Origin of the sequence: Occallatibacter savannae, from assembly GCF_003131205.1 — a bacterium.
Classification (GTDB): Bacteria; Acidobacteriota; Terriglobia; order Terriglobales; family Acidobacteriaceae; genus Telmatobacter; species Telmatobacter savannae.
In genome coordinates this window covers 230,685-288,355 of record NZ_QFFY01000007.1, presented here as the reverse complement: position 1 = coordinate 288,355, position 57,671 = coordinate 230,685, and the positions used below count along the sequence as shown (strand labels likewise).

The following is a 57,671-nucleotide window of genomic DNA, read 5'->3' as shown; positions in this document are numbered from 1 at the left end:
ACGCGATCGTGAAGAGGAAAACGCATGACATGTAGAAGCGCTTGCGCCCGATGCGGTTGGCGATCCAGCCGGAGATGGGCAGGACCATGGCGTTCGCGACGAGATAGCTGGTGAGGACCCAGGTGGCTTCTTCAGGGCTGGCGCCGAGGGAGCCGCCGATGTGGGGCATGGCGACATTGGCGATGGAGGTGTCGAGCGCCTCCATAAAGGTGGCGAGCGTGACGGTGATGGCGATGGCCCAGGGGTTGGCGCGGGGTCGCCACGTCTGGTGGAAGTCGGTGGCTGCGGATGAAGCGGTGGCGGTGGCCACGCGGCGGTTCTCCTGTAATTTGGTGCCGCCGTGGGGAGCGGGTGGTGCTGGGGAGTGCTGGGATTAGATTAACGGAAAAGACAGTTGTCAGTTGTCAGTCTTCAGTTGTCAGTCTTCAGTTGTCAGTTGTGGGCCGGAAGCTTGTAGCCGGTAGCCGGTAGCTTTGGGCCCGGAGCTTCCAGATGTTACTGGTTCGAGCTGCTGGCTACGAGCTACGGGCTCATACGCCTGTGTCATGCTGGGAGGGAGATGACGGAGAGTGAGGCAGTTAGCGGGCTGTTGGTGCTGGGGTTGGATACTTGCGGGCCGACGGGGACGGTGGCGCTGGCGCGGGTTGGTTCTTTCACCCCACCCAAGCAGAGCTTGGATGGGGCACCCGATGGTTCGTTGGAGATTCTGGGGCAGATGGAGTTGGCGGGGAGAACTTATTCTTCAACGCTGATTTCTTCGGTGGAGGGATTGCTGACGGGGGCGGGTTTCGGGCTGAAGGATGTTGGGACGATTGTGGTGGTGCATGGGCCGGGGAGTTTTACGGGCGTTCGGGTGGGGCTGAGCGCGGTGAAGGGGCTGGCGGAGCCGGGGCGGATTCCGGTGGTGGCGGTTTCGCGGCTGGCGGTGCTGGCGGCGAAGGCGGAAGTGGGGTCGGCGGCGCTGGATGCGCACCGGCACGAGGTGTTTTTAAGGGTGGAGTCCGATGGGGAAGTGAGGGAGTTGCTGGCGGGGACGGAGGAGATATCCCACATCTCAAAAGCGAGATATGGGGCACCCGGTGTGGTCGTTTCCCTGGTCCCCCAAGGCGAGGGACCCTTGGACAAGCTCAGGGCAGGCTCGGGGGCACCCGGGGGCTTTGATGTATCCCAGGTCCGAACACACGGACCTCTACCCCACAAACAAGTTTGCGGGGACCCCGGACCTGGGGCACCCAGTCTTGTTGCGGTGTGTGATGAGGCGGCGGCTGAGATGGTCGCGTCGGGGTGGAACGGGGTGGAGATGAGGCGTGTTGAGGCTCCGACTGCGGCGGATGCTATCCGGCTTTGTGTGCCTGCGATTCTGGCTGGGGAGTTCGCGGATCTGGCGACGCTGGATGGGCATTATCTGCGGCGGTCGGATGCGGAGATTTTTGGGGAGAAGGCGAAGGGGGCTGGGGAAGAGAAGGGGTCCGGGGTCCGGGTGCGGCGGATGGAGGCTTCCGATATTGATGCGGTGATGGAGATTGCGGGGAAGACGGATCATGCGCCCGTGTGGGGGAGGGCGGCGTACGAGGCGGCCGTTGATCAGGGAAATCAGCCGAGGCGGGTGGCGCTGGTGGCGGAGCGGGACGGAGGGCTGGCGGGGTTTGTGGTTGCGGCGGTTTTGCCGGGCGGGGAGGCGGAGCTGGAGAGCGTTGTGACGGCGGCTCCGCACCAGAGGCATGGGGTAGCAAGGGAGCTGTTTGCTTCGTTGAAGCACGAGCTGCGGAGGCAGGGTGTTCGCGAAGTGATGCTTGAGGTGCGCGAGGGAAATCGTTCGGCGCTGGGGTTCTACCGGTTTCTCGGGTTCAGAGAAGAGGGGCGGAGGCCAGGGTACTACGCGGCGCCGGTGGAGGATGCGGTGTTGATGAGGCTGAGGCTCAGCTAGTCTTCAGTTGCCAGTTGCCAGTTGCCAGTAGCCAGTAGCCAGTAGCCAGTAGCTGGGAGCTGGGAGCTGACCCATGTGCGCTGCGTCACGGGTGTTTACTCAAGGTTAGGAAATCCACAATAGGCGGCGAAATTCTGTTGTGTTGGCGCTTGCGGAGGGAGCAGGGGGAGGACTATAACCAGTTGCTAAGAAACATGGAGGTGCTTAGATGGATGAGATAAATGCAGCCACGCTGGGCGAAGAAATCGGTCGTCTGCACGCCGAACATCGTCGCTACGCTCAGCGGCTGGAAGAACTGCTTCAGAAGCCTTATCTCTCTACGGATGAGCAGCTCGAGGAAGTTCGCCTGAAGAAGCTGAAACTGCATGCCAAGGACCTGATTGTTGCTCTCGAGCACCGGGTTCCTGTGACGGCTTAGTTTCAGGCGGATCGGGCAAGCGGGACGATGAATTGAATGGCCTTACGGCGGGTGTGCGCCCGACGAGGCCGTCCTAAGTGCAGCAGTCTGCTGTAACAAACCCTGGTGTCGAAATCGACCGTATAATCGTTAGGGACAATGGTTCGTGACGGTTACATTTACGGTTTGAGTCTGCTGGCGGTGGCCGCGGTGCTGGTGTGGGCTACGGGCACGTGGTACTGGAGCATCGTGCCGGTTTTGCTGGCGGCGTTTTTCCTGTGGTTTTTCCGCGATCCACAACGTGCGATTCCAAAGGGCGAGGGGTTGATTGTGTCGCCTGCGGACGGGGTTGTGACGGAGACGGCGAGGATCGATACCCCTAAGGGTCCGCGGCAGCGCATCAGCATCTTTCTGAATGTGTTTGATGTGCATGTGAACCGGACGCCGATTGCGGGCGAGATTACGGCGGTGCGTTATCAGACGGGAAAATTCCTGAATGCGATGAACCAGGAGTGCGCCGAACGCAACGAACAGAATATTGTGACGGTGCGCGGCGAGGGGATTGAGATCGTATTTAAGCAGATTGCTGGGCTGATCGCGCGAAGGATCGTCTTCAACTATCGCGAGGGCGATCGGGTAGAACGTGGACAGCGCGTGGGGCTGATCAAGTTTGGGTCGCGGACGGATGTGATTCTGCCGGCGGAGGCGGATATCCGCGTGAAGACGGGGCAGCGCGTGAAGGGCGGCTCGTCGATCATCGCGGAGATGGCGGAGTCGGAGACGATGGCCGGAGTGCGGGAGCCGAGGAAGCAGGCGCGGGCCAGCGTGAAGCCGGAGATTGAAGACGGAGAGGGCGCGTGAACCACGCCGACGCGGCGCTGGCACAAGCCAGAAATCGCGCGCGCATCCGGCGCGGGATGTTCATTCTGCCGTCGTTCTTCACGGCTCTGAATATCGGCGCGGGCTACTTCGCGATTACGCAGACGCTGGATGCGATCACGAACAATCTGAACGCGATTGGATCGCTGACGCACCTGGATGTGGCGGCGATCGCGATTCTGCTTGCGATTCCGTTCGACTCGCTGGACGGGCGCATTGCGCGCATGACGAATACCGCGAGCGATTTTGGGCGGGAGCTCGATTCGCTTGCGGATGTGATCACGTTTGGAGTTGCGCCGAGTTTGCTGGCGTGGGTCTGGGGATTCCGTTCGCTGCCGGAGGAGATGAATCCGGATGTGCGGCACCACATTATTCAAGCGGGCGCGTTTCTGTGTTTCCTGTTTGTGATCGGCGGGGCATCGCGGCTGGCGCGTTTCAACATCAGTCACGATCCGAAGCCGAGAAATCCGGGACGGCCGGACCGGAAGTATTTTGTAGGGATGCCGATTCCGGCGGCGGCGGCGCTGCTGGCGAGCACGGTGCATTTTTTCGGCGGGTATCCGGTAACGGAATGGTGGATCTCGATTCCGTGGATGATCCTGGTGGGGCTTGCGGCGTTCCTGATGGTGAGCACGTGGCGGTTCTGGTCGGGTAAGGAGATCGACCTGAGCAAGGCGCATCCTTTCCGGCTGCTGCTGGTCATGGCGATTGTGCTGTACATCATGATCCGGTACTCGCAGGGAGTTCTGTTTCCGATCGCGCTGGCTTACACGTTCTCGGGCATCTGGGCGCGGGCGGCGTATGGCTGGTCGCGCCGGCGGCGCAGAGGATTGCGGGATATGCAGGATAGCGCGGGGAGCGATCCGGATCCGCTGCGGCATACGTGAGCTCGTAGCTGTTAGCTATTAGCTTTTAGCTCTTAGCTGGTGGTTTGTGATTCGAGCCAGGAATTGCAAATCGAGCAATTCGAGGATCGAAGCTGGCGCTGAAAATCAGAGAAGGAATTCTGTGTACAAGATTGCGATTGTTGGAGCATCGACGCTGCTGGGCAAAGAGCTGAAGGATGCGATTTCGGAGTCGTCGCTGGCGGCGGCGGATCTTTCACTGCTGGATGAAGACGAGGGGCTGGGGCAGCTGGACCAGGTGGGCGACGAGATCACGTTTGTGCAGGCGATCGGGCCCGATGCCTTCGAGCATATGGATTTCACGTTTTTCTGCGGGTCAGAGAAGCTGACGCAGAAGTACTGGCGCGAGGCGCTGCGTGCGGGATCGACAGTGCTGGATCTGTCGGGTGCGCTGGATGCGGAGACGGGAGTGCTGGTGCGTTCGCCGTGGGTTGCGGCGCAGGAGGTGACGGCGGATCTCTTCACTCCTGCAGTGGTGCCGGCGAACCCGGCGGCGCTGGCGCTTGGATTGCTGATGGAGCGCGTGCAACAGGCGGCTCCGGTGCGTCAGGCTGCGGCGACGGTGCTGCTGCCGGCGAGCGAGTTTGGGCGCGCGGCGATGGATGAGCTGCATCAGCAGACAGTGAACCTGCTGAGCTTTCAGTCGCTGCCGAAGGCGACGTTTGACGCGCAGACGGCTTATAACCTGCTGAGCGGATTTGGGGAGAGCGCGAAGGCGAGTCTGAGTCAGACGGACGCGCGGATTCGGCGGCAGTACAACGCGCTTGCGGGAAGAAGACTGCCGTCGTTATCGATTCAGTCGATCAGTGCGCCGGTGTTTCACGGGCACGCGTTCTCGATTTTCGTTGAGCTGGAGCGGCCGGTGGATGTAGCGGCGCTTGAAGAGGCGCTTGGCGGCGAGCATGTGGATCTGGTGCTGGAGGAGACGGACTCGCCTTCGAACCTTGCTGCTACGGGACAGAACGATGTGCTGGTGCGGCTGCGGCTCGAGCAGGGCGCGCGGAATGCGAATGAGTCGACGCGGCTTTGGTTGTGGGCGGCGTCCGACAATCTGCGGATGCATGCGCAGAACGCGGTGGAGTGCGCGCTGGATCTGCGGAGGCTGAGGCCCCAGGGAACTGTGCAATAGAGCAGGGACTAGAGACTAGGGAACAGGAAACATGGAACAGATATAAAGAAGACTCCCCGGGCAGTGATGGCCGGGGAGTTTTTCTTTGTGGAGGCTATTCGTTGCTGCTGAGCAGGGCGAACATGGCGCCCTGGGGGTCCTGGGCGTTGATGATCCAGCCGCCGCCGGGGACCTGCATGGGGCCGTTGAGGACTTTTCCGCCGCCTTTGTTCACGCGGTCTACGGCTGCGTTGATGGAATCGACCATGAAGTAGAAGTTCCAGCATGAGACAGGAATGTACGGGGCTTTGGTCATCATGCCGCCGTCGCCCATGGGCTTGTGGTCACCTTCGTCGAAGAGGCGATAGACGCCCATCGATCCCATGTCCATGTCGTTGAGCTTGGTCCAGCCGAAGAGCTTGTTGTAGAAGCTGTATCCGGCTTCGAGGTCGGAGGTGTAGAGCTCGTGCCAGCCGATGGTGCCGACAGCGGGCGGCTCGGGGCGCGTGGGGCTGGGCATGGCGGGGTCGGGCGTGAAGATGATGATCGCCGCACCCTGGGGGTCGGACATGACGGCGAAGCGCAACATGCCGGGAATGTCGGTAGCGGGACGCCAGAGCTTGCCGCCGGCTTCGACGATCTTCTCGATGTGGGCGTCGACATCATCCACCGAGATGTAGCCGACCCACGCGGTGTGGCCGGGGATGGTGAGCATGCCGGCCATGCCGACTTCGCCGATGTTAAAGGTGGTGTACGTGCCGGTGGGGCTGGGCATTTCGTGCGTGGTCCAGCCGACGACGTCGGAGTAGAACTTTCCGGCGGCTTTGGTATCGCCGGTCATGAGTTCGTACCAGGCGAATTTTCCTTTGGGGGAAAACATAGATTCTCCTCTCAGTGCGAGCCAGTTTCGATGAACAGATCTGTTGATATCAACGTAAGGCGGCCAGTGTCAACACGCAGAGGATGAATTGTTGCGAATGGGACTTAACGAGGGCTTTGCGGGGATGAAGACTTTTCGTCCTGGTGGGCGGTGGATCGGACGGCGAGGATTCGTTTTCTGACTTCTTCGCGCTGTTCCGAGCTGAGCACATCGAAGACCTGACGCATCTGCATGCGGTTCATGCCTTCAAGCATGGCACTTTTCTGCTCGGGCGATTCGTTCTGGTCTTTGGAGACGATCTCCATCTTGGCTCTCATCTCGTGGTGAATGCGATCAATGGCGGTTTTCTGTTGTTCGGTGAGATTGACGCCGGAGAGGAGCTCCGCCTCAGTGATGGGTGTGCGCCGACGCGGAGAGGGGCGGGGTGCGGAGCGATTGAGTCCGGGTGCTGCGCCGGAGGATGGCGTCAGCGCATTGAAAGAAGGACCGAGCGAGGGACGCGCCGTGCGTACCGCAGAATCATCGACCGAAGCACGCGTTGATTGCTGCGCGAGAGCCGAGATGGAAGTAAGGACGATTGCTGCTGCGAGCAGGGCGTGATGTTTGCGCGGGTTGGCTTTCATAGACGAGCTCTCCGGTGATGACGACGAGAACAGATTCCTACGCTGGGCGGGCCAATTGTTTGATCTGGGGCAAAGATGCGGATGCAAGGAGTTGCCTCGTGCGGTGAGCAAGCATTCAAAACGTGCGAATCCGTTCTGCAATCGGTGCGTACTTGACGAATCGCAAGATAGGCGACCTTCAATCCAAGGATGATTCAGGGCACGACGGCAGTGTTGACGATCGGCTGCACTGCCGTGCACAGGAGGAGGCGCATGTCGAGGAGAATCGTTTGCGCAATCGTGTGGGTGTTCGTTGCGGGTACGGCCGTAGCCGCGAGCGCTCAGTCTTTCCGGGTGCAATGCCCCCCAAGCACAATCACGCATCCCAATGCCGCGAACAACAACGCGGAGCCCGCTTATACGGGGGCAACGAACGGTTCCACGTATGTCTACACTCCTGGCGGCGCAAGCGCTGGTCCGGTGAACGGCGCGATCAAGTGCCAGCAGATCTCGGGCGGCGACGGATACGCCACGATGGGCGACGGGACGCAGACATACCTGTTTGCGTTCGGTCCGCTGTCGGGTTTGGCGGATGTGGCGAACGGGCTGCCGGGCACGCAGTTTCCCGCAATTTTCAACACACTTCCAGCGGGGCCGCTGCTTCCGGGAGATCCGGCAACTACGGACAACGCATCAACGACCACGACAAGCTCCGGGACGTTCGGCTTCAACGGAGCGGTTGGATTGATTCCGAACCTCGACTCCATGGGAGATGGTAATTGCACCGGTGCGGCCTGTATCGATGGCCATGTGGATCCCCGGCAGATTATGGACGTCGGAGTGATGAACGGAAACGTTCCGGCGCCGCTGATGGCAATCGACGAGGATGATGAGTATTTTCTGACGCTGAGCAACGTGGGCATGATTATGCGGCCCGACTTGTTTGAGCAGCATACGGTTCACTTTCACGGCTATCCGAATGCATCGTCGTTTTATGACGGCGTGCCGGACGCGTCGGTGGCGATCAATATCGGCGGCAGTTTCACGTACTACTACCTGGCGCCGGATGCGGGCACGTACTTCTACCACTGTCACATCACGCCGCCCGAGCACCTGCAGATGGGCATGGTGGGGCAGTTGTATGTGAGGCCGAGGCAGAATCGCGTGCCAAGCGGAACAAGTGTCTTTATGGCTCTTCAGGCACAGCAGAGTGATCCGCGAACTGCATGCAACCCGAATACAGACATTCTGTGCACAAACCCTCTTCCGTACTCGATTGTGCACGGGACGGATAACTCCCCTGATGGCGGGTTCCAAGCAGTTGATCCCGCGACCAAAAAACCACTCGCGGATCCCGAGACGAAGAAATACGCGTACAACGATGGCGATGGCTCGACTCAGTATGACGTCGAGTATCCGCTGCAGATTCACGGATTCGATCCGAACTTCCACTTCGTCGGGATGACCTTCAACCCGGAGGGCTTCGCCGATATGAAGGACAAGTACTTTCTGCTGAACGGGCGGAGCTATCCGGACACGGTGACGAGCGGGCCGCTGACGACGCAGAGTGCAGATGGAGTGAATCACTTTTCGCAGCCGCTGCCGGCGATCATCAACATTCCGGCGGGCAAGAAGGCGCTGCTGCGGATCTCTGATCTGGATGTGAGCGAGTACCAGACGCTTGCGTCGCTGGGGATTCCGATGACGGTGATTGGAATCAACGCAAAGCTTCTGCGCGATCAGTCGGGCAACAACATGTACTACAAGACGAACTCGATCACGCTGGGCGGAGGCGAATCGCTGGACGTGATTCTGGATGCCAGCGATACGACGCGCTATTCGTCCGGCCAGGTTTTCTATCTTTACACTCCCAATCTCGATCACCTGGCGAACGACGCGGAGAACTTTGGCGGGCTGATGACCGAGGTCCACATCCTCTAGGAGGGCAAGATGAAGGCGCTATTCACGACCGCGTTTCGCAAGACCGGGCTGCTCCTGATGTTGATGATGGCCACGTCGCTCGCAACAACACCGCTGGTGCACGCTGCCGCTCCAGGAATCAAGGGAAGCACGTTCGATCTGATCGCGCAGCCCGCGTTCATCACGCAACCTGACGGGCAGTCTGTCTATTCGTGGGGATACGGTTGTGCTCCCGGCACAAGCCCTGACTTTGAGCCGAAGACGATTGTTGGAGGTGTCTGCAACTCAATGCAGATACCAGGTCCGACGTTAATCGTGACAGAAGGGCAGACCGTCACGGTGAACCTCGTGAACGCGCTGCCTGCCGCTGCGGGGAATACTTCGATCCTCTTTCCCGGCCTGCAAGTGGCGGCTTCAGCAACAGCAAGCCAGCCCAATGCTTCCTGTACACCGACAACGGCAATTGCGCAAGGTTTGCTGACCACCGAGGCAACACACGGCTGCAGCGTGACGTACACCATCACGGGAACCACGCCTGGAACACGGGCCTACTACAGCGGTACTCAGGGAGACCTGCAGATTGAGATGGGTATGTACGGAGTGATCATCGTGCTGCCGAGTACTCCAGTCAAAGGTAACTATGTAAGTCCGACACAAGGTTGTGTAGCCGATTTAGAGAGCAGCAATAGCGCAGCACGTACAGCGTGGGGCGAAGCCGACTTCCGGCTGTCGACGTCGGCTTATGACGATCCGCATACCTGCTACGACCGCGAGTACCTTTTCCAGTTCTCGGAGATGGACCCGCGGATTCATGAAGCGGCGTTCGAGCAGGTGAGTGCGATTGCGACCTGCGCGTCGAGCACAACGAACATGTGCCCCACTGGGCTTGACGTTCCGACGGAGCCTTATCATCCTGCGTACTTCATGATCAACGGGCGATCGATGCCGGATGACATGGATCCGAATTACTCGCCGCAGTATCCGCATCAGCCGTACAACGGAAATCCCCATCTGCATCCGGGCGAGCAGGTGCTGCTGCGCATTGTGGGTCAGGGGCGATGGCAACATCCGTTTCACGAACATGCGAACCACGTACGCGTGCTGGCGAGAGATGGAAACCTGATCCTTACCCAAGATGGAAAAGCTTTGGCCGGTCCGGCGCTCTTTACGACGACGACAACGCCGGGGCAGGCGATGGATGGAATCTTCTACTACACCGGAAGAGGCCTGAACTGGGACATGTACGGGCATGAGGTGGCGTCGAGTACGGGTGATCCGAATGCCACGCTGCCATGCATCCCGGACGCGAACGGATACAACACGGGAAATCCAGCGGCGCTGAACTATTACGAGTGGTGCCAGGATCACACGAAGCCGCTGCAGGTGAGCCCGTTTGGAGATGTACCGGGCGGCGGACCGGCGACGCTGCCGGATCCCAACATCCTGACGAACGGCGCGTGGTACGGCGGGAGTCCGTATCTCGGGCCTGATGCGACAACGCGAGCCACGGGAGCGACCGGAACGACTCCGCCATCAGGCACGATTGCCAATTCGCCTTCGGGTGAAGCGGGATTTGCATTCATGTGGCACTCGCACAACGAGCGCGAGATCACAACGAACAATGCGTTCCCGGGCGGAATGATGATGATGATGCTCGTTGACTCGCGTGAGTTCCAGATCGACGAATCGAACTAGCAAGGAGAACAGAGATGCAGGCCATGAGACTCAATGAACGTCTGAGAACCGCGGTTATCGGAGCTTCTGTTCTTCTTGCGGGCGCGGTCGGCGCGATGGCGCAGGACCAGATCAACCTTACGGCGGGCCCGAGCACGGCTGTACTGCCGGATGGGTCGGTTGTGCCGATGTGGGGATACTCGTGCGGCGTGCCCGTGCCGAGTTCGCCGGCAAGTTGCAGGGCGGCGAACCCGAATGCGGGTGCAGGGTGGTCGCCGGTTGTGATTACGGTTCCGAGCGGCGATACGCTGCAGATCAATCTGAGTGACAGGCTGATTTTCGCAGGTGGCCCGGTTCCGACCTCGCTGGTGATCGTTGGTCAACTCGGTGGCGGACTTGGCAGTCCGAAGAGTGTGGCAAGCCCTGTTCATGATGACCAGGGAACGACGTGGCCAATTGCGAATACGGGTCCGGTGTTCACTCCGCCGGCTCAGGGGCCAAGAGTGAGATCGTTCGGCACCGAAGTGACGCCCGCAACGGCGGTGAAGGCACTCACATGGAAGGCCATGCAGCCTGGAACGTATCTGCTGGAATCGGGCACGCATCCGGGTATTCAGGTTGCGATGGGATTGTACGGAGTGGTGGTTGTAACGCAGCCTGCCACGTCAACATCGCCCGGCACCGCGTACAGCAACGTGAGCTACAACGCGGAGGTGCCGCTGATTTTTGGAGAGATTGACCCTGCGCAGAATAATGCGGTGAGCGCAGCAGTGAATACGCCGGGATTTAATGAGAGCGCGACATACGGGGTGCAACATGGCGGGCCGGTTGCGCAGATCAATGTGATCAATCCAGGCTCTAACTACACCATCGCTCCAAAGGTTTCATTCAGTCCTGCGGTCCAGAATCCTGCGTCCGCGACGGCGGTCATCGACACGGATAAGACGAGTCCTACCTTCGGCCAAGTCACGGAAATCGATATCACTCCCAACGAGCCTGGAAGCTACACGGTCGCGCCAACGGTCACGATCACGCGCGATCCGAACGACACCCCAGGGATCGACGCAACAGCGAGTTCGATTCTTGCGCTGACGCCGAGTATGGCGAAGTGCAGCGGCGGAGCGACGGCGTGCTATCCGCCGGTGGTGAACTATTCGCCGCGGTACTACAACATCAATGGCGTTGCGTTCGACAAGACGAATGCGGCGAAGTCGGTTTTCGCTGCGACTCCGGCAGGGAGCACAGGTGCGCCGGTTTCTGGAAACGTCCTCGTTCGCCTGGTGAATGCGGGCTTGAGGATGCACGTGCCTGCGCTGGTGGGCTCGACGATTGGTGGCAAGAGCGGGTTTGGGCTGGTTGCAGAGGACGGGAATCCGCTGCCGGGCGTGCAGCGCATCCAGAGCGAAGTGTTCATGGCGGCAGGCAAAACGTACGATGTGATGATCGATGCGCCGGCTGTCAACAATGGGAGTGCGCCGGCGGTTCCGGTGTACGACCGCGAATTGAGTCTCTCGGGGAATGCGATTGCACGCGATGCGGGCATGCTTGCGTACATCGGGGTGAATGGGGCCGGTGCGCCTGCGGCACCGGGTGGAGGCACGGCGAAAGCGAATAACGACATCTATAACGCTGTGATTGCAGGTCAGACGCTGACGATCTCCGACCCGAGCAAGGGCGTGATCGCGAACGACGTAAACATCTATGGAGTGCAGATACAGGCGGGCGGGACTGCTCCTCAACACGGGACTGTGACGCTCAACGCGGACGGTACGTTCAAGTATCAGCCGAACTCTGACTGGCCTGCGACGACGGCAAGCAATTACTCCAGCTTCTCCGACTCATTCACTTATTGCGGTAACGGCGCGACGACAGGAGCAGCTTGCGCCACTGTGACTCTGAACGCGGACGCGATCGAGAGCGCGGGCGGGATCTCGTGTCCGGCGCTTACGTTCAATGCCGCGACTTCAAAGACGATCAAGGTGAGCGCTCCTGGCGTATTGACCGGTTGCAAAGACGGAGCAGGGTATCCGCTGTCGGTTTCGCCAGGTTCCGTGAAGAATTTCGCGGGCACCATTTCTGTTGATGCGAGCGGTGCGTTCAGGGCGGCGGTGGCAGGTCCAGGGCCTTACACCTTCATGTTCTCGCCACAGAACGCGCAAGGAACGGTTGGATCTCCGGTGACCATCACGGTGAACTTCCCGCAGGGTAGCGGGCTGAATGTCACTGTTCTGGATGGATCGGACAGGAAGACGACGATCACGGATTACCGTTGGATACTCGAAGAGGATCGGACGTTCTTTGTCGATCCGAAGTGCACGACGAATCCGCCGCCGGCTGGATGCCCAGGGGCCGGGACGGGCGTGGTTCCGAACTTTGGGACGAACTTCCATACGAGCTTCATGCCGGTGATTGCGACCGGCTGCACGGGCGATCTTTCGTGCGGAGCCAATCAGACTGTGCTGGGAAAGACGGCCGCCACATCGAGCCCTTCGGGCCCGGGAGATGTGCCGTTGTGCGGCGCTGGTCTGGTGGATACCGCGCATTGTCTCGATCCAAACAAGCGCTACTATTTGTCAGTGCTGCCGGGAGATGCAGCGCAGCCCTTCATCGCGGGGTATGCGGGCACGCCGGATTGCTCGGCTGCAGGCGTAAAGGCGGGCAGCTGCGGACACGGCATGGGCGGTGCACCGATTGCGAAGGGAACGCATGACAGCGGCCAGTCGATCACGGTGTATACGGAGCCAAGCCCGTATCCACCGGCGACGCTCTCGGTATTTGTGTTTGAAGATGACTATCCGCTGAACGGCGAGCACGACGCGGGCGGCGGTATCGATGTGTTGTCGCCGGATGAGCCGGGATTGGGCGGATTCCAGATCACGCTTGCGGACGATGCGGGCGGTACGGGAGATGCAACGGGTACGCCGACGTACGACATGTTCAACATGCCGCTGAGCAATGCGCTGGCGGGAACGATTGATCCGGTGTCGACGCTGGATGCCTGCCCCATTTCGCCGCAGATTACCAAGAACACGACGACGGGCGATGGATCGCAGATGGGCATCACGGGCATGATTGTGACCTGCCCGAAGTACGAATCGGACGGCAGCACGCTTTCGCCGCTGGCCGGCCAGGCGCTGGTGAAGAACCTCTACCAGGGCCGTTATGGCGTGATTGCGAATCCGGGTGCGAGCCGGATCGCAGCCGGTGAGGAGTGGCTGCAGACGAACACGCTGGACGGACAGAAGGCTCACGACTCGTTCATGCGTATCGGCGAGCCCGGATATTTCCAGGAGTTCGGACCTGCGGGATATCACGTTACGATCGGGTTTGCGAATCCGAAGATCATCAACGCGCGCCTGACCGACATGTGCAAGACGGCTACGGATTGCACGCATGAAGTGAAGGGACACATCACGACAGCGCGCATGAGCCGCACGCCCGATGAGCGGCTGTATGGCAGCGGCACGCACGACTCGTACTCGTTTACACAGTGCTATGTGAGCATCGGCGATCCGGATGGAGCTGAGTTCGGATTCACGAAGTGCGATGGGGATGGGAATTTCGAGTTTACCGGGATTCCGCCGGGCAACTGGAAGGTGACGACGTTCGATCAGTGGAACGACCAGGTGGTGGACGGCATCACGACTCCGGTGGGTCTGGGGACAGGTGCGGTTGGTGATCTGGTGAGCGGAGGAGCGGGTTACACAGCGGCTCCTGTTGTCACTGTCACGGCCCCGTCCTGCAGCCCGCTGGGGACGGCAACATGCAGACAGGCAACGGCCGTAGCTACGGTCGACAACGGTGTCGTGACCGGGATAACGTTCACCGATTTCGGCGCTGGGTATACCTCCGCTCCGACGGTGACGATTGCACCGCCGCCTACGTCAACATCCGGCGGTACGACTGCAACAGCGACTGCGACGGGTTCGCTGGGCATCGACATGCGCGAGATAGCTGTGCATCAGTGGCAGTCGAATATCTATACGCGCACGTTCCTTGACACGGACTTCAGCGGCGTTTCCACCGACAAGAAGCCCGGACTGCCTTTTGTGGATACGAACATCCGTTTCCGCGACGGCAGCTTCTCGAACTTCAACAACACGGACCTCAACGGGTACGCCGGATTCAATGAGGTGTTTCCGCTCTTCAACTGGTATGTGATTGAAACCGATTCGACACGGTTCAAGAACACGGGGACGCACGTGGTGTACGACGCGGGCGGTCCGGTGGATGGCAGCACTCCAGGCGGGAAGGCTTGTGCGACATCGTCGCTGACGGATTCGTCAGCGCCGAAGCCGTGCGGCACTTCGTCGATCGCGGCCAATCTGGCGAACACGTTCGAACCGAATCCGCTGCCGAGCGATCTGTCTGTTCCGGGCGCCGTGTATTGCTCGATGTCGGATACTGCGGACTGCAACGGTGAATCGATTGCCAAGGGGCCGAAGCCGAGTGTTGGGGCGGGTACCGGTACGAGCACGATGTCCACGGGCCGCATTGATCCGGCCTGGGTGAACTCGTACGGATGGCAGGGATACTCCGGGCAGAACAACTTCCTCGAGTTCGGCAAGAAGCCGTTTGCGGATGGGGAGAACGGCGGCATCCACGGACACGTGGTGTACGCGTCGACGCGGCCGTTCGATGATCCCACGCTGCTGCTGCAGCTGAGCTGGGAGCCGCTGGTGCCGCATGTGAGGATCAACCTCTACCAAAAGGGAGTGGCCAAAGACGGCGTAACGTCAACACTGACGCTGGTGGACCACACGGAGACAACCAGCTTCGATGATTGGGCTCAAGGATTCCGCAGCGACGGCAAGCCGAACATGAACTGCCCGGGGCAGGGCACCGATGGGACGCTGCTGGCGGACCCGTACTTCTGGTTCGCGTTGAAGGGCCAGCCGCAGTACCTCGATCTTTATGACAACGGAACGGTGACGCATGCGCTGCCGTATCAGTCGGAGTTCAAGTGCTATGACGGCATGCACAACTGGAACCAGTTGCAGCCGGCGCCGTATGACGGCATGTACAGCTTCCCGAGCGTTACGTCGATCGATCCGGTGACGGGCAAGCCGACAGGGACGAACTGCGATCCTAACGTGTGCATCGCTAACCCGAGCTCGACCGATCCGACGAGTCCTAACTACGATCCTTATCGAGCCGGTACGCCGATGCTGCCGGATGGCAAGTATGTAGTCGAGGTTGTGGTTCCGGAGGGGTATGAGCTTGTCAAAGAAGAGGACAAGAACATCCTGATCGGGGACAACTACATTGCTCCAGCGACGCAGCAGTTTGGTGGACTGGGGTCGGTGTTCATTCTGCCGGACCAAGCGACGCTGCTGGATGCGTATAACTCGAACAACGGACAGAACTCGACGACGGATCTGGGGCGGACCACTTTCCCCAGCAAGGAAGCTGATACCGGCAACGTGGAGACCTACTGGCCGTGCGTGGGCGCCGAGCACATTGTTCCTGATTACATCAGCCTCTTCCCGGGTTCGAACGAAGTGGCTCCATTTGCGGGCGCGACGCGGCACCTGTGCGATCGCAAGGAAGTAAATCTCCAGGACCAGACCTCTGCGCTGGCGAAGTTCTACATCTTCACGGAGACGCACGCTGCATCGCACTTTACCGGTGTGATCACGGACGACTTTACGGCGGAGTTCGATCCGTACTCTCCGCAATTTGGCGAGAAGTACGGCCCGGCGTATCTGCCGGTTTCGTTCAAGGATTGGGCGGGGAATGAGATCACCCGCGTGTACTCGGATGCATGGGGTGCGTATAACGGGCTGAGCTACTCGACGTGGGAGGTGAATCCGCCGAACCCGACGGGCTACGGGCCGACGATGATGGTGGGCTGCATGAACGATGCGGGCCCGGTGGCTGGTCCGAACGGGACGATGGTCACGGATCCGTTGTTCCAGGATGGATACAGCCAATTCTGCTACGAGCTGCCATTCATGCCGGCGCAGACTGGGTACTTCGACACGCCGGTTGTTCCGACGGCGGCGTTTGCGGGCGGGTATAACAACCCGGATTGCGCGTATCCGGATGCGACGCCGGCGATCAGCGAAGTGGATGGAGATACGGTGGGCGCCGGCACTGCTTCCGCCGACAACAAGGGACCTTGGGTGGCGGGTGCAGCGGGCGCGGTGCTTTCGGTGTCTATAACGAATGGCGGCTCTGGGTATAGTTCGGCGCCATCGGTGACGTTCGGAAATCCGCCGGCGGGAGGAATCCAGGCGACGGGTAGCGCGGTGATTTCGGGTTCGGTGACTGCAGTCAATCTCGGTGATCCGACAACGAATCGCGGCTACAGCGCACAGCCGACGATCACGTTCAGCGGCGGCGGCGGAAGCGGCGCTGCGGCCACGGCAAACATGACGAACTCCGTCCGGTCGATCACGATTACGAACGGGGGCGTGTACTCGATACTTGCTTCCGTGAATGTGACGATTTCTGGAGGAGGTGCGACCACAAACGCGACCGGAACGGTCAACTTCCAGCCGATTCCTTTCAGCTTGAACAAGCGGGTGTCCTCGGTGACGATCACGAACGCTGGAGCTGGATATACCGGAACACCGACGGTTACATTCTCGTCCGGTGCGGCGGCGGGAACGGCGAACATGGGGCAATCGGTGAAGTCCGTTACATTGAACAGCGGAGGAACCGGCTACACGACGCCGCCTACGGTAAGCTTCGTTGGAGCTGTGCAGACTGGCGGCCTGGCTGCCGCGGCATCGGCGCCGATTGCAGGCCAGGTGTCGTCTGTGATTGTCACGGGAGGCGGATCAGGGTATACGAGCGCACCGAGTGTTTCATTCAGTTCCGGCGGGGGTAGTGGCGCGGCAGCCAGCGCTTCGATCGAGACGGGCGGCTCACTCACGATTCTGGCGCTGGGCGATCAACTCGTGGATAACTACGAGTACTCGGGTCCGTCGGCGTCGAAGGCGCCCTACAACCAGCTGAAGGTGACGCGGCACTATAGTTTTGGGCCGACGCCTACAGATTTTTCGACGTTCGCAGTTGGGCCGAATTATTCCTGCAACGGTGTTGCCGGCACGACGTGTCCTTACGTGACGATCGGCGGGATTCCGATGACCAACGTTACCTGGACTTCGGATGGAACGAAGATCACGGGCAACGTCCCAAGTGGCGTGCCTGCCTGCAATCTGCAGCAACAGGCAATCTATGGCGGGTCGACGGCGCAATGCGGTGAGCTTTCGATTACGACGGCGGCCGGCAAACAGTCGGTGGACACAGTGACGGTGACGATCGGAGGCAGCGCTCCGACGCATGTGAAGCCGGGCACGCCTCTGACGGCGTCGGGATTCGGAGGCATCCAGAAAGCAATCGATGCGGCGAATCCGGGCGACCTGATCATTGTCGATCCTGGGACGTACCCGGAGATGCTGTTGATGTGGAAGCCGGTACGACTGCAGGGTGTGGGCGCGGCGACGAGCATTATCGATGCGAACACGCAGCCAGCGGGCAAGCTGAATCCGTGGCGGCAGCGTGTGGTGTGTCTGTTCGGGTTGGCGTTGAACGGAACTCCGATTACAGGATCCAATGCTTACGATCCGTCCGGCGCGCAGACGTGCGATTCGTCGATGCAGTTCTCGGTAGATCGCCTGCCTCTAGAGGCGACCGTAGGCTGGGATGCGACGCTGAACGGCAACCTTGCCGAGCAGCTGATTGAGCCGACGCTAATGGGCGCGTATGAGGGTGCGGGAATCACGGTGCTCGCAAAGGGCGTGAAGTTCCCGACGGGAACGAATCCATTCGGTTCGGATGTGTTCCCGGATGGAACGCAATTGCTGACGGCATCCGATTGCTCCGACACTACGGGGAAGAATCCGTATCCGAGCAACTTCCTGTGCAATCCGTCGAGCATTGATGGATTGGGCATCAAGAACAGCTCGCAGGGCGGCGGCGGAATTCTGGTACATGCGTGGGGTCATAACCTGCAGATCGCGAACAACAGGGTGTCGAACAATCAGGGCACGCTATCCGGCGGGATTACGGTGGGACAGGGCGAGCATCCGGATGCCTATCTAGTGGGCGGCGTAGCAACGACGGTGCCTGGGTCGTGCGTTCTGGATACGCGTGGTGTTCAGGCCAACACGGCGTTGCCGTACTGCTACGACATGGACGTGCATGTGCACCACAACTCGGTCACGCAGAATTCGTCGCTGGGCGATGAGTTGTTCTCGTCGACTCCGGCAGGCGCGGGCGGCGTGACGTTCTGCAACGGAAGCGACTACTACCGATTCAACAACAATTGGGTGTGCGGAAACATGAGCACGGGTGACGGCGCCGGTGTGGCGCATATCGGTCTCTCGTACGATGGCGATATCGAATACAACTCGATCATGTTCAACGAGTCGACGAATCCGACGATTGTTACCAATGGCGGCGGGCTGCTCGTGATGGGCGCGCCGGATGCGGATCCGCCGTGCGGTTTGGTTACGGACAAGGATTGCGTTGCAGATCCTGCTGGGTCAGTTACGCCAAGCGATGGAACGGGACCAGGCCTCGTGATCAATGCCAACCTGCTGCTGGGCAATTCGGCTGACGCGGGGAGCGGCGGCGGACTCAGGTTGCAACATGTGAATGGGAACGAGGTGTTGAACTTCCCGAATGGCGCACCGACGGGCTTCTTTGGTCAGCCGGCGAACGTGAACTGGCCATTGATTCCGGGACATTCAGGCCAACCGTCGTTCCAGACAACAACACCGTGGAACGCGGTTTCGGTTACGAACAACATCATCGCGAACAACGTGGCGGGCTGGGACGACGGTGGTATCTCGCTGCTGGATGCGCTGGCGACGAGGATCGTGAACAATACGGTGGTGTCGAATAACTCGACGGCGAGTGCAGGTGTGCTGTTCCAGACGCTGTTTGCACCTCTGGCCAGCACGCAAGGCGTGAACTGCACAAACGGGAGCCAATCTTGCCCGCAACCGGCGGGGCTGGTTTCGGTGATGAACAGTGCCGTTTTGGTCGCAAACATGAATCAACTTGCAGGCGGCATAGGTACGATCAAGTGCCCGACCGGAAACGGTGCAAATGGATCAGGGGCGGACTGCACGAAAGCCTCGATCCCGTACCTCTACAACGATCTGTTCTGGCAGAACCGCTCGATGATCATCGGGGTGGGCGGACTTGGAGCGGGATTTGTGAATCAGCAGAATACCGTGACTGTTTACAACCCGAGCTTCACAGGTGGGCAGGCGAGTGCAGCACTCGGTCAGACTGCGACAGGCGCGTGCAACAGTACCTCGAGTAATCTCCCGAGCTACTGGGATATCGGTGTGCGGGGTGATCTGGCGCCGGCGAATCACCTATCTGGAGTTACGCTTTCGCCTTACTACTCGGTGCTGACGAACACTGGCACTCTTGCAGAGAACGGAGGAGGCGCGAGCGACCTGGATAATCCGGCCGCGACGGTGGTGGCCGACTACTGCAACGGCAGCCGCTCGCCGGTGGAAGCGAGTGCGGGCGGAGCTTATGTGGGATGGGAAGTGCCGCCTGGAACCAACGAGTCGAATGCGCTTCCGGCTCCGCCGTTTACGCTGATGGCAGCTGCGACTGTGGACGAGGGGAACAACTGGATCAATCTGCGTTGGGGGCCGCTGTCGCTGAGCGTTCCGACAACCCCCGGCGGTGCGACTCCGTTCAGCTTCGATCCGTCTCTAACCCCTGGATCGCCGGCGATCGGTTACATTCCACCGGCTTCGGCAGCGTGGACAGCAGCGCCACAACTCGACTACTACGGCAAGCCGCGGAAACCGACGAATTTGACCACGGTGGATGTGGGTGCGATCAAGTTTGTTCCGCCGAACTATCCGATCCTGGCGGTTTCACCGACTTCGCTTAGTTTCACCTCGGTGGTGGGGACGACAAGCGCGCCGCAGACCCTGACGTTGACCAACTCGGGAGGTGGAGCAGCTGCTGCTATCAACAGCATCACGGTGACGGCTCCATTCCAGCGAGCCGCGGCTGGCGGCACTTGCGGGACCACGCTAGCTGCGGGAACATCGTGCACAATCAACGTACAATTCGTTGCTCCTTCAACCCCAACAACGGTGACGGGATCTGTAACGATCAGTGCAAGCGTCGCGGTTGCTGGATCGCCGGTGAGCTTAACTGGGACATCGGTTGCGGCAGTGCAGACGGCTACGCTCACGCCTTCAACGTACACGTTCCCGAACACGATAGCTCGTAACTGCCCAGGCCTACTCTGTGTGCTCGATCCGACAACCCAGTTCACATTGACGAACACCGGTAATGTGAATCTGACTGTCACGAATGGCGGGACACTCACAGCAGGAAATACCGCAGACTTTGCGGTCAGGCCTCTACTACCAGCCTTCGGAGCGACCCGGTGCAGTAGTCTACCGACACTCGCGCCAAATGCTTCGTGCGTAATCACGGTGCAGTTCCAGCCGCAGACTTCGGACGTTTTCACGGGGACTACTTCAACCAGAACAGCGACTCTGACGGTTACGGATTCCTTCGGAACTCAGACCGCCACGGTTAAGGGAACAGAGAGGTAGCTTTGAGGGACTGAGTCGGACTGGTGCGGAAGTCCCGCATTCGTCCGGCTCAGTTCGAACTTTTTAAAACTACGGAAACAGGGTTTCTAGCCAGGTGAGACGATGCTGCGAGCGCGGTATATCGCTACGATTTTGAAGGCACTCCTTTGCATGAGCGTTGCCGCTGTTTCTGTGGGGCAATCGCTTGCTCCTTTGCCCACATCGGCCAGCCATGCGTCGCGTTACGAGCCGAGTCATTTTCCGAAGCGGGCGGCGATGTTTTACGAGCATGTGTGGGGTGTGGATCAGCTTGGCTTGAAGGCAGCGGAGTCGGGTCAGCTGATTCGATTCAGCTATCGGATCCTGGATCCGGCAAAGGCGCAGAGCTTCAATGACATCAAGATTGAGGCTTCTCTGATCGATCCGGAGAGGCGCGTGAAGCTGATCGTGCCCTCGTTGGAGAAGGTGGGCTTTCTGCGCCAGCGCAATACACCGGAGGCGGGGAAACGCTACTGGATGGCGTTCTCAAATCCGCGGTTGTCGGTGAAGCGGGGAGATCGCGTGAACGTTGTCATAGGTCAATTTCATGCGGATGGACTCGTGGTTGAATAGGTCCAACTTACCGGCGGCTGATCGATTTTGCTCGTAAAAAGGGAAATCTCTGATCAGAGGTTCACGATGAGAGTTTCCCGGCGGTAAGGGCGCGAGGATGCAAACATGCGACACAAGCTCGTCGTAGCAGCTTTCATTCTGGGATCGGCATTCAGCCGAGGATACGCGGCGGAGAGTCCGCAGGCCGCGAACCTTTCCGCAACCGACATTGTGGCGAAGAACGTTGCGAGCAGAGGCGGGTTGACTGCGTGGCGCAAAGTGCAGACCCTGCAGTTTGAAGGCAAGCTCGGCGCAGGTGGCGACAAGAGAGGCACGCTTCCGAGCCCAGAGGCGGCCGCGGTTTCGCGGAAGATTTCAACGCCTCGGCGACTGGCGGAAGAGGCGGAGCTGCCGTTTACCATGCAGCTGCAGCGTCCGCGCAAGACCCGCCTTGAGGTTGAATTTAAGGGGCAGAATGCGATTCAGGTTTATGACGGGACGAACGGGTGGAAGCTGCGTCCGTTTCTGAACCGGCTTGAAGTGGAGCCGTACAGCGCGCAAGAGCTGAAGATGGCCTCACAGCAATCGGATCTCGATGGGCCGCTTGTGGACTACGCCGCGAAGGGCAGCAGGGTCGAGAGCGACGGCGTGGAGCAGGTTGAAGGAAAGCCGAACTACAAGCTTCGCGTCACGACCAGGAGCGGCCAGGTGACTCATGTGTGGATCGACTCTGCGACCTTTCTTGAATCGAAGATCGAAGGGCAGCCGCGCGAGCTCGATGGAAAGATGCATCCGGTCGAGATCTACTACCGCGACTACCGCGAGGTGGAGGGCCTGAAGATCCCGTTTATTCTCGAGACGCGCGTGCTGCCTCCTGTGGATGAGAAGCGTGCCTCGCGCGAACCTCTGTTTCCCCCGGAGAAGATTGAGATCGAACGGGTGACGGTGAATCCGAAGCTCGATTCAGCGCGCTTCAGCAAGCCGCCTGTGACCGATAGCGTGTCGCGTCCTAAGGGGATGTGACGGTCGGCGAAGCCGTTCGGTTTACACTGCTCGACTTACTCAATTTTCGAATCTGATCTGCTGGGAATCAAAAGCAGAGGCAAGACACGCACAGCGATGTGGGTACCAGGGCCTTGCACGTGCTCGCTGGCACTCGAGTTGGAAACAGAAGCAGAAGGTGCAGAGGGAGAACGCGAGTGGGAACGGTGCGGGTGATCGAGTATCGGCCGCGGACGCATCCGGTGGGTGCTGCGGCGCGCGAGTCCGTGGACAAGCAGGCGGAGGCCCGCTCTGAGTGGACGGTCGCGAAATTTGTAGAGCGCAGATTTCTTCCCGAGCATATTGCGAAGAAGGGAATACCGGGGCGAAGACACTACCGGGCGATTCTGAAGCACATCCTGGATCCAGAGCGAGTGGACAGGATTTTCAGCGTCGAGAGCGACCGGCCCAGAGCCAAGCTCAAGTCAAATCCGGACTGGCCGTACATGGATGAAGTTCTGCTCCACGAGGTGGGCGCGGAGGATGTGCAGAGACTGATGGAAGCTGCTCTGCGCAGCGGGTACTCAACGCAGACGGTCAAACACATTCGCAGCGCATTCAGCGCGATCATGTCGCACGCAATCAAGGCGGGCTACTACGCGGGTGTGAATCCGGCGATGCAGGTGGCTCCGCCAGGAATGCAGCGGAGAACACCTCACGTCCTGAGTTTTGCGCAGATGGTGGAGGTGCTGCAGGTCATGAGATTTCCCGAATGGGAGATCACCATCATTGCCCTTCTGACGGGGATGACGATTGCGGAGATCTGCGGATTGCGATGGAAGTACGTGAATCTATCGAGCCATCCGGTACACCGCGAAGAGGAAGTGATTCCGCCGATGAGCATCGCCATTCGGAAGCAGTGGTATCGCGGCGAGCTGAGCGACGTACCCAAAGGGCGGAGAAAGTTTGTGCCGGTGCCGGTATTGTTCCGGCCGATCTTCGTTCAGCTCAGCCACGGCAGAAATGCGGGTTGGAACGACTTTGTGCTGGTATCGAGATCGGGGAAGCCGATCAACCAGATCAATATCGCAGCGCGGCGACTGAAGGTGATCGGGCGACAGCTGGATGTGCCATGGCTGTCGTGGCAGGTATTTCGCCGCACGCGAACGGAGCTGCTCTCGGAGTTTGGCGCACAGCTGCAGTACAAGCTGGCGATGGCTGTGACGATGAAGCTTGGGTTCAGGAGCAGCGCGAGCGAGGCCGGGCCTGAGGCTTAAGACGCGCAGGGATTGCGGAACAACGCGTTGCGTGCTGTAGGTCAAGGCTATGCGCGGAGGTTACTTCTCGATGATGGGTAAGCTCTGTGTGATCCGATTGGAGAGATCGGTGACCTGGATGGTGGCGGGCTGAACCGATACGACTTTGTAGCGGTGGAATACGGTGTCTCCCGCTCTGGCGATGAGGCTCTCGTCGTTGTGGGCCAATACGGCTTTGTAAGCGGTTTCGCCCACGTTGCGCGTGTAGCCGATGTACTTGAGCTCGATGGGCGGCAGCGGCCGTGGGCCAGGAGGCGGAGCGACGGCGACCTCAGCCGGACGGGCAGGGGCGATGGGCGCTTCGATGACGACAGGTTCCGCTTCAAGCGAAAAGATATTTCTTCCACCCGCGGCGTATTGCGTGTTCTCGGCCCGGGCGAGCTGACCTATGCGGAGCTGGGGTTCTGATGCAATTGCATCCGATGGGCTCTTGGAGTGTGCCGCGGCGTTAATAACTGTCGAGGGAGATGCGGAACTCGCAACAGCGGCGTGCGGGGTGGAGCTTCCAAAGAGCTCCCAAGAGGCGAGCGAGACAAGCAGAGCACCGAGCGAAAGCAGCAACCAGGCTTGTCTTTTGTTTTCGAATCCCATCTGCATGGCTACTGGATCTCCTTCCCTGCGGTTTCCGCTGTGCCTTCGAGGTGTGCGGCGGCTATGTCGGAGGATTGCTGCTCCGGCGAACGCAGCCATGTCGAGAATCTGAGTTGAAGATTCACTTCGCCGCCCTGCTGACCGGTGAGCGTCATGGCGCGAATGACAAAGCAGGCCTGGTCGCGCTCGAGGCCATTCACGAAACGCATGATTTGCGGGTAGGTGCCGCTCACCTGGGATTCGATGGAGATTTCGGTGAGGCTGGCACCGCGCGCCCTCTGGTCATATGTAGTGTGAGAGAGTTGGACACCAGAGTTGATACCGATCTGGACGATGCGAGAGGAAATCTGCGAGTAGCTGACAGGGATCCGCTGCCTGGAGAAGTTTTCGATGGCGGCTCTGGTAGCAGCGAGACGCTGGCCGGCACCTTGAAGGGGCGCGGTGGAGCTTTTAAGGGAAGCAAGGCGGGCCGCGTTCTGAAGCGGGCTGCTGCTCCAGGTGTGCCAGTCGATGGCCAATTGCGTCAGGATCGCGCAGAAGAGCAGCAGGAGAAGCGCGAGACCTGCACAATGCTTTGCGATTGTAGAACTGGAGAAGTCACGCCACCATAGTGAGAAGGTGCGGCTCATCGCAGGCCTCCGATCGAAGCGGAGGGGTGGGTGAGGGCGGCGATGGCCTTTGAGGCCGATGAAGGGGTCGCGCTGGGTGCGTGTGAAGCCTGCTGGGCGGAGGTGTCGGTTATTTTCGGGTCGCGTGCAGCGTCGTTGTATCCGGTGAGCAGGTCGAATTCCATCATGGTGGAGGCGTCGACAGCGATGCTCTTTTGTCCTGAACCCAAGTTGTTGGCGAGTGACTCACCGACGATGCGCGGGTCAACGAAGCTGCGGGACTCTTCGAGATTGCGAAGCAGGTCAATGCTTTTTTCGTGCGGTCCGACGACGCGGAGGTGCAGAGTGATCGCGCCTTCCTTGGTGCGTGTTGGTTCAATCGCGGTGACCTGGACCTTGCTGGGGAGAACTCTTTCGAGATCCTGCATCACGCCTGTCCATGAGAATGCCTTGGCATCGAAGATCTGATTGAGTTCGTCGGCTTGACGTGCGGTGTTGAGGGCAAGATCGGAGCGCATGGTGGACTGATAGGCGCGCTGTTCTGCCTGCATGGAGCTCATCGAGAGCTCGACGGAGCGCTCCTGACGACGCGCTTCCTGAGCCTTTCGGTTAACGAAGAATGCGGTAGTTGCGGCGATGACGGTGAGAGAGGCTGCGACGACGATGGCGACGCGCAGTGCACGAATGATCGGGCGAGAGTCGATGTAGGGCTGGTTGGCGAGATTTACGGTGATGTCCATCAGGCAGACCTCACTCCCGCGAGAGCGCCGACCAGGCCGGCCGGATTGGAGCCGAAGGGGAAGGCAGGCGATTCGCCGTTCTGCTGAGATGCTGAATAGTGCTTGACCGGGAGAGGCTGGGCCAGCACGGAGCGGCTGAACTCGTCTGCATCGAGGTCGCCTGCGTAGTGGACGCAAGCGGGAGCGGTTTTGAGCTCGTCTTCAAAATAGGCGAGTGCGACGGCGATGTCGCGCTGCATTTCGGCGGTTCTTTCGTCGATGTTGTCCGGAAGCTCGTGGGTTCTGTAGAGGAGGATGTTTTTTCCGGCAGTAATGGATGTGGTGAGTGAGACGCCGCTGAGGTAGGCCGAGAGCACGGGCTCATCGGAGTTGAGGGCAGCCAAGGCGGACAACGCAGATGGGAGCACCGCGCCGGGCTGGAAGCCGGCATCACGGACGACGGCTTCGTATTCGTTGAGCACGCCTTTAGGTACGGCAACCGCGAGCATTTTGCAGATGTTGCCACTGCGATCGAGCAGCTGATAGCTGATTCGTGCGGACTCGATGTCAAAGGGAACGACCTTCTTAAGACGGAGGCGGAGGACGGCCGAGACATGGGAAGGATCGTCGGGAAGAGAATCAAACTCCAGAGAGAAGACCCGCGTGGCGGGGTCGGGGAGCAGCAGGGTGACAGAGCGCATGACGCCGGAGACTTCTTCAAGCGCAGAGCGAAGTGCAGTGGAGATGGCTTCGGGGTTACGGAGATTTGGTTGATTGACGCCGGGAGTTACGGCTCCGACGGGAAGAGGACGGTACGCGTATTTGATGTCGGAAGCGACGGTCTTGGCGGCGGCGAGCACTCCTGCGGAGGCAATTTCGACGGCAACTGGAGGGCGCTCCTGAAGACGCAGGCGAGCCTTCCATCTGCTGAGAACGGATAAGGTGCGCATCATCGGTCATATCCTCCACAACGACAGATCAGGCCTGAAGCACAGGTGCTCAGGGACGAACGGCAGATTTGTTTCTTGGATCGGTGAGTTGCGCGGCAGCGGGCGCCGGGCCTGCAGGAGATGGAAGCGGCGCGCCGGGAGCGCTGTTATCGGCATGCCGATAGGTCACGGATGTTTCGGAGCCGAGGTCGACGGTCTTGAGGTTATCGTCATTGATTTCGGTGGAGCGGACGATGTGGGGAATGATGGCGAAGACGATTTCAGTTTTTGCGTGCTGCTTGTTGCCCTGACCGAAGAGGTATTTCAGAATGGGCAGGTTGACGATGCCGGGGTAGCCGCTGAGGGAGCGAGTTTCGGAATCTTCGAGGATGCCGCCGATCAGATTGACTTCGCCATCGGCGAGCCGGACCTGGTGATCGATGCGGCGCTGTCCGATGGTGGGTTCGGTGACGCCGTCGATCGTTTGCTCGCCGGTGACCGATGAGACTTCGAGCGAGGTCTTGAGAGTGACTTCGTTGTTGGCGTGGATATATGGAGTGATGTCGATGTTGACACCGACGTCGATGTAGGTGAATTGAGTGTTGACGCCCTGGGTGAGGCCGCTCTGGAAGGATCCGGTGGCGATAGGGATGCGGTCGCCGATGCGCAGGGATGCACGTTCGCTGTCCATCACGCGGACCTCGGGACGCTGGATGACCTTGGTGGCGCTGTCGGTAGCGAGCGCGGTGAAGCTGGCTCCGGGCAGCGAGATGGAGATGTCGCCCGCGCCGAGGGCTCCGAAGGAATTCAGCGTCAGGCCGGATGAGCCGCTGCCTGAGCCCGAGCCTGAGCCGGAGCCGGCGGGAGCGATGGAGCCGCTCACGCTGGTGGGCAGGACGGAGCCGAGAGTACGAATCTTGTCGGTGCTGACTTCCAAGACCAAGACGTCGATGAGCACTTCGGATTTGGGTTTGTCGATGTCCGTGAGGAGCTTTTGTGCAAGGATGATCTGGTCGGGCGTGCCGCGCAGAGTAAGAGAGCGCAACTCCGGAGTGGCCTGGATGTGCGAGATGTCGAGAATGCCCTTCAGTGTGCCGGCGGCCTGCTGGAGGTCGGCAGGCGTTGAGGCGTTGCGCAGATAGAACGTCTTCATGACGCTTTGCTGCAGTTCTTTGCGCTTGGAGGTGTTGTCGACGGTGACGAGGATGGTGTTGGACGAGAGCGGGCGCCAGAAGGTTTTCGACTGGATTGCGAGCATGTTGAGAGCTTCGCGGACGGTGACGTCGGAGAGCTCGAAGGTGATCTTCTGGGGCTTGTAGTCCGGATCGAGAAGAAGGTTGAAGCCGCCGAGACGGGAGATGGTTTTGTAAATGGTGTCGACGTTTCCGGTCATGTGGATGGAGACCGGCGCATTGCTTTTGAGCGCGAGGGCTACGGGGCCGGCGGCATTGCTGGCGTCGTGCTCGAGTTCGTGATCGCGAGCCTTTGCAGCTTCATCTTTCGCTCTCTTCTCTTTTTGTATTTCGTCGACAGTGCGCCGGATTTCACCGAGCGCGGCAAAACTTGAGGGGTCGATCTGAGCGGCAATTTGAAATTCGGCAAGCGCCTCCTGGAGCTTTCTTGCATCGCGGAGTTCGTCACCGGCGTGGATGTGCTGTGCAGCTGCGTAGAAGCGAAGGCGAACCCAGGCTGCCATGTATTTTGGGTCGGCGGGTTTGGAATCGTGGGCGCGCTTGTATGCCTGGTATGCGGTGTCGAGATCGTTCTTCTTCTCGGCGCGGGCTCCGGCTTTGAAGGCGTGTTCCGCACTTTCGGCCGCTGCGGAGAGCGGGAGCGAACAGAGCAGCATCGAGCATAGAAGCAACTGCAATCGCATGAGTATCGCCTCAGTTGGGCCGCACGGTTATTAAGCAGACACTCTATGACGCGAATGGGTCATTCTCATTGCGCAAGGTCAATCTCAACGAGCAAAGGAAGAGGCGGGATGAGGCGGAATTTTGTTTGTGTGATGGATAGACGCGAGACGGTAAGAGGCTTGAATCCAAGAAATTGACAAGGTGTGGGTGGGCGATTGCCGCGCGAGGATGGGGTCAGCGCTCGAAGTTGTTTGCTTTGCAGCATGTGCGTTGGGTTCTGTTTGCCCCGAGGGGGATGGCGCTCGGAGTGAAGGGAAGGCGGTGAGCTATTCCTGGTTTCCGATGGCCTCAAGCCTTGCGGCATCGGGAATGACGACAGCCTCACGACGGGGAAGGATGGCTCCGGACTCTGCCCAGCGGGAAAGAATTCGGCTGATTGTGAACAGGGTCGTGCCTGTCATTTGCGCGAGCTCTTCACGGGAGAGGGCGATCTGGATGCCGCCAGGATGCGGAGTCCCGACTCTGCTTACCAGCCGGAGCAAGAGCAGCGCCAGTCGCTTTGCGGCTTTCTCTGTGGCGACCTCGCGGAATCGTTCTTCAAGTTCGGAAAGCTGCGCGGCGAGGTGATGTTGATGTTTCTTCGGATGCCGGGGTAGTCGGCGAGGAGCTTCTGGAGGCGTGAGTACTCCCATGACAGGGCCCGACAACGCTCGACGGCGCGCGCGGAGCAGGTGTGTATGCACTGCGGAGCCTCTGACTGAACGCTGATGGCGTCCCCGGTGCCTCTCATGCTGAGAATGACTTCATTTCCGTTGAAGCCGATCTGCGTGAGCTTGACGCTTCCGACTTGCAAGAGGATCAGGTCGCGGGCGGGCTGTCCCTGCATGTAGATCAGCTCGTCGCGCGCAAAACTACGGGCCTTGGCGCAGGAGGCGATTTCGATGCATTCTTCGCGGGACAGGCCTGCGAAGAGCGCGGAGGCACACATCAATACCACTCTTTCCGCGAGAGTGGAGCCCGGAGAGGAGGGAGTGGACGGCACCGGCAGCATGGCCGTCAAACGAGAGGAGGTCATTCTTGGCCCCAAGGCAACAACCATTTGGCGCTTAATACTGCCGCGCATCCCAAGATCGAAACGACATCTGCGAGGAAGTCGTCAGGTCTACGCAAGTCCTGCCAGCATGTGAGCGTAACGACGCAAAGGGTTCCGGACGCGGACTCGCGGTGGACGAAATGCACACCGCTCTCCCGCCTTCGAGAACTCTGGCCCAGTGAATTTTTTGATTCTTCTGGGAAGGATAGGACAAAAGTAATGTGCTTCTTTGCGCAAGCGCAAAGAAGGACGCGATTGCCATCGCGGCGACTAAGTTGATCGCGAGTCGTGGCAGTCGGGGCTGTTCGAGCACTTGCTCCAGAGCAAATAATCCGGTTGTGATTCGGTGCTAGCGTAACGAAATCCAGCTGGAAGACAGCTCGACGGAGCCGCGCATGGATGATGACCTCGAGGTCCAGGAAAAACCGGGCTCCATGCCAAAGACCGCATTGGCATTGACTTTGCTCGCGATCGGGCTGGTCGCGGGATTTGCGATCGGCATGTCTCGCGGGGGCGGCGAGCGCAGCGCAGCGCACCGGATCCTCTACTACCAAGACCCCATGCATCCTCACTACCGATCGGATCGCGCGGGGATGGCGCCGGATTGCGGAATGGACCTCGTTCCCGTGTATGCGGATGAGGCAGGCAAGGCGATTGTATCGATGAGCAACGCCGAAGCGGGGAAGGCGAAGATCGATTCGTCGATGCAGCAGCTTTATGGAATCAAGCTGGCGCGCGTTGAGCAGGATCGCGGGAAGAGCGTGATTCAAGTGTTTGCGCGGGTCGTTCCTGATGAGACGAAGATTTATCGCGTCAATTTCGGAACGGACGGGTACGTGAAAGAGACGCACGATGATGCGGTAGGCATGTTCGTCAAGAAGAATCAGCACCTGGCGACGGTTTACTCTCCTGATTTTCTTTCGGTATCGGGTGGGTTTCTTGCTGCGCGTGAGCGCGATCCGAGTTCGATGAACGCAAGGACCGCAGGGGGCGGCGAGAACGTATCGCAAGAAGCCGCGAGTGTGCAGGCACGAGCGGACAGACTGCGGAATCTGGGGATGAGCGATATCCAGATCCAAGAGATTACGCGGACGCGCAAGCTGCCGGAGGATGTCTACGTGGTCTCCCCCACTGACGGCTTCATTCTTTCGCGCACGATCTCGCCGGGAATGAGATTTCAGAGGCAGTCGGATTTGTACTCGATTGCCGATTTGAGCCACGTGTGGATTGAAGCAGAGGTTTACGGCCGGACGGCAGAGGCTTTCCACGCGGGCGCCGGCGCTGCTGTGACGATGAGAGAGACGGGAGAGCGCATTCATGCGCGCGTTGTCAGCGTTCTGCCGGAGGTGGATCCAAATACGCGCGCGGTGAAGGTGCGGCTGGAGGCGGAGAACCCGAGAGGCAGACTTCGCCCCAACATGTTTGTGAGTGTCGAGGTGCCGGTTTCGGTTCCCGCGGGCCTTTCAGTTCCGGCCGATTCGATCATGAACAGCGGTGCGACAAAGCGGGTGTACGTGCAGGTGGCAGACGGAGTGTTTGAGCCGAGGCCGGTGGAGACGGGCTGGCAGATCGGCGATCGCGTGCAGGTGGTGAAGGGTCTTGCGCCGGACGATGTGGTGGTTGCATCCGGCACGTTCCTTGTTGATTCGGAATCCCGGTTGCACCCGGGGGCGATCTGAGGCAGAGCGAGCAGGTTGCAGCGTGAGGTAAGGGATTTTGATCGACCGCATTGTCAGCTTCTCAATCCGGCACAAGTTTGTGATCCTCTGCCTTGTCGCGGCGGCAAGCATCGCGGGCTGGTGGTCGCTGACCCACGCGAGCCTGGATGTGCTACCGGAGCTCGGCGACAGGCAGGTGATCATCCTGTCGCGCTGGGACCGCAGCCCGGATATGGTGGAGGCGCAGGTAACGTATCCGATTGTGACGGCGATGCTGGGCGCGCCACACGTGAAGAGCGTGAGGGGCGTTTCGGATTTCGGGTACTCGTATGTGTACGTAATCTTCGACGATGATGTCGATCTCTACTGGGCACGTACCCGGACGCTAGAGTATCTATCGGGAGTCTTGAGCAGACTGCCCGAAGGAGCGAAGTCGGAGATTGGTCCGGATGCGACGAGCCTTGGGTGGATCTATCAGTACGCGCTGGTGGATACGACGGGACAGCATAGCTTGTCGGAACTGAGGTCGTATCAGGACTGGTTTTTAAAGTATCACCTGCGATCGGTGCCGGGAGTGGCCGATGTGGCCTCGGTGGGCGGGTACTCGCGCCAGTACCAAGTCAACGTGGATCCGAATCGGTTGCGGGGATTTGGGATTTCAATTTCGCAGGTTGTGGATGCGGTGCGGGGCGGGAATGTGGAGTCGAGCGCACGGATGCTCGACTTTGGCGGAACCGAATACATGATCCGGGGCCGCGGATATGCGAAGTCGATTGAGGATTTCAGAAACATCGTCATCGCCACGCCAACGGACGGATCGCCGATTCGAGTGAGCGACGTTGGCGAGGTGGTGGAGGGACCGGACCTGCGCCGCGGAGTTGCCGATCTAAATGGAGCCGGCGAAGTGGTGCTTGGCGTGGTGATCATGCGCAGCGGCGAGAATGCCATGAACGTGATCGGGCGGGTGGAGAACCGGATCCGGCAGATTGAGCCGAGCCTGCCCAAGGGCGTGACGATCAAGCCTGTCTACGATCGATCGCAGCTGATTCGACGGACGATCAACAGTACCGAGATCACGATTGCGGAAGTGGCGCTGACGCTGGCTCTGATCATCATCGTGTTTCTCTGGCATTTCCCCAGCGCTTCGATTCCTCTGATCACGATGCCCGTGGCGGTGCTGGCAGCTTTCATTCCGCTGCGGCTGATGGGGATGAGCATCAACATCATGTCGCTTGCGGGTGTAGCGATTGCATTCGGCGAGCTGGTGGATGCGGCGATCGTGGTTGCGGAACAGACGCAGAAGAAGCTCGAGCAATGGGAGCGATCAGGGAGGCCGGGTAAGCACTCGGGCGTGATCCTGATGGCGCTGAGGGAGGTTGCGCGACCGACGTTTTTCGCTTTGCTGGTGATTGCGATTTCGTTTTTGCCGGTGCTGACGCTGCAAGGAGAAGAGGGACGCCTTTTCCGGCCGCTGGTGTTGACGAAGACCATTGCGGTGGCGATCGCCGCGCTGCTGGCTTTGACGCTGGATCCGGCGCTTCGACTATTGCTGACGCGCGTGAACCGATTTGAATTTCGGCCTGCATGGCTGTGCAAGGCGGCGAACGCCGTTCTCGTGGGGCGCATTCGCGCGGAGCGGGATAACGTGCTGAGTCGAACGCTGATGCAGATGTACGAGCCGGTGCTGATGTGGACGCTGCGCAACAAGAAGTGGGTGTTCGGGATTGCGCTGGTGCTGATGGCGCTGACGGTGCCTGCGTTTTTATCGCTTGGCTCCGAGTTCATGCCGCCCATGGATGAGGGCACCATTCTGTACATGCCGACGACCATGCCGGGGATTTCGATCGCTCAGTCGCAGAGGCTTCTGCAGGCGACGGATCTTGTGCTGAAGCAGTTCCCGGAGGTTGAGCAGGTACTGGGCAAGGCGGGACGCGCGGAGACGGCGACCGATCCGGCGCCGCTGTCAATGCTGGAGACGCTGGTCGTGCTGAAGCCGCATTCTCAGTGGCGACATATTCCGACGTGGTATTCGTCGTGGTCGCCGGAGTGGGCGAAGGTGGTTTTTCGACATGTCACGCCGGATACGATTTCGACGGAAGAACTGGTCAGCCAGATGGAAGAGGCCGTGAGAGCTCCGGGGCTGAGCAACGCCTGGACGATGCCGATTCGCGGTCGGACGGACATGCTTACGAGCGGGATTCGGACGCCGGTCGGCCTGAAGATCAGCGGAGATGATGCCGCACAGGTGGAGGCTGCGGGGCAGAAGGTTGCGGCCATTCTCAAGAGTGTTCCGGGAACGCGCGGGGTATTTGCCGAGGCGGTGAATCAGGGATATTTCCTTGACGTGTCGTGGCGCCGCGATGAACTCGCGCGATACGGCATCAGCATGAAGACGGCTGAGGATGTGCTTTCGAGCGCGGTGGGCGGCGACGATATCGGAACCGTGTATGAGGGAACCGCACGCTATCCGGTAAATGTGCGATATATGCGGGACTTCAGGGGCACGGATAACAGCATTGGAGCGGTTCTGGTGCCGGCGGGTGGCGAGCGGCAGGTTCCGATCAGCGAGTTGGCGGACATCCGGCGGGTGAGCGGGCCGGCGATGATTCGCGATGAGAATGGCGCGACGACCGCATATGTGTACGTGGATCTAGGGGGGCGCGATCCGGGCAGCTATATGGTCGAGGCGAACAAGGCCCTCAGTGAGAGTCTGCACTTGCCTGCCGGTTACACCGCAACGTGGGGCGGGCAGAGCGAGGCGATCGCGCGGTCGAACGAGCGGCTGAAGCTGGTGGTGCCGATTACTGTGGCGATTGTCATTCTGCTGATCTACGTCAACACGCGTTCGGCGGTGAAGACGTTTATTGTGCTGCTGGCTGTTCCTTTCTCGGCGATTGGAGCAGTGTGGTCGCTGTATCTGCTGCACTACAACCTGAGCGTAGCGGTGTGGGTTGGGTTCATTGCGCTGCTCGCGATCGACGCGGAGACCGGGGTCTTTATGTTGCTCTATCTCGACCTCGCTTATACCGAGGCGGTGATGCGCGGCAGCCTGGAATCGTGGCTGGATCTTCGGAGGACGGTGCTCTATGGAGCGGCGAAGCGTCTGAGGCCGAAGTTCATGACCTTTGCGGTAACGTGCATTGGTCTTTTTCCGATCATGTGGTCGGACGGCACTGGATCAGCAGTGATGAAGCGGATTGCCGCGCCGATGGTGGGCGGGATTATCACGTCGTTTCTGCTTGAGCTGCTGGTGTACCCGGCGATCTATGAGATTTGGCGGCGCCGTTCCGTTGCGAAGATGGAACGGGATTTGGCGGCCCGTGGAGAGCGGGAGCAACAGGATGACAAGGTCGGGATGCTGATTGCGAGTTAGTCGCGCCGGGGCGAGCGGGCGAACCGGAGAGAGTGCTCTATGAGATTGATGCGACGAGCGGCGATGCTGAGTTTCGTTCTGATCGCGGCGGCATGGTGTTCGCCTGCGCAGGTGGGTGCGCCTGCAAACTCCGCGAATGCGGAGACAGGACTTGCGGGCAACGGCAGACCACAGACGGGGCAGATGAAGGTCGTATGTAGTGGAGACCAACTCACGATTGCGGCGAATGGGTTTTCGCTCTCGACCATTCTGTCGGAGGTTAGCCGGTGCTCTGGGGCGAAGATTGACGGGTCAGAGGCCGCCGCGAGGACAAAGCTGTTCGAGACGATTGGTCCTGCGCCGATCCAGGAGGTGCTGGCATCGCTGCTCGACGCAACGGGGATCAACTACGTGATCCAGGTATCCGACTCGAATCCGCGGAAAGTGGCGACGGTGATGCTGCTGGCTCGAACGGAGCGCGGCGCTGCGGGCGATTCGATCGAAGACGCAGCGCGCGCGGGCGGACGCCGGACTCTGTTGAAGCCAATGCAGCAGGAGTCGCGGATGGAGGAGCCTGCAGCGGATCAAGGTATACCGAGTGCCGACGTGGGCGGGGGAGACGCGCGTCCGGCGGAGGCTCCGGAGCCGGCGGCTGCTCCCATGGAACGCCCGCAGAGCAGCGGAGCACGTGTTTCTTCTCCGGCCGGCGATGCAGCTCCGGCCCCATCGCAGATGAACGTGCAGGACCGCATTGCAGAGATGCAGCGGATGTTTGAACAGCGCAAGCAGATGGTCCAGGAACAGAACCTGCACCCGCACTGAGAGCAGCCCATTGCCGAAATGGTGACTTTAGTCGCGCTTTGTGCGCGGACTCTAGGCTTGCGGCGGGCAAAGATGGCATACTCGTGAGCACCAACAATCGTTCATCTGCTGACGGTTCTGAGTGTCTGCTTTCCCTTCTGCCTTGACTCGCTCCAGACGCCGAGTTGCTCACCTGCTCTGAGCGTCTCGATCCAGGTCCTTGAATTTCAGTGTTCGAGCCGGTGAATCACGGGATACAGAGAATGAGCAAGAGTCACAGCTCTCTGCCGGAGTCAAAAGGGTCAGAGTGCATCGGGTGCCGCACAAGAGCAGCTTTGTGGCGAGCAGGTCTTGTGACCGTGCTGGTGCTGGTTTGCTGCAGCGCTGCGATCGCGCAGATTTCGCCGGGGCCGCTGGCGAGAGCGCATCAAGGCCTCAGCGGCGGCACGAACTGCACCAAGTGCCACGAGGTATCGACGAAGGCTCCGTCGTTCCGCTGTCTTGAATGCCACAAGGAGATTGCAGCGGAGCTGCGCGAGAATCGAGGCCTGCACGCGACGTATCCGCGATCGGGGCCGGAGGGGGCAGCGTGCGTGAAGTGCCACTCGGACCACAATGGCGAGAACTTCCAGATGATCCACTGGGATCCGACGCCAAGCGGCTTTGACCACACGAAGACGGGGTATGCGCTGAATGGAAAGCATGTGGGGGTAAGCTGCCGGGCGTGCCACACGGCGCAGCATATGTCGGCTTCGGCGCGGGCTGTTCTGACGAGCAAAGATCTGGGCCATACGTGGATGGGTTTGTCGCCGAGTTGCGGAACCTGCCATGAGGATAAGCACCAGGGGCGATTTGGCCAGGAATGCGCGAAGTGTCACTCGACGGTTGACTGGAAATCAGCGAGCGTGAGCAAAGAGGGATTCGATCACGCGAAGACGCGGTTTCCGCTGACCGGGGAACACCGGTACGTTCTGTGCAAGAGCTGCCATACGGCGGGGGCTGATGGGCAGCCTCGCTATGCGGGCTTGCCGTTTGCGAACTGCTCCGATTGCCACAGGGTCGATCCGCATAAAGGGGCGTTCAAGCAGGGGTGCGACTCGTGCCACAACACGACGACGTGGAAGAAGTCGACGTTTTCGGTCACGTTCGACCACTCAACAACGCATTTCCCGCTGCTGGGGAAGCATCTGCAGGTGGGATGCGTGGAGTGTCATGCCAACGGGGATTTCAAGGCGCCGGTTGCGCATGAGCTTTGCGCGGATTGCCACAAGCCTGATCCGCACGATGGGCAATTTGCTAAGCGCGGCGATGGAGGGAAGTGCGAGAGCTGCCATACGGTTGACGGATGGTCGCCCTCAAAGTTCTCGGCGGCCGATCACGCCAAGACTGGATTTCCGCTGACTTTTCCGCATGCGGAGGTGAAGTGCGCTTCGTGCCATATACCGACAGGGAAGCAGACGAAATTCAAGATCAAGTATTCGCTCTGCGTGGATTGCCACAGAGATGAACACGAGGGACAGTTTGCGGCAGCACCCTGGAATAACCGGTGCGAGAAATGCCACAACGGGGCGACGTTCAAGGTGACGAGCTTCACGCTCGGGATGCACCAAAAGTCCAGCTTCCCACTGGACGGAGGTCACATCGCGGTGCCGTGTCTGGAATGCCACAAGCCGATGGGCGGCACAAAGGTTGTTCCGTATCACTTCAGCCAGCTGAGCTGCACGAGCTGCCATGAAGATGTCCATCATGGGCAATTCGCCGAGCGGATGAAGGGAAAAGATGCAACCGGAAGGTTGCTGGGATGCAAGGCGTGCCACTCGACAAAGGAGTGGAAAGATCTGACGAAGTTCAATCACGATGCGACAAGCTTTCCATTGATGGGATCGCATCGAGCTGTGGCATGCGCCGACTGCCATCGGCCGCCGAATCTGGAGCTTACGATGCGTCATGTGGACTTTACGAAGACATCGGCTCAATGCGGCGATTGTCATGAGAATCCACACGCAGACCAGTTTGGTGAGCGGAAGGATAAGTGCGAAGGATGTCATAACTCGAATAAGTGGAAGCCCTCGCTCTTTAATCATGAAGTTACGGGTTTCCCGCTGAAGGGCGGGCACGAGGATGTTGCGTGTTCGGCGTGCCATACGTTGAAGCGGGTCATTAACGGGAGCGAGGTGCTGCTGTATAAGCCGACGCCGAAGAACTGCGATGCATGCCACGGAGCAAGCATTCCAAAAGCGAAGGGTGCAATCGCATTACTGCAACATGAAGAAATGTTCATGCCGAAGGTGTGTTACTTTGGCGTTTTGTGATGGACTCGAAAACAATTGCTGTTGTATTGTGAGTTCAAATAGTTGTCAGGCTCACTTAGTAACCCCCATCTGCGTCAATCAGGCACCATCTGTTGCCTTAAAACAAAGCAAGACCGGATTGACCCGTAAGAGGCACGCCGCGCCACCCCGCCGAAGCCAGCTGAACGCTTCATGGCCGCGCACACACTCCCGGTAACAACCTTGATTTGGAAGCAGGCTCTTTGATGTTCAGAGAAACTGCTGATCTGTATTGAGTGAATTTCGGGTGGATGAATGTCTGCACCCGATGCGGTATGTGCCGTGGCTGATGCGTGACAGCGAAGGACTCGCTTTATGCCTTCGTTTGGATAGTGAGCCAGGCGGGAGGTTGCGGAAGGCGGATGGATCGTAAGCGCCAGCTGCTTCTGTTTGTGATTGCGACGCCCTTGCTTGCAGGCATGGCCCTGCAGAAGCCTGCCGAGAATCCGCGTCCGCAGGTAGGGGGCGCGCCGCAGGCCAAGGTGACGAATCCGCATGGGCCGATCGCGATTGCGTGCCAGGAGTGCCACACCTACACGAGCTGGAAGCCGATCCGTTCAAATCCAGAATTCAGTCATGATCAGACCGGATATCCGCTGCGGGGAATGCACCAGAAGGTGACCTGCACGAAGTGCCACACGAGCCTGATCTTCAAGAACGTGAGCAAGAATTGCGCGGATTGCCATGCGGACATTCATCGTCGGCAGTTTGGAGCGAACTGCGAGAACTGCCATACGGTGAAGGGCTGGCAGGTATCGAATAAGGACATCCGCGATCACCTGAATCGTTTTCCGCTGGTGGGGGCGCATGCGATGCTGGCGTGCGAGGATTGCCACAAGAATGCGGCGGCGGGCCAGTTTGTCGGGTTATCGACGGCTTGCTACTCGTGCCATCAGAAGGATTTCAGGACTCCGGTTTTGAATCACGTATCGTCGGGATTTCCGACAACGTGCGAGAACTGCCATACAGCAAATAGCTGGCTGAATGCGAAGTTCGATCACCTGAAGCAGACGGGGTTTGCGCTGACCGGAGCTCATGCGACGCTGCCGTGCACGAGTTGCCACGTGAACAATGTGTTTGCGGGTACGCCGGCCACGTGCTTTGGCTGCCACGCGACGGACTTCAACAACAGCAAGAACCCGCCGCACGTACAGCTGGGGTTGCCCCACGATTGCGCGACCTGCCACACCACGTCTGACTGGCTGAACGCGAAGTTTGATCACACGGTGTATGCGCACTGGCCGCTGACGGGAATGCATGCGACGGTGCAATGCGCGCAGTGCCACACGAACAACAACTACGTGTCGACGCCGACGGATTGCTACTCATGCCACAAGGCGGACTTCACGAGCGCGACGGATCCTAATCACGTGGCATCGGGATTTCCGACGGACTGCTCCGTTTGCCACACGACGAGCGGGTGGAAACCATCGTCGTTCAATCACAGCGCCACTGCATTCCCGCTGACGGGAGCGCATACGACGGTGCAGTGCGCGCAGTGCCATGTGAACAACAACTACACTACGCTGCCAACGACCTGTTACGGATGCCACCAGGCGGATTACAAGGCGACGAACAATCCACCGCACGTGGCATCGGGGTTCCCGACGGATTGCACGCAGTGCCATAACACGACGTCGTGGACGCTTGCGACTTTCAATCACAACAACACATCGTTCCCGTTGACGGGGGCGCATACGACGGTGCCTTGCGCGCAGTGCCACGTGAACAACAACTACACGACGCTGCCGACGGCGTGCTATGGGTGCCATCAGGCGGACTACAACGGAACGAAGGATCCCGCTCACGCTGCGTCGGGCTTCCCGACGGACTGCACGCTCTGTCACACGACCACGAACTGGACGTCGGCAACTTTCAATCACGCTTCGGTGTTTCCGCTGACGGGCGCGCATGCGACGGTGCCTTGCGCGCAGTGTCACGTGAACAACAACTACACGACGCTGCCGACGACCTGCTACGGGTGCCATCAGACGGACTGGAAGGGGACGACAAATCCGAATCATGCGGCGGCGGCGTTTCCAACGACCTGCGATACGTGCCACAGCACGACAAACTGGACGAACGTCAACTTCAATCACGCGACATACGCCAACTATCCGCTGACGGGCGCGCATGCGACGCTGCAGTGCGTGCAGTGCCACACGAACAACAATTACACTTCGACGCCGACGGCCTGCTACTCGTGCCACAAGGCGGATTTTACGGGGACGACCAATCCGAACCACGTGTCGTCGGGGTTCCCGACGGACTGCTCGATCTGCCATACGACGAGTGCGTGGAGCCCGTCGTCGTTCAATCACAACAACACGGCATTTCCGCTGACCGGGGCGCATACGACTCTGCAGTGCACGCAGTGCCACACGAACAACAACTATACGACGCTGCCGACGACCTGCTATGGGTGCCATCAGACGGATTGGAACGGAACGACGGATCCAAACCACGCATCGGCAGGATTCCCGACGACGTGCGATACGTGCCACACGACGACATCGTGGGCGGGTGCGACGTTCAACCACAACAACACGCCGTTTCCGCTGACGGGGGCGCACGTGAACGTGGCGTGCAACAAATGCCACATCAATAACGTGTTCGCGGGGACGCCAACGGACTGCTACTCGTGCCATAAGGCGGACTTCACGTCGACGACAAATCCGAATCACGTTACGGCCGGGTGGCCGACCAGCTGCACGACGTGCCATACGACGACGGCGTGGCTGCCGGCAACGCTGCCTGCCCAGTACCACACATTCTTCCCGCTGACGCATGGAAATGCGAACGGTGTTTGCACGACTTGCCACACGAACTCTAACGACTACTCGGTATTCACGTGCACGAACTGCCATACGGCGTCTGCGACTAATCCGCGCCACAGTGGCGTGTCGGGATATGTGTACAACAGCGTGAACTGCTACGCATGCCACAAGAGCGGTGGCGGAGGTTAGGCGATGCGGCGATTGCTCATCATGCTGATGATTGCAGGGCCGGCGTGGGCGGCGCAGAGTCCGGCAATCCAGGTACAAGACCAGGCGCAGAGTGCGCGCGCGCCGATTCGTACGGATTTCCGCGTCCAGTATGTGAATGGGAACAACGCGTATGTGGATGGCGGGCGGGACGCGGGGCTGCAGGAGGGCACGGTCCTGGTTGTCAAGCAGGATCCGACGAAGACGGGGAAGGGAAATGAGGCGATTGAGCCCGGTGTGATCGCGAAGCTGAAGGTGGTGGCGATTGCTTCGTCGTCAGCGGTGTGCGAGGTGGAGGTGAGCAGCAGGAACGTCACGTCGGGCGATGTGCTGTCACTGCCGGACACGGAAGTTGCGAAGCGGGTGGAGAGCGACACGCTGGGGAACACGCGGCAGTATCCGATGGTGGTGAGCTTCAGCGCGGGAGATCCGCTGGATGAGGAGGTGCGGGAGAAGGTGCCACGGCCACCGCTTCCTGAAGTCAACCAGATCAGAGGACGGATTGGTTTCGACGTCAGCACGATTCGGGAAGTTGGGCAGGGGTCGTCGACGTCCAGCTCGTACGGGATGGTTTTCCGGGCGGATTTTACGCGGATCTTCGGGACGCACTGGAATCTGAACGGGTACTGGCGGGGAAATCTGCGGCGGAATTCTTCGGCGTACCAGAGTTCGATTCAGGACCTGATCAACCGGACGTATCTGATGAGCCTGAGCTATATCAATCCGGAGTCGCGCTGGTCGGCGGGGGTTGGAAGGCTGTATGTGCCGTATGCGAACAGCCTGGAGACGATCGACGGCGCGTATGGTGGTCTGCAATTTGGAAAGCATTCGATGCTCGGCATGTTCGCGGGATCGACGCCGGATCCGACCTCGTGGAGCTACAACCCGAATCGGCGGATCGGGGGCACGTATCTCAATTTTCGCGGAGGCGATTTCGATGCCTTCCGGTTTTCGACGACAGCCGGATATGGCGTGGAGCTGCTGAAGTGGGAGATGAATCGTCCGTTCGTGTTCACGGAGAATGATGTTTCGTTCAAGCGGATCTTCTCGGTGTATCACTCGATGCAGATCGATCGACCCACGGCGAATCCAGGGGCAGAAGCGATCAGCGTCGGGCTGGGACAAAGCCTGTTGTCGGTGCGTGTCCAGGTGCATCCGCGGGTGGCGCTGGATGTGACGGATACGTATTTCCGCGATGTGCCGACGTACGATGCGTCGCTGGTGGGGACGGGACTGCTGGACAAGTACCTGTACCAAGGGATCAACGGCGGAGCGCGAATTCAGTTTCCGCGGCATGTGACCGGGTACTTCAGCCTGGGCAGCAGCAACGACTCAAACGATCCGAAAAGTTCGCTCAATAAGATGTTCGGGGCGACGGTGGCGGAGATCTGGAAGACGGGGCTGACGGCTGATGCGCGAGTGGCGCAGTTTGACAGCTCGTTTGCTTCGGGAAGATATACGACGTTCACTTTGTCGCGCGAGATGCTGGATAATCTGCGGCTGAACCTGCAATTCGGGAAGTATGCGTACGCATCTTCGGTGGCGACGAACAACGATTCGTCGTTCATCAATTTCGTGTTCGATTCGAACCTGGGCGCGAGGCTGTTCTTCGAAAGTATGTACACGATTCAGCGAGGCGGCTCGCTGAATTACAACCAGTGGACGTCTACGCTGGGGTATCGTTTCGATAATCGCGCGGCAACACGCAGACGGGAGACCGCCAATGTTCCCTAAGCAGAGCCTGGTTGTATTGCTCATTCTGCTGAGTGGCGTTCTGGTGCGGGCTGATGGGCCGGATGTTCCCTCGTCGGGCCCGGTGGTGCTGGCACAGAGGCAGGTGTCGCGGTACCTGAGCAAGTTGGCGGATCTGCACTGCACGGAAACTGTGACGCAGCAGAAGCTCAATGCGAAGGGTCATGCGGATTCAACGGAGCGATCGCAGTTCGATTACCTGATCATGATGAGCGGGAGTAATGAGAGCTTCCAGCTGAATGAATCGCGGATTGAGACGCCGGATGCGAAGCACAAGCAAGTCTCGATGCCGATGCTGACGACCAATGGCATGACGACGCTGCTGCTGGTGTTTCATCCGTACTACAGCGATGCATTTTCGTTTGAGGAGGGGCCGGAGCAGGTGGTCCAGAACAAGGCCACGATTCCGATTCACTTCGCGCATATTTCGGGAAGGAGAACCCCGGCGGCACTGGCTCTGCGGGGACGGGAATTTCCGCTGGAGTTGAAGGGCACGGCGTGGCTGGATAAGGCGTCGGGCGAGGTGATCCAGGCGGACGCAAGCCTGGAGCACGATATGAGCGATGTGGGGCTGCGGTCGCTGGAGATTCATGTCGAGTACAAGGCAGAGAACGTAGGGAGCGAGACCTGGACGCTGCCATCGAAAGCCGTGGTGGATGTGACGACGCCGAAGCAGCACTGGCGCAATACACATGTGTTTGAAGGCTACAAGTCGTTCTCGACGGACGCCCAGCAGGATCCGAATTACAAGGTTCGTCCGGATGCCCCAGCGCAGAGCACAGATCAGCCGCAACCGAAGGAGCAGCAATGAGCAGCACAATTCTTGGAGCGGCGGCGCCCGGCCGGTCGCGTGCGAAACAGAAGGAACTCGGACATCGGATCCGGGTGAAGATGGCTGCGATTGCGGCATTCCTGTTTCTGGCGGCGATCGCGATTTATGGGGCGGACTACTACATATTGCCGCTGGATCAGCGGCCGTATTCGGCAAAGCATGAGCTACTGAGGCCGAGCGGAACGATTGGGCTGAAGCTGGGGATATTCGGGACGGTGCTGTTCTTCATCATCTTTCTGTATGCGCTGCGGAAGGTGATTCCGTGGCTCGGGCGGATGGGCACTGCGCGGCATTGGATGGATTTTCACGTGATTGCGGGGATGTCGGCACCGATCGTGATTGCGTTTCATGCTTCGTTCAAGTTTCAGGGGATTGCGGGTGTTGCGTTCTGGATCATGCTGGCGGTGGCGTTGAGCGGAATCGTGGGGCGGTATCTGTACGCACAGATTCCGAGGTCGTTGAATGCGGCGGAGATGTCTCTGGGGGAACTGCACGATAACGAGAGGATGCTGGCGGAGTTTCTGCTGGTGCAGTCGGTCTTTACCGAGGAGCAACTGAGGAAGGCGTTGAAGGCTCCGTCTCCGGAGCGGGCGAGCCGGGTAGGTGCGCTGGCTGCGATTGCGCAGATGCTGGTGTTCGACCTGGCGATGCCGTTCAGGATGGCGAAGCTGAGACGGCTGGGAGGCGGGTCGGCCGGGTTGCGATCGCTGGGCGGACTTTTCTCGTCGGGGAATCGCGAGGTTGAAGATATTGTCGGTATCGTGCGACAGAAGGCGGCGCTGACAAAGCGTGTTCTGTTCCTGGATCAGACGCAGCGGGTGTTTCATCTGTGGCACGTCATCCATCGGCCCTTCAGTTATGCCTTTGCATTGCTGGCGATTCTCCATATTGTGGTGGTGATGGGGCTGGGCTTCGGCGGAATGGGGATGCACTAGAGGGATGGAGACTCTGCTGACATGGGGGATCGCCGGCGCGGTGCTGGCGTTCTTTCTGATCCGTTATTGGCGGGAGCACAAGCGAAGCGACGAGGCCGCGCGCGAGAAGGCGGCGCGCGGGCCGGTCTTCTCTGATGGGCCAAGGGCGCAACATCCGCAGATCATGACCGAGGCGTGCATTGGGTGCGGCGCGTGTGTTTCCGTATGCCCGGAAGGCGACGTGCTGGCGCTTGTGAGCGGAAAGGCAACAATCGTGAACGCGCATAAATGCATCGGGCACAGTCTGTGCGCGGAGGCGTGCCCGGTGGGGGCGATCACGATGGTGATGGCCAAGCCGGGGTCGAGCGCGGACATGCCGGTGATCAGCGCAGAGTACGAAACAAGCGTTCCGAATCTGTTTATTGTGGGGGAACTGGGCGGGCTGGCGCTGATCAAGAATGCGGTGAACCAGGGGCGCGATTGCGTGGATGCGATTGCGCAGCGGCTTGCCGCGTCGCCGGAGAGGCCGGTGGATAGCTCGGTTTGGGATGTAATTATCGTTGGCGCGGGTCCGGCGGGTATCAGCGCGTCGTTGAGGGCTGCGGAGCATCGGCTCACGGCGCTGACGCTGGAGCGCGAGAGCGTAGGGGGAACGGTATCGAAGTATCCGCGGCAAAAGCTGGTGATGACGAGCCCGGTGGAGTTTCCGCTGCACGGAAAGTTCAGCAAGACGAGCCTGTCGAAGGAAGATCTGCTGCGGTTTTGGGAGAAGATCATGGCGCGCACGGATCTGAACATCCAGACCGGCGCAGCGGTGGATGCGGTGCAGCGTGGGACGAACGGAGTGTTCCAGGTGAAGACGAGCAAAGGCGAGTACCGCGCGCGGGCTGTGGTGCTGGCGATGGGGCGCGCGGGTACTCCCAGGAAGCTTGGCGTGAAAGGCGAGGAACTGCCGCATGTGCTGTATCGACTGATCGAGGCAGACCACTACACAGATCAGAAGATCCTGGTGGTGGGAGGCGGCGACAGCGCGGTAGAAGCGGCGATGGGGCTCGCACATCAGAGCGGGAATCAGGTGACGCTGTCGTACCGGCGCGGGGAGTTCAGCCGGCTGAAGGATCGCAATGCTAAGCGGATTGCCGAGCAGATGACAGCAGGGAAGATTGAAGTGCTGTTCAACTCGATGCCCGTGGAGTTTCGACCTGGGAGCGTGGTGATCGAGGTTGGGGGAGAGTTGAGGGAGCTGCCGAATGATTTGGTCTGGATTTTCGCGGGAGGGACTTCGCCTTCGGAGTTCCTGAAAGCGGCAGGGATCAAATTTGGCGGTTCCCCCGCGGACACGCAGTTGCAAGCGAGGAGCATTGCATGAGTAAGGGAGTACGCCTGCTGATTGTATCTGGAGCCGTTGCGGCTGCATCGGCAGTGGCGCACAGCGCGGCAGTGAGCGGCACGGTTACGAACAAGACTACCGACAAGCCGTCTGCCGGAGACAAAGTGGTTCTGGTGGACGTGAGCGCGGGAATGGCGGATGCGGCGACAGCGGTCACGGACAAGGATGGGAAGTACACGCTGCAAACGCCGGGTGCGGGCGCCTTTCTCATTCGTGTGGATCACCAGGGGGGAACGTACTTCATCGCGGCTCCGCAGGACAGCACTCCAGCAAACATAACGGTTTATGACGTCGCGGCGAAGGTGGATGGAGTGGGAATCGACGCCGACATGATGCTGATTGAGGCGACGGGTAGCACGCTGAATGTGAGAGAGCGATACCTCGTCAGGAACAGCAGTTCGCCGCCACGCACGCAGTTCAGCCAGAACGGGTTCGAGATTGTGCTGCCGGAGGGAGCGGTGCTGGAGGAGGCTGCAGCGACGCGTCCGGGAGGGCTGGGTACGAGGACGCATCTTGCGCCTTTGCCGCAGAAGGGCCACTACGCGTTCAACGTGCCGATTCAGCCGGATCAAGGCGAGAAAGAGACTTTGTTCGAGGTGCAGTACCGGTTTGCGTATGACGGGAAGCATACGTTTGCGATTCGACCTCTGATGCCGGCGGATAACTTTGTTGTCTATACGGCGAAAGGGATTGAGTTCTCGGCGAAAGATGGCGCGCCGTTTCGAGCGACCCAGGAAGATCCGCGCGTGGAGACGCACGTGGTGAAAGGCGTGCATCCGGGGGACGTGATCGCGTTCAATGTATCGGGTCAGGGACAGATGCCGCAGGACCAGGGCGCTGCGCCGACGCAGAAGCCGAGTTCTGGGCCGTTAGGGAAGCCGGGCGGTGGGATCGGAGAACCGATCGGTTCGCCGGATCCGCTGTCGGGGTCGAAGACCTGGCTCCTGGGGGGGCTTGCAGTTGTGCTGGCGGGAGTGGCTTTTTTTGTGGTTCGCAGGCGAAGCGCGATGGCGGGCCCGGTTGCGAGTGAGCCTGCGGTTCGGGCTTCGGCAACGATTGACGAGCTTCCGCGTGCTGCCGTTCCGCAGCAGCGCACTGCCGCGGGAGGAGGGCCAAGTGGGGGGCAGGGCGTTCTGATCGAGTCGCTGAAAGAGGAGCTGTTTTCGCTCGAGCAGGACAAGGTTTCAGGCAAGATTTCGTCGAGCGAATATGCCGATGCGAAATCGGGGCTGGAAGCGATGCTGAAACGCGTTCTCAAAGCGAACTCGTAGAGCGCAGAGCAGGGTTCTCTCCGAATCACAAGAAAGCCGTTGAACGTCTTCCGGCCGCTAGAGACTGTTGAGGTAGGTGCGGATTTCGGGGTTGGACCAGCCGGGATCGCCGACGATCTTGCGGCGGATGTAGCCTTTGCGATCGATGATGTAGGTTTCCGGCCATCCATCTGTGCCGTAGAGCTTGGCCACCTTCTGGTCAGGATCGCGGACGGTATTCAGATCTACGTGGAAGCGGGTGAGAAAGCGGCGGTAGGAGCCCGGGTCTTCGTCAATGCTGACGGCGAGGATGGCGATGTCGGGGCGGTCGTGGTGGAGCTGGATCAGGTCCGGCGTTTCCTGGATGCAGGGGGGGCACTGGGACCACCAGAGATTAAGCAGGACAACTTTGCCGCGATAATTGGCCAATTTGATGGTGTTTTCGCCGTCGCTGACGGTGAAGTCGGGGGCGACGCGGTCAGCGTTGACGGGAGCGGCGCCGCGATCGCAGGCAGTGGCGCAGACGAGCGCGAGCAGAAAGCCCAGCGTGATCAAACGAGGAAACCGCACGTCTCTATAATACGGAGCGGTAGGGACGGAAAGGAAGGCTGGGTTAAGTGACGGCGGACACGCCTGATGCGAGCGGGGCAAAGACATATAAACCGGTGCTGGGGTTGTCGGACGAGCCGGGTGAGCCGCTGGCCGTTCCTGCGCGTGCAGGGACGGTGTACGACCAGCCGGAGCCGGAGAAGCTGATCGAGCTGACGGTGATTGTGCCGGCGCGGAATGAGGAGCAGAGCATCGGCGAGTGCCTGCGGTCGCTGGTGGCGCAGTCGGAGAGCGTGTTCGAACTGGGGCGGGATTGGGAGCTGATCGTCGTTGACGATTACTCGACCGACAGAACGGCGGAGATTGCGCGCGGCTTCGCGGGCGTGACGGTGATACAGGCCGCGAAGCTGGAGAAGAGCTGGACGGGGAAGAACAACGCGATCTGGACGGCGGCGCGCAAGGCTCGGGGCAAGTGGATTCTGTTTACGGATGCGGACACGGTTCATGAGCCGGGCGATCTGCACCGTGCAATGCACGAGGCGGCGCGGCACAAGGTGGGGATGCTGAGCTACTCGCCGCGGCAGCTGGTTTCGGGGTTGTGGCAACGGGCGCTGATGCCGCTGGTGTTTTCGGAGCTAGCGCTGGCGTATCCGCCGGCGAAGGTGTCGGACCCGAATCAGAGGGTGGCGGCGGCGAACGGGCAGTTTCTGCTGGTGGAGCGCGAGGCGTACAGGAAGCTGGGCGGACATCCAAGCGTGAAGGACCGCGTGCTGGAGGATGTGGAGCTGGCTTTCATGGCGAAACGGCGGCGGGTGGGGCTGCGGTTTCGGTATGCACCGGACGCCCTGAGTACACGGATGTATCGGACAACAAGCGCGATGATTGAGGGTTGGACGAAGAACCTCGCGCTGTTGTTTAACAATGCCATGGCAACGGCGCTGTGGAAGATGCTGGACCTGGTGCTGCTGTTCGGGCTGCCCTGGCTGGCCATTCATCTGTGGGGCGCGCGGTTCAGCCCAAAGGGGTTGGAGTGGCTGGGAGCCGGTTGGGTGCTAGGCCTGTTGTGGTTGAGAACGATGTTCCGGTTCTATGTGCGGGTCGCGAAGTCGAACTTCCCGTTCGTGGACTGCGCGATTTCGCCCCTGGGACTGCCGTTATTTATCGGGCTGCTGTATCGAAGCTGGTTCAAGAACAAGGTGATTCGGCAGGTGGAATGGAAGGGGCGCACCTATGGAGGAGCAGGGATTAGGGACTAGGGACACAGAGCGATGTTGAATCATAAGTGTATTCAGTGGAATCGAATACAGCGATGGGTTAAAGCTGATTATTGCGATGACGAGCGGTTGAGTGCATTTGTGAGGGCATCTAAGAGAATGAGGGTGGGATGATCGAACTGACGCGGAGGGCCACGTTTTCGGCTTCGCATTATTACCGGAACGAGGCGTGGTCGGAGGAGAAGAACGAGGAAGTTTTTGGCCGGTGTGCGCGGCGGAATGGGCACGGGCACAACTACACGCTCGAGGTGACGGTGTCGGGTGAGGCCGATCCGGTGACGGGGTTTGTGGTGGATTTGAAGTGGCTGAAGGATGTGATCGAGGATGAGGTGCTGGCGGATTTCGATCACCGGCACTTGAATCTGGAGGTGCCGGAGTTCGCGGAGAAGAAGCTGATTCCGACTACTGAGAACATCGCGATTGCGGCATGGAACAGGCTGGAGCCGGCCGTGAGCAAAGCGGGTGGAGCGCGCTTGAGCCGGGTACGGGTTTACGAGACGCCGGAGATTTTCGCCGAGTACCGGGGAGAGCAGTGATGGCGAAGGCGTACTTCGGCCGACGGTACATGTTGAGCGCGAGCCATCGGTTGCATTCGGAGTCGCTGTCGGATGCTGAGAATCGGGCGACGTATGGGAAGTGCAACAACCCCCACGGGCACAACTATGTGATTGAGGTTCTGGTGGGCGGAGAGGTGGACCGGGAGACCGGGATGGTGGTGAACATGGCGACGCTGGATGAGACCGTGCAGGAACACGTGCTGGCCCGCTTTGATCACACCAACTTGAACTGCGATGCGCTCTTTGTGAATCAGGTGCCCACGACCGAGAATCTTACTAAAGTAGTTTTTGACGTTCTGAAACAGGCGCTGCCAGCAGGGAAGCTGGAGTATGTGCGCGTGGAAGAGACCGAGAACAATTTCTTTGAGTTTCGTGGATAGCAGCGGTGAACGAGTGACGCCTGACTTCCCCGGGCGAAAGGACGAAGACAATGGCGCAGCCAGTTGCAATGAACAAGCCGGTTCGCGGTGTGTTGGAGATTGAAGAGGGTCTGAGAAAGTTCACGACCGAGGAGATGTATCGGGAGATTTTGACGCGGCTGGGAGAGGATCCGAAACGCGACGGACTGGTGCGGACTCCGGAGCGGGTCGAGAAGTCGATGGCGTTCCTGACGAAGGGGTACCAGGAGGATCCGGCGAAGATTTTGCGCGGGGCCTTGTTCGATGTCGATTACGACGAGATGGTGATCGTGAAAGATATCGAGATGTTTTCGCTGTGCGAGCACCACATGCTGCCGTTCATCGGCAAGGTGCATGTTGCCTACATCCCGAATGGGAAGGTGATCGGGCTGAGCAAGATTCCGCGGCTGGTGGAGGTGTTTGCGCGAAGGCTGCAAGTGCAGGAGCGGCTGACGCGGCAGATCGCGGATACGATCCAGGAGGCGATCAATCCTCAGGGAGTGGGCGTGGTGATTGAGGCGCGGCACCTCTGCATGATGATGCGGGGGATTGAGAAGCAACATTCGTCGACGGTGACATCGGCGATGGTGGGATGCTTCCAGAAGAAAGAGACACGGTCGGAGTTCCTGTCGCTGGTGCGGGGAGCGAACAACGGCAACGCGGGGCTGTGAGCGGGTATGAATTAGCCGGCAGTCGGTTCGTCTAAAGTAGTTTGAGTGAACGGACTGCTGGTTATCGATAAGCCGGGCGGGATGACGAGCCACGATGTGGTGAGCCGGCTGCGCAAGATCACAGGCGAAAAATCAATCGGACATCTTGGGACGCTGGATCCGATGGCGACGGGAGTGCTGCCGTTGCTGATGGGGAAGTTCACGCGTCTGGCGCAGTACTTCTCCGCGGCGGAGAAGCGCTACACGGGGACGATTCGGTTTGGCGTGGCGACGGACACGTACGATGCGGACGGGGAGCGTGTCGGCGTGGAGACGCATCCTGTGTTGACACTGGAGCAGGTGCGGGCGGCGGCGGGTCGATTCAAGGGCGAAATGGAACAGATGCCGCCGGTCTTTTCTGCGAAGAAGATCGCGGGGACTCCGGCGTACAAGCTGGCGCGAGCGGGGAAGCCGGTTGAGCTGAAGACGGCGAAGATCACGATACGTTCGTTTGAGATCACGGCAGTGAAGGGTGAAGAAGCTGCGTTTGCAATGAGCATTAGCGCGGGCGGATACGTGCGGTCGGTGGCGCATGAGCTGGGGCAGGATCTGGGGTGCGGAGCGCATTTAGGCAGCTTGCGGAGAACGAGAGCGGGAGTGTTTACGCTCGAGAATGCGCTAACGCTGGGCGAGTTGGAAGCGTTTGCTGGAAATTCTGATGCGTTGGAATTGAGTTGCATCCATCCGCGGAGTTTTCTGACAGAGATGCCGTCGGTTTCAGGCGATGATTATGTGCTGGGGCAGTTGCGGAATGGGGCGCAGGCCAATTTGCCGGAGTTCTCGCAGGCGCCGATGGTGAAGGTGTTTGCAGGACAGCGCGAGCTGGTGGGAATCGCGAAGAGGGTGGCGGGAACGCTGTTTCAGCCGGTGGTGGTCATGGGGTAAAAGGCAGTCGTCAGTGATCAGTTTTCAGTGATCAGAAAAGCGGGGTAGCTTGGATCGCATTCATGGCGAATTGTAAGTCGTGATGAATGATCTAACTTTCGCCACTCGATCCTGCAGCGGAGCCTTATCGACATAGACGAGTTCGAAGCCGTGGGCGCGGTAGATTTGTTCGTGGACCTTTTCGAAGCGTAGGGTTTCTTCGAAGGTGATGCGGCGGGCTTCAGTGTTGGTGATGAAGCCGAGGTTGCGGATGAAGAAGACTTGCCTCTCGAAGATTGTTTCGCGTCTGATTAGTTCCAGTTCGGCGCTGAGCGTGGGTGAGATGCCGTAGCCAAGGAAGTTTGCGAGGGCGGCGGTGCAGATGACGGAGCGGTCGTGAAACTGGATTTGGTCTGACTGCTGCGAGGCGCGGAGCTGGCGAGCGCGCTGGAGTTGGACGATGTCGTCGATGAAGGATGCGCTTCTCCAGGGCTCGGGGATTCCGAGGTTCTGAGAGGCCGCGATGATGTCGGTTGCAGCTTCTTCGACGACGCTGAAGCCCTCGAGCTCAAGCTGGCGCAGGATGGCGGTTTTGCCGGAGCCGGGTGCGCCGGTAAGGATGAAGCGTCTCATGCTCAGCGGATGCCGACCTGGCCTTTGACGGAGTCGATGAGTTTTTGCGAGTCGTAGCCGATGCCGGCTTTAAAGATGGTTTCGACGTTCTCGATGTCTTCGATCTTCGTCGAGGGATCGCCCTTGATCAGGACGAGGTCGGCTTGTTTGCCGGGAGCGATGGTGCCGATGCGGTCCTGGCGACCGAGGTAGACGGCTCCGTTTTCTGTGGCGATGTGGATGGCTTGGAGCGGAGTGAATCCAGCTTCGACGAGGAGTTCGATTTCGCGCTGATCGCCGAAACCGGGAAGGACGCCGCCGTTGCCGGTGGGATCGGGACCGGCGAGGAGCATGCCGCCGGCTTTTGCAAATGCGAGCTCAAAGTCCATTTCCTTGCGCAACAGTGAGGCCATGGGTGAGGTGGTCGGGATCTGCGCGCGTTCTGTGAGGTAGCTCTGGGCAGATTCTGTGGACATGGATTGGAGAACGCGAGGCTGGAGCTGCGGCCGCAGTGGCACCGAGGCTTCAAAGACGGGCAGAGTGGACGTTACGGCGACGTGGTGCGAGACCAGGTTGTCGATGAGGGCTTTGATCTGCGGGCTGTCAATGGCGAGTGTGGACCAGCTTGCCGCGCCGCCATTGGGGCACTCATCGGCTTTCTTGCCGGAGACGAATTCGGTATCGGCAAAGACTGGGCCGTGTTCGAGGTCGTCGATGCCGAGAGCGATGGCTTCGGGCCACGTGACGGAGCAGAGGTGGCCGGTGAGTTTCATCCTGTGTGTGTGGGCCTGCTGAATGGCGGCGCCGAGTTCGTCGCGCGTGATGTTCATGTAGGCCTTGAACGATGTCATGCCGGCGGAGGCCCAGTAGTCGACGAGATGTCTGGCGTCTTCAGGGCCAGTGAGCTCGTGCATCTGCGCGAAGCGGGTGTGCGGGCCTTCAAGGTAGGGAGCGCTCGTGTCGAGTGCCGGGCCCGGCATGAGACCAGCGTCGATGCGATGTTTGATTTTGAGATCGGTGTAGGGTTCCACGCTGCCGGTGGTGCGCATGGTGGTGACTCCGGCGGCGAGGTAGAGGCGCGGAGCCGTGTATGGAAGTTCCGCCGCAAGAAATCCTGGTTCCTCGATTCGTCCATTACGGAACTGAAGCGCCGCAGAGCCGGTGTAGTAGAGGTGATCGTGCATGCCGACGAGCCCCGGGATTACGGAGTAGCCGGTGCGATCGAGAACCTGAGCGCCGGAGGGTGCCTGCGTGGAAGATGCGGGGCTGACGGACTGGATCTTTCCGTCGGCGATGAGGACGGTCTGGTCCTCTTTGGGAGCGGCGCCGGTGCCGTCAATGACACGGACGTGGTTGAGAACGACAGTGCGCGCGTCGACCGAGACGAAGGGAGCGACGTCGGGAGGGAAGCGCGTCTGCGATGAAGCGACTACGCACACGACGAACGCGAGAAGAGCGAGATGGGAACGCACGATGAGTGACCTCGATCGGGAAGAGTCGATGGGGATGATGGTAAAGGCTGGAACGGAGTTGGTGGTAGCTCTACTTGCGAAGAAGTGGAGTGAGCTTGGGCAAGACTGTGCGCGCGATGATTTCTGAGCCTTTAGCCGTGGGGTGGATGCCGTCTTGCTGGATGGTGCCGGGCACGTTGATGAGGTCTTTGTAGATCATGGGGATGAAGGTGACGTGGTGTTTTGCGGCGAGATCGGCGAAGACCTTGTTGAATGACTGGATGTAGTCGGGGCCGTAGTTGGGGGGCAGGGTGATGCCGGCGAGGAGGACCTTGATGCGGGCGGCTCCAAGTGTGGTGAGAACGGTGTCGAGGTTTTTGCGGGTCTGATCGGGAGGGAGTCCGCGAAGGCCGTCGTTGCCGCCGAACTCAACGACCACCACGGAGGGGTGAGCCTGGACGACAGAGCTCAGGTTGGCGACTGCGTCCTTGGTGGTGGCTCCGCTGGTGCCGCGATTCTCAACCTTGTACTTGTAGCCACGCTGATCGAGATCGCGCTGGAGCGCGGAGGGCCAGGACTGGCTGGGCTGGAGGCCGTAGCCGGCTGTGATGCTGTCGCCGTAACAAATGACCGTAGGGGGGACGGCAGCGAGCATGGGAATCGCAGCAAAGAAAACGAAAACAGAGACGAAGAAGCGACGTTGTACGTCCACATGATCAGTGTAAAGGTTTGTAAAGGCCGGAACGTGCTGTTAGCGGGATGCGTAAGAATGGAAGAGGGCGGCGGGGAGGATTGACTGGGTGATTGAAGTCCGGAACGTGAAGAGGTGGATTCAGAACGGGTCGCGGCGCGTCGATATTCTGAAGGGGATCTCGCTCAGTATTCCTGCGGGACAGTTTGTGGCGATTGTGGGGGCGAGTGGAAGCGGCAAGAGTACGCTGCTCGGGCTGCTGGCCGGGCTGGACACGCCGAGCGAGGGTGAGATCTGGCTGGACGGGACGCCGATACACAACCTGGCGGAGACTGAGCTTGCGTCGGTGCGAGGCAGGAAGATTGGTTTCGTGTTTCAGTCCTATCAATTGATCTCGACTTTGACGGCACTTGAAAATGTGCTGCTTCCATTTGAACTGAATGTGCAGGGTCACGGGCTCGGGAAAGCGCGGGAACTGTTGCAGGCGGTCGGGCTGGGCGAGCGCATGGATCATTATCCGGTGCAACTCTCAGGAGGCGAGCAGCAAAGAGTGGCGCTGGCGCGAGCGTTTGTGGTGAATCCGCCGATTGTGATGGCGGATGAGCCGACGGGAAATCTGGACAGTTCCAATGGGCATCTTGTTCTGGATTTGCTGCTGGAGCGGCATGCGCATGCAGGGGCGACGCTGGTGCTGGTGACACACGACCCGGAGATTGCAAATCGCGCGGACCGGAAGATTGTGCTGAAGGACGGAATGATTGTGGAAGACACGCTGCCGTCGGCGGAGCCGCGAGAGGTAGCAGCACAGAGCGGACGCGCGCATGGCTGAGCGGGCTCTGGGGTGGAGACGGGCCTCGGCGATTGCCTGGCGTGACCTGAAGTCTGCGCCCGGGAAGTTCGCGTTTGTGGTGTTGTCAGTGGCTGTGGGCGTGGCAGCGCTGGTGGGGGTGCGGGGATTCAGCGAGAGCTTCAGGACGACGCTGATGACCGAATCGCGTTCGCTGATGGCGGGCGACCTGAGTGCGCGGATTTTTCATGTGCCCAGCGCGGATGAGTTGAAGAAGCTGGCGATGTTGAAGCAGGGGATTGCCGGGAGTGAGAGCACTTGGGTTACGGAAACAATCTCCATGGCATCGGTGGCGCCGGATCCGGTGCCGCTGCTGATTTCGCTGAAGGCGGTTGATCCGGCGATGTATCCGTTCTATGGGGCGGCGCAGTTGGAGCCGCAGATGAGCCTGCAGCAGGCGCTCGCGGGCGACTCGGCTGTGGTTGCAGATGAATTTCTCATCAGGCTGCGCGCGCATGTAGGAGACACGCTGCGGCTGGGGGGGCGGAGCTTCAAGATTACAGCTGTGCTGAGCCAGGAGCCGGACAGGATCAGCGCGGGTGCGGGAATGGGTCCGCGCGTGATGATTTCAAATGCGGCGCTCGATCGTACAGGGCTGGTTGCACCGGGCAGCCGAGCATCGCATCGGCTGCTGATGAAGTTGCCCGCGCAGGCGGATGACGCGACGGTTCGCAAGAAAGTGGAAGAGGTGCTGCCGGATGCGCAGGTGATGGATTTCAAAGAGGGGAATCCTGCGCTGAGCCAGGGGCTAGACAACGCGACGGCGATTCTGAGCCTGATCTGCCTGGTCGCGATGGTGCTGGGGGCGATCGGCGTGGCGATGGCGATGCACGCGCATCTGGAACAGCGGATGGACATGCTCGCGATTCTGAAGGCGGTGGGAGCGCAGTCGTCGGACCTGCTGCGGATCTTTTTGCTGCAAACGATGGCGTTGGGACTGCTGGGTGTGCTGATCGGGGTTGGATGCGGCGCACTGGTGATGGAAGCGCTTCCGACGGTTTTCGGGAAACTGCTGCCGGTGCACACGGTGCTTCATTTCCCGTGGCGTGCGGTGGGAGCGGGATTTGGAACGGGGTTGCTGACGACGCTATTGTTCTGTTTGCCGCCGCTGCTGGATGTGCGGGCTGTGCGACCGATCCTGGTGCTGCGCAGGATGGTGGAGCAGGGACCGTCTACGGCGAAGGAGTGGGTTGCGCGGTGGTGGGCGCGGAGGCTGCAGCTTGGGATCGCCGTGGTGGTCATCGCAGCGCTGGGCGGCATCGCGTGGGCGCTGTCCGATTCTGCGAAGGTGGGCGGGTGGTTTGCGCTGCTGTTCTCGATTGCTCTGATCGTTCTGCTGCTGCTTGCGGCGGTAGCTTTGCGGACGCTGCGATTTGTTCTGAACCGGGTGCGGCTACGGCTGCCTTCGTCGTTGCGGCATGGACTGGCGAATCTGTACAGGCCGGGGAACCAGTCGGCAGCAGTACTTGCATCGTTAGGGACCGGGGTGATGCTGATTCTGGCGGTCTATCTCATGCAGAGCTCGCTATTGCGCGAGATACGCGAGACGGCTTCGCCGAAGCTGCCGAATGTATTCCTGATCGACATCACGCCGGATGAAGTGGATGGGGTGAAGGCTTTCTTCCAACATCAGGGCGGTGTGACAACGCAGGTGGATTTGCTGCCGGTGGTGCAGGGGCGTTTTTTGACGCTGAACGGAAAGACACTGGACCAAATGCAGGATCAGCATTTCCCCAGGCGATGGTTAGAAAACGCGGAGATAAGCTGGGCTGACGCGCCTCCGGAAGGGGATAAGGTGCTTGCAGGACGATGGTGGAAGGATGCGGGTGCGGAGGAGATCGCGATCGGAAAGGGAACGGCAGATCGGCTCCACCTCGGCGTTGGGAGTGCGGTGCAGCTTGAGGTGGGCGGGCGTACCCGCAACCTGAAGGTTGCAGCTCTTTACCGACCCGATGGACAGCATATTGGGAGCCGGGTTTCGTTCATGTTGCCTTCAGGACAGTTGAAGAGCGAGCAGGCAACATGGTACGGCGGCGCGCACATCGACGCGAAGAAGGTTCCGGAGATGGAGCGCGCACTATTTGCGGCGTATCCAACAATTTCGGTAATCAACATCGCCGATGTGCTGACTCGGATTGAGAACGTGGTCGATCAGATCATGTTTGTCGTGCGATTTCTGGCCGGCTTTTCGATTCTCGCAGGCCTGATGATTCTGGCATCGAGCATTGCGAGCGCGCGATTCAGAAGGATGCGGGAAGCCGTGGTGCTGAAGACGCTGGGGGCGACGCGGATGCGCATCGTGCGGACGTTCAGCGTCGAGTTCAGCGTGCTGGGGCTACTGGCTGGTTCGGTGGGGGTGGTGTTCGCGAATCTACTGACACGGGTGTTGCTGCGCAGGCTCGAGATTGGATTCCATATTGATTGGCGAGCAGCAGGGGTGGCGCTGGTTGGAACGGCGATCCTGGCGACGGCGACCGGTTGGATTGCCAGCTATCGCATACTCGGATTGCGTCCGCTCGAGGTGCTGCGCGAGGAATAGGCTGTACTGGCTGTGGGGCCGGAACGGGTTCTGCCCTCTACGGGTCGAGGGCCGCAGGTTCAGTTCGTCAGGACCCGGTTTGACCGGATAAATGGTTTGTCCGTATCATGAAGCAGTTGGCTTTCAGTGCTGAACGTTCTGTTCCAGCCGAGCCAGCACGGCTGCAAGATGGCCTTCTGCGCTTGTTGCCCCCTCGTTCAACGGCAGGACAGCTGACTCTGGATCAGCATATCGGGGTTCGAATCCCTGGGGGGCAGCCAAATGAATCAACAATCTCAAAATGATGGATTTGGAGGGGCTCGGGCTCCGGTTTCCGTGTGCCGGATTCTCGGGTCGGAGAAGACTGAGATACTCCCCCAAGTCTCTGCGAATTTGATTCCGATCCGGTGGGCAGGCTTAGGCCGTCGC

General features: G+C 59.9%; 42 protein-coding genes and 1 tRNA gene (1 of these 43 only partly in view). 29 read left to right on the top strand and 14 right to left on the bottom strand.

The window, feature by feature from the left end; all coding sequences use genetic code 11:
- A protein-coding gene (locus DHV10_RS23695; RefSeq protein ID WP_109488892.1) for a DHA2 family efflux MFS transporter permease subunit crosses the window boundary here: on the bottom strand, nucleotides 1-310 show its 5' portion. It extends 1,292 nt beyond the left edge of the window; 310 of the gene's 1,602 nt are visible here — the first part of the coding sequence; its start codon is at nucleotides 308-310; its stop codon lies beyond the left edge, outside the window.
- A 249-nt stretch (nucleotides 311-559) separates the two neighbouring features.
- Here DHV10_RS23695 and tsaB point away from each other — a divergent pair, with 249 nt between their 5' ends.
- The 5 genes from tsaB (at nucleotide 560) to DHV10_RS28070 (ending at nucleotide 5,237) form a co-directional block, all read left to right on the top strand.
- A complete protein-coding gene (gene tsaB, locus DHV10_RS23690; RefSeq protein WP_109488891.1) occupies nucleotides 560-1,927 on the top strand; it encodes a tRNA (adenosine(37)-N6)-threonylcarbamoyltransferase complex dimerization subunit type 1 TsaB in 1,368 nt (455 codons plus the stop codon).
- A 208-nt stretch (nucleotides 1,928-2,135) separates the two neighbouring features.
- Nucleotides 2,136-2,345: a DUF465 domain-containing protein gene (locus DHV10_RS23685; protein WP_109488890.1), complete on the top strand. Its 210-nt coding sequence runs from the start codon at nucleotides 2,136-2,138 to the stop codon at nucleotides 2,343-2,345.
- Nucleotides 2,346-2,483: 138 nt separating this feature from the next.
- Nucleotides 2,484-3,185: a phosphatidylserine decarboxylase family protein gene (locus DHV10_RS23680; protein ID WP_109488889.1), complete on the top strand. Its 702-nt coding sequence runs from the start codon at nucleotides 2,484-2,486 to the stop codon at nucleotides 3,183-3,185.
- On the top strand, nucleotides 3,182-4,090 hold the full coding sequence (locus tag DHV10_RS23675) for a CDP-alcohol phosphatidyltransferase family protein (RefSeq protein ID WP_239462005.1): 909 nt from the start codon (nucleotides 3,182-3,184) through the stop codon (nucleotides 4,088-4,090). The genes DHV10_RS23680 and DHV10_RS23675 overlap by 4 nt, the downstream gene beginning before the upstream one ends.
- A 121-nt stretch (nucleotides 4,091-4,211) precedes the next feature.
- Entirely contained in the window at nucleotides 4,212-5,237 is a 1,026-nt protein-coding gene (locus DHV10_RS28070; protein ID WP_275425939.1) for an Asd/ArgC dimerization domain-containing protein, read from the top strand.
- A gap of 94 nt (nucleotides 5,238-5,331) precedes the next feature.
- Here the strand turns inward: DHV10_RS28070 and DHV10_RS23665 are convergent, their stop codons facing one another.
- Nucleotides 5,332-6,096 carry a VOC family protein gene (locus DHV10_RS23665; RefSeq protein ID WP_109488888.1) on the bottom strand — a complete coding sequence of 255 codons (765 nt, stop codon included), beginning with the start codon at nucleotides 6,094-6,096 and terminating at the stop codon, nucleotides 5,332-5,334.
- A gap of 104 nt (nucleotides 6,097-6,200) precedes the next feature.
- A complete protein-coding gene (locus tag DHV10_RS23660) occupies nucleotides 6,201-6,719 on the bottom strand; it encodes a hypothetical protein (protein ID WP_109488887.1) in 519 nt (172 codons plus the stop codon).
- A gap of 252 nt (nucleotides 6,720-6,971) precedes the next feature.
- On the opposite strand from DHV10_RS23660, the gene DHV10_RS23655 reads away from it, so the two are divergent.
- The 6 genes from DHV10_RS23655 to DHV10_RS23630 all read left to right on the top strand — a co-directional run bounded on the left by DHV10_RS23655 (nucleotide 6,972) and on the right by DHV10_RS23630 (nucleotide 23,673).
- Complete coding sequence (locus tag DHV10_RS23655; RefSeq protein WP_109488886.1) at nucleotides 6,972-8,639, top strand: multicopper oxidase domain-containing protein; 1,668 nt, start codon at nucleotides 6,972-6,974, stop codon at nucleotides 8,637-8,639.
- A gap of 9 nt (nucleotides 8,640-8,648) precedes the next feature.
- Complete coding sequence (locus DHV10_RS23650; protein WP_109488885.1) at nucleotides 8,649-10,313, top strand: multicopper oxidase domain-containing protein; 1,665 nt, start codon at nucleotides 8,649-8,651, stop codon at nucleotides 10,311-10,313.
- Between the two features lie 14 nt (nucleotides 10,314-10,327).
- Nucleotides 10,328-20,845, top strand: a complete 10,518-nt coding sequence (locus DHV10_RS23645) for a choice-of-anchor D domain-containing protein (protein ID WP_109488884.1) — start codon at nucleotides 10,328-10,330, stop codon at nucleotides 20,843-20,845.
- A 150-nt stretch (nucleotides 20,846-20,995) separates the two neighbouring features.
- Complete coding sequence (locus DHV10_RS23640; RefSeq protein ID WP_162601835.1) at nucleotides 20,996-21,436, top strand: hypothetical protein; 441 nt, start codon at nucleotides 20,996-20,998, stop codon at nucleotides 21,434-21,436.
- A 105-nt stretch (nucleotides 21,437-21,541) separates the two neighbouring features.
- A complete protein-coding gene (locus tag DHV10_RS23635; protein WP_109488882.1) occupies nucleotides 21,542-22,438 on the top strand; it encodes an outer membrane lipoprotein-sorting protein in 897 nt (298 codons plus the stop codon).
- Between the two features lie 176 nt (nucleotides 22,439-22,614).
- Nucleotides 22,615-23,673 carry a tyrosine-type recombinase/integrase gene (locus DHV10_RS23630; protein WP_109488881.1) on the top strand — a complete coding sequence of 353 codons (1,059 nt, stop codon included), beginning with the start codon at nucleotides 22,615-22,617 and terminating at the stop codon, nucleotides 23,671-23,673.
- A 60-nt stretch (nucleotides 23,674-23,733) separates the two neighbouring features.
- Here DHV10_RS23630 and DHV10_RS23625 read toward each other — a convergent pair whose 3' ends face one another.
- The 7 genes from DHV10_RS23625 to DHV10_RS23595 all read right to left on the bottom strand — a co-directional run bounded on the left by DHV10_RS23625 (nucleotide 23,734) and on the right by DHV10_RS23595 (nucleotide 29,490).
- Nucleotides 23,734-24,309 carry a hypothetical protein gene (locus tag DHV10_RS23625; RefSeq protein ID WP_109488880.1) on the bottom strand — a complete coding sequence of 192 codons (576 nt, stop codon included), beginning with the start codon at nucleotides 24,307-24,309 and terminating at the stop codon, nucleotides 23,734-23,736.
- A gap of 2 nt (nucleotides 24,310-24,311) precedes the next feature.
- Nucleotides 24,312-24,932 carry a hypothetical protein gene (locus DHV10_RS23620; protein WP_109488879.1) on the bottom strand — a complete coding sequence of 207 codons (621 nt, stop codon included), beginning with the start codon at nucleotides 24,930-24,932 and terminating at the stop codon, nucleotides 24,312-24,314.
- Entirely contained in the window at nucleotides 24,929-25,651 is a 723-nt protein-coding gene (locus DHV10_RS23615) for a hypothetical protein (RefSeq protein ID WP_109488878.1), read from the bottom strand. The genes DHV10_RS23620 and DHV10_RS23615 overlap by 4 nt, the downstream gene beginning before the upstream one ends.
- On the bottom strand, nucleotides 25,651-26,583 hold the full coding sequence (locus DHV10_RS23610) for a type IV pilus biogenesis protein PilM (RefSeq protein ID WP_109488877.1): 933 nt from the start codon (nucleotides 26,581-26,583) through the stop codon (nucleotides 25,651-25,653). Before DHV10_RS23610 ends, DHV10_RS23615 begins: the two co-directional genes overlap by 1 nt.
- 46 nt (nucleotides 26,584-26,629) lie before the next feature.
- The gene (locus DHV10_RS23605; RefSeq protein WP_109488876.1) at nucleotides 26,630-28,435 is read right to left on the bottom strand and encodes a type II secretion system protein GspD; all 1,806 of its coding nucleotides are present in this window, start codon (nucleotides 28,433-28,435) and stop codon (nucleotides 26,630-26,632) included.
- A gap of 306 nt (nucleotides 28,436-28,741) precedes the next feature.
- Nucleotides 28,742-28,957: a helix-turn-helix domain-containing protein gene (locus tag DHV10_RS27370; protein WP_162601834.1), complete on the bottom strand. Its 216-nt coding sequence runs from the start codon at nucleotides 28,955-28,957 to the stop codon at nucleotides 28,742-28,744.
- Complete coding sequence (locus tag DHV10_RS23595) at nucleotides 28,942-29,490, bottom strand: Crp/Fnr family transcriptional regulator (RefSeq protein ID WP_162601833.1); 549 nt, start codon at nucleotides 29,488-29,490, stop codon at nucleotides 28,942-28,944. Before DHV10_RS23595 ends, DHV10_RS27370 begins: the two co-directional genes overlap by 16 nt.
- A 413-nt stretch (nucleotides 29,491-29,903) precedes the next feature.
- Between DHV10_RS23595 and DHV10_RS23590 the strand changes: the two genes are divergently transcribed.
- From DHV10_RS23590 to DHV10_RS23545, 10 genes are all read left to right on the top strand, one after another.
- Nucleotides 29,904-31,187, top strand: a complete 1,284-nt coding sequence (locus DHV10_RS23590; protein ID WP_109488873.1) for an efflux RND transporter periplasmic adaptor subunit — start codon at nucleotides 29,904-29,906, stop codon at nucleotides 31,185-31,187.
- A gap of 37 nt (nucleotides 31,188-31,224) precedes the next feature.
- Nucleotides 31,225-34,539: an efflux RND transporter permease subunit gene (locus DHV10_RS23585; RefSeq protein ID WP_109488872.1), complete on the top strand. Its 3,315-nt coding sequence runs from the start codon at nucleotides 31,225-31,227 to the stop codon at nucleotides 34,537-34,539.
- Between the two features lie 39 nt (nucleotides 34,540-34,578).
- Nucleotides 34,579-35,340: a hypothetical protein gene (locus tag DHV10_RS23580; protein ID WP_162601832.1), complete on the top strand. Its 762-nt coding sequence runs from the start codon at nucleotides 34,579-34,581 to the stop codon at nucleotides 35,338-35,340.
- A 242-nt stretch (nucleotides 35,341-35,582) separates the two neighbouring features.
- Nucleotides 35,583-37,631 (top strand): hypothetical protein, encoded by a 2,049-nt coding sequence (locus DHV10_RS23575; RefSeq protein ID WP_162601831.1) that lies wholly within the window; start codon nucleotides 35,583-35,585, stop codon nucleotides 37,629-37,631.
- Nucleotides 37,632-38,011: 380 nt separating this feature from the next.
- Entirely contained in the window at nucleotides 38,012-40,615 is a 2,604-nt protein-coding gene (locus tag DHV10_RS23570; protein ID WP_109488869.1) for a hypothetical protein, read from the top strand.
- A 3-nt stretch (nucleotides 40,616-40,618) separates the two neighbouring features.
- Nucleotides 40,619-42,367 carry a hypothetical protein gene (locus DHV10_RS23565; RefSeq protein WP_109488868.1) on the top strand — a complete coding sequence of 583 codons (1,749 nt, stop codon included), beginning with the start codon at nucleotides 40,619-40,621 and terminating at the stop codon, nucleotides 42,365-42,367.
- Nucleotides 42,357-43,196 carry a hypothetical protein gene (locus tag DHV10_RS23560; protein WP_109488867.1) on the top strand — a complete coding sequence of 280 codons (840 nt, stop codon included), beginning with the start codon at nucleotides 42,357-42,359 and terminating at the stop codon, nucleotides 43,194-43,196. Before DHV10_RS23565 ends, DHV10_RS23560 begins: the two co-directional genes overlap by 11 nt.
- Nucleotides 43,193-44,152 (top strand): hypothetical protein, encoded by a 960-nt coding sequence (locus tag DHV10_RS23555; RefSeq protein WP_109488866.1) that lies wholly within the window; start codon nucleotides 43,193-43,195, stop codon nucleotides 44,150-44,152. The genes DHV10_RS23560 and DHV10_RS23555 overlap by 4 nt, the downstream gene beginning before the upstream one ends.
- Before the next feature lie 4 nt (nucleotides 44,153-44,156).
- Nucleotides 44,157-45,500: an NAD(P)-binding domain-containing protein gene (locus DHV10_RS23550; RefSeq protein WP_109488865.1), complete on the top strand. Its 1,344-nt coding sequence runs from the start codon at nucleotides 44,157-44,159 to the stop codon at nucleotides 45,498-45,500.
- Complete coding sequence (locus DHV10_RS23545) at nucleotides 45,497-46,792, top strand: peptidase associated/transthyretin-like domain-containing protein (protein ID WP_109488864.1); 1,296 nt, start codon at nucleotides 45,497-45,499, stop codon at nucleotides 46,790-46,792. Before DHV10_RS23550 ends, DHV10_RS23545 begins: the two co-directional genes overlap by 4 nt.
- A 57-nt stretch (nucleotides 46,793-46,849) precedes the next feature.
- Here the strand turns inward: DHV10_RS23545 and DHV10_RS23540 are convergent, their stop codons facing one another.
- Nucleotides 46,850-47,341, bottom strand: a complete 492-nt coding sequence (locus tag DHV10_RS23540) for a TlpA family protein disulfide reductase (RefSeq protein WP_239462004.1) — start codon at nucleotides 47,339-47,341, stop codon at nucleotides 46,850-46,852.
- Between the two features lie 47 nt (nucleotides 47,342-47,388).
- Here DHV10_RS23540 and DHV10_RS23535 point away from each other — a divergent pair, with 47 nt between their 5' ends.
- The 5 genes from DHV10_RS23535 (at nucleotide 47,389) to truB (ending at nucleotide 51,144) form a co-directional block, all read left to right on the top strand.
- Nucleotides 47,389-48,576, top strand: a complete 1,188-nt coding sequence (locus DHV10_RS23535) for a glycosyltransferase family 2 protein (RefSeq protein WP_239462003.1) — start codon at nucleotides 47,389-47,391, stop codon at nucleotides 48,574-48,576.
- 128 nt (nucleotides 48,577-48,704) lie between these two features.
- Nucleotides 48,705-49,130 (top strand): 6-pyruvoyl trahydropterin synthase family protein, encoded by a 426-nt coding sequence (locus tag DHV10_RS23530; protein ID WP_109488862.1) that lies wholly within the window; start codon nucleotides 48,705-48,707, stop codon nucleotides 49,128-49,130.
- Nucleotides 49,130-49,531: a 6-carboxytetrahydropterin synthase gene (locus DHV10_RS23525; protein ID WP_109488861.1), complete on the top strand. Its 402-nt coding sequence runs from the start codon at nucleotides 49,130-49,132 to the stop codon at nucleotides 49,529-49,531. The genes DHV10_RS23530 and DHV10_RS23525 overlap by 1 nt, the downstream gene beginning before the upstream one ends.
- Nucleotides 49,532-49,665: 134 nt before the next feature.
- A complete protein-coding gene (gene folE, locus DHV10_RS23520) occupies nucleotides 49,666-50,220 on the top strand; it encodes a GTP cyclohydrolase I FolE (RefSeq protein ID WP_420818759.1) in 555 nt (184 codons plus the stop codon).
- 45 nt (nucleotides 50,221-50,265) lie between these two features.
- On the top strand, nucleotides 50,266-51,144 hold the full coding sequence (gene truB / locus DHV10_RS23515; RefSeq protein WP_109488860.1) for a tRNA pseudouridine(55) synthase TruB: 879 nt from the start codon (nucleotides 50,266-50,268) through the stop codon (nucleotides 51,142-51,144).
- A gap of 60 nt (nucleotides 51,145-51,204) precedes the next feature.
- On the opposite strand, the gene DHV10_RS23510 is transcribed toward truB, so the two are convergent.
- The 3 genes from DHV10_RS23510 to DHV10_RS23500 all read right to left on the bottom strand — a co-directional run bounded on the left by DHV10_RS23510 (nucleotide 51,205) and on the right by DHV10_RS23500 (nucleotide 53,898).
- On the bottom strand, nucleotides 51,205-51,756 hold the full coding sequence (locus DHV10_RS23510; RefSeq protein WP_109488859.1) for an AAA family ATPase: 552 nt from the start codon (nucleotides 51,754-51,756) through the stop codon (nucleotides 51,205-51,207).
- 2 nt (nucleotides 51,757-51,758) lie between these two features.
- Nucleotides 51,759-53,207 carry an amidohydrolase family protein gene (locus DHV10_RS23505; RefSeq protein WP_109488858.1) on the bottom strand — a complete coding sequence of 483 codons (1,449 nt, stop codon included), beginning with the start codon at nucleotides 53,205-53,207 and terminating at the stop codon, nucleotides 51,759-51,761.
- 70 nt (nucleotides 53,208-53,277) lie between these two features.
- On the bottom strand, nucleotides 53,278-53,898 hold the full coding sequence (locus DHV10_RS23500; protein WP_204101514.1) for an arylesterase: 621 nt from the start codon (nucleotides 53,896-53,898) through the stop codon (nucleotides 53,278-53,280).
- A gap of 88 nt (nucleotides 53,899-53,986) precedes the next feature.
- Here DHV10_RS23500 and DHV10_RS23495 point away from each other — a divergent pair, with 88 nt between their 5' ends.
- The 3 genes from DHV10_RS23495 to DHV10_RS23485 all read left to right on the top strand — a co-directional run bounded on the left by DHV10_RS23495 (nucleotide 53,987) and on the right by DHV10_RS23485 (nucleotide 57,523).
- Nucleotides 53,987-54,706 carry an ABC transporter ATP-binding protein gene (locus DHV10_RS23495; protein ID WP_109488856.1) on the top strand — a complete coding sequence of 240 codons (720 nt, stop codon included), beginning with the start codon at nucleotides 53,987-53,989 and terminating at the stop codon, nucleotides 54,704-54,706.
- Nucleotides 54,699-57,263, top strand: a complete 2,565-nt coding sequence (locus tag DHV10_RS23490) for an ABC transporter permease (protein ID WP_109488855.1) — start codon at nucleotides 54,699-54,701, stop codon at nucleotides 57,261-57,263. Before DHV10_RS23495 ends, DHV10_RS23490 begins: the two co-directional genes overlap by 8 nt.
- A gap of 186 nt (nucleotides 57,264-57,449) precedes the next feature.
- Nucleotides 57,450-57,523, top strand: a tRNA-Gln gene (locus tag DHV10_RS23485).
- Nucleotides 57,524-57,671: the final 148 nt, after the last annotated feature.

What these genes read in the sequence shown, in the direction of transcription:
- tsaB (WP_109488891.1), top strand. Translation starts at nt 560, where the DNA reads ATGACGGAGAGTGAGGCAGTTAGCGGGCTGTTGGTGCTGGGGTTGGAT.
- DHV10_RS23685 (WP_109488890.1), top strand. Translation starts at nt 2,136, where the DNA reads ATGGATGAGATAAATGCAGCCACGCTGGGCGAAGAAATCGGTCGTCTG.
- DHV10_RS23680 (WP_109488889.1), top strand. Translation starts at nt 2,484, where the DNA reads ATGGTTCGTGACGGTTACATTTACGGTTTGAGTCTGCTGGCGGTGGCC.
- DHV10_RS23665 (WP_109488888.1), bottom strand. Translation starts at nt 6,096, where the DNA reads ATGTTTTCCCCCAAAGGAAAATTCGCCTGGTACGAACTCATGACCGGC.
- DHV10_RS23660 (WP_109488887.1), bottom strand. Translation starts at nt 6,719, where the DNA reads ATGAAAGCCAACCCGCGCAAACATCACGCCCTGCTCGCAGCAGCAATC.
- DHV10_RS23655 (WP_109488886.1), top strand. Translation starts at nt 6,972, where the DNA reads ATGTCGAGGAGAATCGTTTGCGCAATCGTGTGGGTGTTCGTTGCGGGT.
- DHV10_RS23650 (WP_109488885.1), top strand. Translation starts at nt 8,649, where the DNA reads ATGAAGGCGCTATTCACGACCGCGTTTCGCAAGACCGGGCTGCTCCTG.
- DHV10_RS23645 (WP_109488884.1), top strand. Translation starts at nt 10,328, where the DNA reads ATGCAGGCCATGAGACTCAATGAACGTCTGAGAACCGCGGTTATCGGA.
- DHV10_RS23640 (WP_162601835.1), top strand. Translation starts at nt 20,996, where the DNA reads ATGAGCGTTGCCGCTGTTTCTGTGGGGCAATCGCTTGCTCCTTTGCCC.
- DHV10_RS23635 (WP_109488882.1), top strand. Translation starts at nt 21,542, where the DNA reads ATGCGACACAAGCTCGTCGTAGCAGCTTTCATTCTGGGATCGGCATTC.
- DHV10_RS23625 (WP_109488880.1), bottom strand. Translation starts at nt 24,309, where the DNA reads ATGCAGATGGGATTCGAAAACAAAAGACAAGCCTGGTTGCTGCTTTCG.
- DHV10_RS23620 (WP_109488879.1), bottom strand. Translation starts at nt 24,932, where the DNA reads ATGAGCCGCACCTTCTCACTATGGTGGCGTGACTTCTCCAGTTCTACA.
- DHV10_RS23615 (WP_109488878.1), bottom strand. Translation starts at nt 25,651, where the DNA reads ATGGACATCACCGTAAATCTCGCCAACCAGCCCTACATCGACTCTCGC.
- DHV10_RS23610 (WP_109488877.1), bottom strand. Translation starts at nt 26,583, where the DNA reads ATGATGCGCACCTTATCCGTTCTCAGCAGATGGAAGGCTCGCCTGCGT.
- DHV10_RS23605 (WP_109488876.1), bottom strand. Translation starts at nt 28,435, where the DNA reads ATGCGATTGCAGTTGCTTCTATGCTCGATGCTGCTCTGTTCGCTCCCG.
- DHV10_RS23595 (WP_162601833.1), bottom strand. Translation starts at nt 29,490, where the DNA reads ATGACCTCCTCTCGTTTGACGGCCATGCTGCCGGTGCCGTCCACTCCC.
- DHV10_RS23590 (WP_109488873.1), top strand. Translation starts at nt 29,904, where the DNA reads ATGGATGATGACCTCGAGGTCCAGGAAAAACCGGGCTCCATGCCAAAG.
- DHV10_RS23580 (WP_162601832.1), top strand. Translation starts at nt 34,579, where the DNA reads ATGAGATTGATGCGACGAGCGGCGATGCTGAGTTTCGTTCTGATCGCG.
- DHV10_RS23575 (WP_162601831.1), top strand. Translation starts at nt 35,583, where the DNA reads ATGAGCAAGAGTCACAGCTCTCTGCCGGAGTCAAAAGGGTCAGAGTGC.
- DHV10_RS23570 (WP_109488869.1), top strand. Translation starts at nt 38,012, where the DNA reads ATGGATCGTAAGCGCCAGCTGCTTCTGTTTGTGATTGCGACGCCCTTG.
- DHV10_RS23565 (WP_109488868.1), top strand. Translation starts at nt 40,619, where the DNA reads ATGCGGCGATTGCTCATCATGCTGATGATTGCAGGGCCGGCGTGGGCG.
- DHV10_RS23560 (WP_109488867.1), top strand. Translation starts at nt 42,357, where the DNA reads ATGTTCCCTAAGCAGAGCCTGGTTGTATTGCTCATTCTGCTGAGTGGC.
- DHV10_RS23555 (WP_109488866.1), top strand. Translation starts at nt 43,193, where the DNA reads ATGAGCAGCACAATTCTTGGAGCGGCGGCGCCCGGCCGGTCGCGTGCG.
- DHV10_RS23550 (WP_109488865.1), top strand. Translation starts at nt 44,157, where the DNA reads ATGGAGACTCTGCTGACATGGGGGATCGCCGGCGCGGTGCTGGCGTTC.
- DHV10_RS23545 (WP_109488864.1), top strand. Translation starts at nt 45,497, where the DNA reads ATGAGTAAGGGAGTACGCCTGCTGATTGTATCTGGAGCCGTTGCGGCT.
- DHV10_RS23530 (WP_109488862.1), top strand. Translation starts at nt 48,705, where the DNA reads ATGATCGAACTGACGCGGAGGGCCACGTTTTCGGCTTCGCATTATTAC.
- DHV10_RS23525 (WP_109488861.1), top strand. Translation starts at nt 49,130, where the DNA reads ATGGCGAAGGCGTACTTCGGCCGACGGTACATGTTGAGCGCGAGCCAT.
- folE (WP_420818759.1), top strand. Translation starts at nt 49,666, where the DNA reads ATGTATCGGGAGATTTTGACGCGGCTGGGAGAGGATCCGAAACGCGAC.
- DHV10_RS23510 (WP_109488859.1), bottom strand. Translation starts at nt 51,756, where the DNA reads ATGAGACGCTTCATCCTTACCGGCGCACCCGGCTCCGGCAAAACCGCC.
- DHV10_RS23490 (WP_109488855.1), top strand. Translation starts at nt 54,699, where the DNA reads ATGGCTGAGCGGGCTCTGGGGTGGAGACGGGCCTCGGCGATTGCCTGG.